Raw genomic sequence first — 56150 nt, forward strand, 5'->3', positions numbered from 1 at the left:
CAGTCCCATGCTTGTCCTTGTTCCCGCGCCGCCAAGGGCCTAGGCAGGATGGGACGTAACATCTTGTCGGGCCGATTGCCATGCCGCCGAACCCCACGCCCATCCTGCTTCTGACCCGGCCCGAGCCGGCCTCGCGGCGATTTGCCGCAGATCTGGCGCATCTGGACCTGGAGGTGCTGATATCGCCGGTGCTGCGCATCGTGCCGGTGGCGCATGACGCCGCAAGGCTGGCGGCGGCGCGCGGGCTGGTCTTTACCTCGATCAACGCGGTGCCGGCGGCGGGGGCGGGGCGCGGCCGCCCGGCGATCTGCGTCGGGCCCGCCACGGCGGACGCCGCGCGGGCGGCGGGTTTCGACGCCACCGAGGGGCCGGGCGACGCGGCGCGGATGATGCCGATGCTGGACGGGCTGGGCCAGGGCTGGCTGCACCCGCATGGCGCGCATGTCGCCAAGGCCCTGCCGGTGCCCGACATGGTGGTCTATGACCAATTGCCCGAACCGCTGGATGCGGCGGCGCTGGCGGCGCTGGCGGGGACGGTGCCGGTCATCCTGCCGCTGTTTTCGCCGCGTTCCGCGCATATCCTGTCGGGCCAGTCGGCGGGCGCGCGGGCGCCGCTGTGGCTGGCGCCGATCAGCCCGGCGGCACAGGATGCCTGGCAGGGGCCGGCCGCCCGGCTTGCCGTCGCGCCGACCCCCGATGCCGAAGGCGTTCTGTCGGCCATCGGGCAATTGCTGGCGGCGGAACAATCCACATGAGGGCGGGTTGAGGCGCCACGCCCCGCCGACTAGACTGCCCGCGGGAGCCAGTCATGATTGCGGGCGGGCGGGAGTTCAGACCCGAAACAGCCGCGCCGTAACGCGAAAGGAAACGGGGAAAAATTGTGAAGAAGCCAGAAACCAATTCCAGCGATAACAAGGCAAGCCCCGAAAAGGACAACAGAAAACAAGCGGCATCGGGTCCGGCGATCGACAGCCGGCCGGTGATTGCGGGCCAGGCGGCCCCGGCGCTTGCGCCCGAATCCAGCCCCTCGGTCGAATCGAAGCTTGTCGGCAGCGGCGGCGGCCCCGGCGCTGCGGCACCCAAGCCCGCCGCCCGCAAGCCGCGGAGCGAATCGAAACCCGATGCCGCGCAGCCCGCCGCCGACCCCAAGCCGCGCGGCGTCCCGCCGGTCGCCAAGGCCGAAGCGCCGGGCGAATTGTCGCAGCCCGTCCCGCCGCAAGCCCCGCCCGCCCAGGCCGAACCCCGCCTGGCCCAGACGCGCCGGGGCGGGTTCGTGCCGACCTTCCTGGGCGGCGTGGTCGCGGCCGGCCTGGGCGCCGCCGCAGCCTGGTGGGCGCTTCCGCATCTGCCGGCCGGCTGGCAGCCGGGCGCGGCCCAACCCGCCCCGACCGAGGCGCAGGTCGCTGCCGCCCGCGATGCCGCCATCGAGGCGGCGCGCGCCGAGATCCAGGCCCAGGCCGACGCCTTTGCCGGCCGCGCCTCGCAGGCGGGGGCCGATGCGGCGCGCCAGGCGCTGGCGGATTCCGAGGCGCAGCAGGCCGCCGGGGGTGAAGCGGCCCTGGCCGCGCAAGCCGAAAAACTGGCGGCGCTGGAAAAATCGCTGGCCGATCTGGCCGCGCGCCCTGCAACGGCGCCCGTCGTCACCGGCGAGGGGGCCGAAGGGTTGCAGCAGGTGCTGGACGATCTGACCGCGCGGCTTGCCGCGCAGCAAAGCCGCATCGACGAACTGTCCGAGCGTCCCGCCGTCGACACCGACGCGGCCCGGCAGGTCCAGGACCTTGCCGCCCAGGCCGAGGCGCTGCAAGCGCGGATCACCGCCGCCGCGGACGAGGCCGAAAAGCGCATCAGCGCCGCCGAGGCGCAGGCCGCCGCCTTGCAGGAAACCGCCCAGGCGGCGAACCGCCGCGCCCAGGCCGCCAGTGCGGCCGCCGCGCTGCAAGCTGCGATCGCGACCGGCGGGCCGCGCGACCAGGCGCTGGCCGACCTGCGCGCCGCCGGGGTCGAGCCGCCCGCGGCTTTGGTCGGCGACGTGCCGAAGCTGGCCCAGTTGCGCACCAGCTTTCCCGCCGCCGCCCGCGAGGGCCTGGCCGCCGCGCTGAAAGAGGCGCCACAGAACCAGGGCGCTTTGGGGACCATCGGCAGCTTCCTGCGCGTGCAGACCGGCGCCCGCTCGGTCGAGCCGCGACAGGGCGGCGATCCCGATGCCATTTTGTCGCGCGCCGACGCCGCGGTGCATGCCGGCGACATCAGGGGCGCGCTTGGCGAAATCGCCGCCCTGCCGCAATCGGGCCAGGCGGCGATGGCCGGTTGGACCACCGGGGCCCAGGCCTGGGTCGAAGCCAATGCCGCGCTGGCCGCTATGGCCGCGGGCAGCATGTAAGGGGCGCGCCATGCTGCTTTCGGCACTGAAAATCCTGATCTTCTTCGCCATCGTCCTGGTGCTGGCCCTGGGCGCGATGATGCTTTCGGAAACCGGCAATGGGCTGAGCATGGTCTATGGCGGCACCGAATACACGCTGGGGCCGGTGCAGCTGGTGATCGCGGCGCTGCTGGCCCTGGTGCTGGGCTGGGCGCTTGTGCGGCTTTTGGGGCTGCTGCTGGCCTTCCTGCGCTTTCTGCTGGGCGACGAGACGGCGATCAACCGCTATTTCGCCCGCTCGCGCGAACGCAAGGGCTATGATGCCCTGTCCGAGGGGATGCTGGCCGTCGCCTCGGGCGAGGGCAAGCTGGCGCAGGACAAGGCCGCCAAGGCGGCCAAGTTCCTGGACAGGCCCCATGTCACCGACCTGTTGGCCGCGCAGGCCGCCGAGGTCGCGGGCGACCGGCGCAAGGCGGGCGAGGTCTATCGCCGGCTACTTTCGGACGAGCGGACCCGCTTTGTCGGGATCCGCGGGCTGATGCGCCAGAAACTGGATGAAGGAGACACCGCAACCGCCTTGAAACTGGCGCAAAAAGCCTATGCGCTGAAGCCCAGGCACAGCGATTTGCAAGACACGCTGCTGGAATTGCAAACCCGCGAGGGCGACTGGAAGGGTGCTCGCGCCGTGCTCAAGGACAAGCGCCAGCAGGGGCAGTTGCCCAAGGACGTGCATGTCCGCCGCGACGCGGTCCTGGCGCTGAAAGAGGCGTCCGAGGTGCTGGCGCATGGCAATTCGATCAGCGCCCGCGAGGCGGCGATTTCCGCCAATCGCGCCAGCCCCGACCTGATCCCGGCGGCGGTGCTGGCCGCGCGCAGCTATATCGCCCAGAACGACACCCGCAATGCCAGCCGGGTGCTGCAAAAAACCTGGAGCGTGCGGCCCCATCCCTCGGTCGCCGCCGCCTATGCCGAGATCGTGCCGGATGAAAAGCCGGCCGCGCGGCTGCGCCGCTTCGAAGATCTGATGCGGCAGAACCCCGATCACGAGGAAACCCGGCTGCTGCGCGCCGAACTGCTGCTGGCGGCCGAGGATTTTCCCGGTGCCCGCCGTGCGCTTGGCGATGTGGCGCAAAAGCATCCCACGGTGCGCTCGCTGTCGATCCTGGCCGCCGTCGAGCGCGGCGAGGGCGGGGACGAGGCGGTGGTTCGCGGCATCCTGGCGCGGGCCCTGGCCGCCAGCCGCGGTCCGCAATGGGTCTGCGACAAATGCCATAATGTCATGGCCGACTGGTCGCCCGTTTGCGATAGCTGCGGCGGCTTCGACACGCTGACCTGGCGCGAGCCGGATCTGCCGGCCTGGAGCGCCTCGGCCCCGAACGGGGTCGAGATGCTGCCGCTGCTGGTCGGCGGCGCGAATGACGCACCGGCCCGGCCCGCCGAACCGGCGCCCGCCGCGCCCGCATCGGCGCCGCGCGCCATCTCGCCCGACATGATCGGCCCGCAGCCCCCAAAGCCGCAGGCCAAGGCGGCGGCAGTCCCGGTCGAGGTGGCGGATGTCGCCCCCGGCATGGTGCCGCGCGAGGCGGACTATCGCCGCGTCGTGCCGCCATCGCAGGGCACAGAGCCGGCAATGACCGTCACCGACCCTGATCCCGAGCCCGAGCCGCGCCCCGTCGACCCTGCGCCTGCGCCCGCCACCGGCGGCCAGGCGGCGGCGGCGCAGGGCGATATCCTGCCCGTGCGGCCCGATGTCGAGCCCCCCGAACAAGAGAATGCGGCGCTGGCGGGGAAAAATCTCTGATCCCCCCTTTTCGCCCGCGCCGGAACCTGCTATCCGGCGCGGCACCAAGAGGCCGGTGTAGCTCAGCTGGTAGAGCACGTCATTCGTAATGATGGGGTCGGGGGTTCGAGTCCCTTCACCGGCACCAGTAGATACTGGAAGCCCAGCGAAAATGGCCGCCCTTCGGGGCGGCCTTTTGCTATGCGGAAGGTGTAAAGCCAGGCGGGCTGGCCTGGGCAAACGGCCATCCGCCTTGCCCGCGGTTGCATGCCCGCCCACGCCGCGGGGGCGGGACATTCGCGCGCCGTTCATCGATTCGCTTATCGTTAAACCCATTGCCGCTTGCCGGCGGACCGGCCCCGCGTTCGATCCGCATGCTCTGCTGTTGCCAAGAAGGGGTTGGTGGGCAATGCTGGACAGGATGCCGCAGGCTGGCCTTGCCCTGGCTGGGCGCTTTGCGCGCCGCAAGCCGGCATCCAGCCCCAAGCGTTCCGAACCTGGAGGGAGAGATGAAGATACTACACGTTGCCCTGGCTGCCTGTCTTGCCGGGGGGATCGCCGGCCCGGTCCTGGCGCAGCAGGAGGCGCCGGAAACCAGCTATACCAAGACCGTCGAAGCCGAGTTCGACGACGTGGCCTTTGCGGTTGAACAGGCGATCACCGGCGAAGGGCTGGTGATCGACCTGACCAGCCATGTCGGCGACATGCTGGCCCGGACCAAGCAGGATGTCGGCGGGGCCAAGGACCTGTTCGTCCATGCCAGCGTTTTCAGCTTCTGCTCGGCCAGCATATCCCGCCAGGCGATGGAGGCCGACCTGGCCAATCTCCAGTTCTGCCCCTATGGCATCTTCGTCTATGAGACGGTCGAGGCGCCGGGGCAGATCGTGGTCGGCCACCGGATCAACCCCGGCTCTAGCATGGCGGGCGTCAACGAGATGCTGACCCGGATCGTGGACTCGGCCCTGGAATGACAATGCGCCCGTCCGCCGGCCACGGATCGCGGACGGGCAGGCTATCCGGCAAGCTTGCCGAGCGAACGGCCAAAGCGCACCTAAAATGAACTGTGCAGTATACATAGAAATATTGCTATGTTAGCTTTACCCGAAACACGGGAGGGGCTGATGGTCGATCGAAACAAGTCGCCGCCGCGCGGGGTCGCAGCGGGGCGAAGCTCTGACCCGGAGCATTTGCACGACAGCCGCTTTTCAAGCCGGAACCGGCTGCGCGGCGATTGCCGGGGGTTCTTTGGATAATCAACGCCGCTTGGACTGATTTCGTCCGGGCATGGTTTTGCGGACCCGCGAATACGGGGCGATGCCGCTTGCCGTTTTGACGGATTTCAAAGGCGGCGGCGCAACCCCGTGCCAAAACAATGTATTACAGCCAAAGGGAGGAAATGCCATGCTCGCCAGGGTGCTCATTTTCGTTGCGCTTGCGTTTTGCGCCGGATTTGCCGGGGCCGAGGAACGCTGATCCGCATCGCGGCGCAGCAGCGTGGACTGAAACAGCGGATGGCCATAGGCGCCCCAGCCCATCAGCGGGTCGAAGCCGGTTTCCGGCTCGCCGCCGATGGCCAGGACAAGGCTGGTCTTGGGGGCGGCGATGCCCGCGGCCGGCACCATCGCGATTGCCGTGAACAGCGCGACGGCGGCAGCGTGCGGAAATCGGCGGTGTTGTCTTTTCGGCATGTGCTGGTTCCTTCCGGGCGGGTCGGCAATCTCGGCGGCGCTCGCCGGTCCCGACAGGGGACCGGCGGTGGCAGGGGGCCCCTGTCGTCAGACCTTTTCCGCCACGCAGTCGTTCACCAGGCGGCCGACCTTTTCGATCTCGACCTCGACGCGGTCGCCGGCTTTCAGCCATTGCGGCGGCTTCATGCCGATACTGCCGCCGGCGGGGGTGCCGGTAAAGATCACGTCGCCGGGCCGCAGCGTGAAATACTTGCTGAAGAACGAAATGATCGCCGGAATGTCGAAGACCATCCCCGAGGTCGAGCCGTTCTGCTTTTCCTCGCCGTTCACGCTTAGCCGGATGTTCAGGTCCGAAGGGTCGCCGACCTCGTCCTTGGTGACGATCCACGGTCCCATCGGCGCGTGGCTGTCTTGCGTCTTGCCGCGCAAAAGCTGGCGGTCGGCGCGCATGTGATCGACGACCACAACCTCGTTGCCGCAGGAATAGCCCAGCAGATAGTCCATCGCCTGTTCTTTTTCGATAAAGCGCGCGGTGCGGCCGATGACCAGGACCAGTTCGGCTTCCCAGCCGATCATCTCGCTGTTGCGGGGGATGACGATCGGGTCCGAGGTGCCGACCAGCGCATTGCCATACATCGGAAAGTTGGTGATGATCTGCGGCACGTCATGGCCCATCTCTTCCAGATGGTCGTAATAGTTCGAGCCGACGCCGATGATCTTTTCGGGCCGGGTGATCGGCGCGCCAAGTTCCAGCGAGGCCAGCGGCAGGACATGGGCGGCATCGGGCGCAGCCAGCGCCCGCTTGACCAGGTCGGCGGCCAGGTCCAACCCGCCCTCGGCATTCAGCAGATCGAAGGTCGAGGCGACTGCCGCCACCTGTTCCGCGGTCGCATCGGGGCGCAGCGCGACCAGGGCGGCGGCCAGATCGACGACCTGCTCGCCCTCGCAGATGCCCAGCCGCAGGGTCTTGCCGCTTTTGAACTGAAGGATCTTCATGGGTTGGTCTCCGTTGTTGTTGGCGCAAAGGCGGTGCCGGTCCCGACGGCGGGATCGGGCAGGTTCAGGTGGCGATGGGCCGCGCGCAGCGTGTTGAGCAGCAGGCAGGCGATGGTCATCGGCCCCACCCCGCCCGGAACCGGGGTGATGGCCTGGGCTTGCGCGGCCGCCTCGTCATAGGCCACGTCGCCGACCAGCCGGGACTTGCCGCCGCTTGCCAGCCGGTTGATGCCCACGTCGATCACCACCGCGCCGGGCTTGATCCAGTCGCCGCGCACCAGTTCGGGCCGGCCCACGGCCGCGACCAGGATATCGGCGGCGCGGCACAGGGCGGGCAGGTCGGCGCTGCGCGAATGGGCGATGGTCACGGTGCAGTTCGCGGCCAGCAGAAGCTGCGCCATCGGCTTGCCGACGATATTCGAGCGGCCCAGGATCACCGCATGGCGTCCCGACAGGTCCGCCCCCAGTGCGTCGCGCAGCAGCATCATGCAGCCGGCCGGGGTGCAGGGCACGAAAGCCTGGTCCTGCTTGCCCGCGCCAAGCCGGCCGATATTCAGGTAATGGAACCCGTCCACGTCCTTTTCGGCCCGCACAGCCTGCGTCACCTTGTCGGCGTCGATCCCCTTGGGCAGCGGCAGCTGGACCAGGATGCCATGGATCGCCGGGTCGGCGTTCAGCGCCTCGACCTGCGCCAGGATCTCGGCCTGCGAGGCGTCGGCGGCAAGATTGGCCTGGACCGAATGAAAGCCGCAGGCTTCGGCCTGCCGGGTCTTGGTGCGCACATAGACCTGGCTGGCCGCATCCTCGCCCACCAGCACGACGCCCAGTCCGGGCCTGGTGCCGGTGCGGGCGGCCAGATCCCCGGCCGCCTGCGCGATATCCTGCGTCAGCCGGGCGGCGAAAACCTTGCCGTCGATGACGCGCGCGTTCATTCGAAAACCACCGTGCGGTGCCCGTTCAGGAAGACGCGCCGTTCCAGATGCAGCTTGACCGCCTTGGCCAGGACGCGGGTTTCGATGTCGCGGCCCACCGCCACCAGATCGTCTGCGGACAGCGCATGGCCGACGCGTTCGGTCTGCTGTTCGATGATCGGGCCTTCGTCCAGGTCGGCCGTCACATAATGCGCCGTCGCGCCGATGCTTTTCACGCCGCGGTCATAAGCCTGGTGATAGGGCTTTGCCCCCTTGAAGCTGGGAAGGAAGGAATGGTGGATATTGATGATCCGCCCGAATTGCGCCTTTGAGAAATTGTCCGACAGAACCTGCATATAGCGCGCCAGGACGATCAGGTCGGCGCCGGTGCTGTCTGCAAGTTCTTGCAGGCGCGCTTCCTGTTCGGCCTTGTTATCCTTGCTGACCGGCCAATGATAATAGGGCAGGCCCGCCGCCTCGGCCGAGGCGCGCGCCTCCTCGTGGTTCGACACGACCGCGACGATCTCGGCCTTAAGCCAGCCGACGCGGATCTGATACAGCAGATGTTCGAAGCAATGGTCGAAGCGCGACACCATCACGATGATTTTCGGCAGCTTGTCGGCTTCGTAAAGATTCAGGCGCATGTCAAAGCGCGCCACGGCCGGCGACAGGGCGTGCCGGATCTGGTCCTTGGTCTTGTCGCCTGGGCAGACAAAGCGGATGCGCATGAAAAAGCGCCCGGTGGTGCCGTCGCCGAATTGCGCGCTTTCCAGGATATTGCCGCCGAAATCCGCAAGACGGCCGGTCAGGGTGGCGACGATTGCCGATTGGTCGTCGCAGGACAGCGTCAATATATATTCTTTTTCAGACATCAGGGCCGGTCCTTTTTGCCGGGCGCATATTGGGAATGCGCCCCTATTCAAATCAGAATGTCGCCCGGCAGATTCCGCCCCCGCCATGGCTTTCCACAGCCGCCGGATTCTTCCGGGCAAGGCGCGCAATAAATGCCGCAACCTCATGCTCCTCCCGCAGGATTGGGAAAGGTATATGAGTTGGCGCCTGGCGAGGCTTCTCAAAAAAATTCAACGCGGCGCATAATTATTGCGGTTGTTGGAAAGGAGGGGCGGGCGCAGAACCCTGTCCTGACTGCAAGACGCAAAAGGGGCTGCCGTGGTGGCCCATCGGCACCAAGCGCAGAGGAGAACGGGATGAGGATACTGGTCGTTGGGGCAGGGGCCGTCGGTGGCTATTTCGGGGCGCGCCTGGCGGCTGCGGGTCGCGACGTGACCTTCCTTGTTCGCGCGCGCCGGGCCGAGCAGTTGCGCCGCGACGGGATGCAGGTGGTCAGCCCGCATGGCGACCTGACGATCCAGCCGAAGCTGATCGAGGCGTCGCAGATCGACGGGCCCTATGACCTGATCCTGCTGAGCGTGAAAGCCTATACGCTTGACAGTGCGATGGCGGATTTCGCCCCCGCGGTCGGCCCCGACACGATGATCCTGCCGGCCCTGAACGGCATGCGCCATATCGCGCGGCTGGTCGAGCGGTTCGGCGAAAAGCCGGTGCTGGGCGGGGCCTGCCGCGTGGTGGCCGAACTGAACGACAAGGGCCAGATCGTGCAGATGGCCGAGGTGCAAAGCCTGGTCTATGGCGAACGCAACGGCGCATCCGGCGAACGGATGCAGGCGCTGGATGCGGCCTTGCAGGGCGCGGGCTTCTCGGCCGAATCCTCGGACGGCATCGTGCAGATCATGTGGGACAAATGGGTCAACCTTGCCTCGCTTGGCGGGATCACCTGCCTGCTTGGCGGCTCGATCGGGCAGGTTGCCTCGGTCCCCGGCGGGGTGGGTGCGGCCAGCGCGCTGTGCAACGAGGCGCTGGCGGTGGCCGCAGCCTATGGCCACGCCCCGTCCAGGCAAGAGGCCGAGCGGGTCATATCCTCGCTGACCAACCCGAAATCGAAACTCACCGCCTCGATGTATCGCGACATGAAATCGGGCGGCCGGGTCGAGGCCGAGCAGATCCTGGGCGACATGGTCGAGAAGGCCGAGGCCAAGGGGGTCGAGGTGCCGCTGCTGCGCGCCGCCGCCGTCGCGCTGCGCGTCTACGACGCCGCGCATAACGGCTAAGGCCGGCCGAAAAACAAGGAGATACGCATGAAAGTCGTCAAGGTCGAAGCCATCGAGATCGAGCAATCCGGGCAGGTGGGCATCCCGTCCTGGCGCCATGTCTTTGCCCGCGTCCATACCGACGAAGGCATCACCGGCCTGGGCGAGGTGGGCATGCCCTTCGGCACCGGCGCCCCGGCCGCGGCGCCCATGATCCTGACGATGGGAGAGCGTTTCGTCCTGGGCCGCGATCCTTTCGACACCGAGACGGTATGGGAAACCATGCTGCGCCGCTCGTTCTGGGGCGAGGGCGGCGGGCCGGTGATCTTCGGTGCGATGAGTGCGCTGGACGCCGCGCTTTGGGACATCAAGGGCCGGGCGCTTGGCAAGCCGGTCCATCGCCTGCTGGGGGCGACGACGCCCCAGCCGCTGCGCTGCTATGCCAGCCAGTTGCAATTCGGCTGGGACGATATCGAGGTCCGGCCGCGCGCCCATCCCCAGCAATACAAAGAGGTCGCGCAGGCGGCGCGGGCCGAGGGTTATGATTGCGTCAAGGTCGATCCGATCATGGTCGATCCGCAGGGCGTGCGGAACCCGCATGTCCGCGGGCTGTTCACGCCCCAGGAACGCAAGCTGTTCCGCGCCCGGCTGGAAGCCATCCGCGAAGGGGTCGGCCCCGATTGCGACATCATCATCGAGCTGCATTCGTTCAGTTCCTCGGCCGGGGCCATGCAGGTTTCGGAACTGGCCAAGGACCTGGGGATCCTGTTCATCGAGGAGCCGACGCATTACAACAGCACCCATGCCCATATGAAGGTGGCACGCCGCTCGGAAATCCCGATGGCGACGGGGGAAAAGCTTTATACCCGCTGGGGCTTCATGCCCTATCTGGAAGCCGGGGCCGTGGACATGATCCAGCCCGATGTGGGCTTGGTCGGCGGCATTTCCGAGGCGTTCAAGATCGCGCATCTGGCCCATGCCTATGACGTGGGGGTGCAGGCGCATATCTGCGGCTCGCCGCTGGCCACGGCCATCGGCCTGCAACTGGAAGCCGCGATCCCGAATTTCGAGATCCACGAGCATCACACCTTCGCCCTGAAGCACACGAACCGCGAGTTGTTCGAGCAGGACCTGCAACCCGTGAAGGGTCGCTTCGAGGTGCCGACCGCCCCCGGCTTCGGCATGGATTTCACCGCCGCCGCCGAACGCCAGATGATCCGGAAAGAGGTGGCGCTGTAAGCCGCCGCCGTCCGACAGGAACGAAAGGAACCTCCATGACTTCGCTCGTCACCACCGCCTGGCTTGCCGATCACCTGGACGATCCGCAGGTCGTGCTGCTGGATGCGTCCTTCAAGCTGCCCGGCGCGACCCCCACCGCGCCCGAGGAATTCGCCGAGCGCCACATTCCGAGCGCGCAGTTCTTCGATGTGGACAAGGTGGCCGATGCCGGCAACCCGCTGCCGCATATGATGCCCTCGGAAGCCGAGTTCGCCCGCACCGTCGGCGCCCTGGGGATTTCCAACGACACCATGGTGGTGATCTACGACACGCCCGGCCTGATGTCTGCGGGCCGGGCCTGGTGGATGTTTCGCAGCTTTGGCCACCGCAATCTTGCCATTCTCGACGGCGGGCTGCGGGCCTGGATGGCCGAAGGGCGGCCGGTGACAGCCGAGGTGGTGGCGCGCCCCGCCGCCAGCTATCAGGCAAGGCTGGATCCCGCCGCCATCGCCTCGAAAGCCGATGTGCTGGCCAATATCGACAGCAAGGCCCGCGACCTGGTCGATGCGCGTTCCGCCGCCCGCTTTACCGCCGCAGAGAATGAGGCCCGCCCCGGCCTGCGCTCGGGCCATGTGCCGGGCAGCCTGAACGTGCCATTCGACCGCATGACCGACCCCCAGACCGGCAAGATGAGAGCGCCCGCGGAAATCGCGCAGGTCTTCCGCGATGCCGGGCTGGACATGGAACGGCCGGTCATCGCCTCTTGCGGCTCGGGCGTGACCGCTTGCGCGCTGGCCTTTGGCCTGCATCTGGCCGGCAAGGACGACGTGGCGGTCTATGACGGCTCATGGGCGGAATGGGGCATGCCGGGGGACACCCCGGTGGCGACCGGCCAATGAGGGACGCGCTGCCGGAACCCGATTTCCAGGGCTTCGCGGCGGCCGTCCGGCAGGTGGTGCCCGCCGCCCGCTTCCTGCTGGACGAGTTCTCGCGCACGGTTCACGGTGCCGATGCCAGCCCCTACAGCCTGCTGCCCCGCGCGGTGATCCTGGTCGAGGCCGAGGACGAGGTGACAGCCATCTGCCGCGCCGCCAGCCGCTCCGGCGTCGCCATCACCTTTCGCGCGGCGGGCACCAGCCTGTCGGGGCAGGGCGTGACCGACAGCGTGCTGGTCAAGATGGGTCCGAACGGCTGGCGCCAGTTCCAGGCGGACGAGGCCGGGGCCACCGTGCGCATCGGCCCGGCCCTGATCGGGGCGCAGGCCAATGCGCGGCTGGCGCGCTACCGGCGCAAGATCGGCCCCGATCCCGCCTCGATCTCGGCGGCGATGATCGGCGGGATCATCGCCAACAATTCCAGCGGCATGTGCTGCGGGACGGAACAGAACAGCTATCGCACCCTGCGTTCGATGCGGCTGGTGATGGCGGATGGCACGCGGCTGGACACCGCCGATCCCGAAAGCCGCCGCGCCTTTCAGGCCAGCCATGGCGCGCTGCTGGACGAATTGGCGGCGCTTGCCCATGCGGCGCGGGATGACGCGGAACTGGGTGCGCTGATCCGGCGCAAGTTCGCGATCAAGAACACCACCGGCTATTCGCTGAACGCGCTGGTCGATTACGACGACCCGTTCGAGATCCTTCAGCACCTGATCGTCGGGTCCGAGGGCACGCTGGCCTTTATCTGCGAAGTCACGCTGGAAACCGTGCCCGCGCCCCCCAAGCAATCGGCGGCGCTGGTGTTCTTTGCCGATGTCCGCATCGCCTGTTCGGCGGCGACCGCGCTTAAGGCGCAGCCGGTCTCGGCGGTCGAGATGATGGATTACGCGTCATTGCGCTCGGCACTTGGCCAGCCCGGCGTGCCCGACAATTTCACGCATATGCCGCAGGGCACGGCCGCGCTTCTGGTCGATCTGCGCGCGGGCGATGCCGCGTCCCTGGACGCGCAGATGCAGTCGGTGACGGCGGCCATCGCGCCCTTCGCGCCGCTGGAGCCGGTGCGCTTTTCGCAAGACCCGCGGACCTATGCGGATTACTGGAACGTGCGCAAGGGGCTGCTGCCCGCCGTGGGCGGCATGCGCGCGCCCGGCTCGACGGTGATCGTCGAGGATATTGCGGTTCCCATCGACAGCCTTGCCGAAGCCGCCCTCGCCATCCGCGAAATCTTCGACCGGCTGGATTACCAGGATGCGGTGATCTTTGGCCACGCGCTGGACGGCAACCTGCATTTCGTCTTTTCCCAGGCCTTCAACAGCCCCCCGGACATCGCCCGCTACGCCCAGTTGATCGACGAGGTGGCGGAACTGGTCACCAACCGTTTCCATGGCTCGCTGAAGGCGGAACACGGGACGGGCCGCGCGATGGCGCCCTTTGTCGAACTGGAATGGGGCAGCGCGGCTTACGGGCTGATGCGCCGCATCAAGCGGGCCTTCGATCCGGCGGGGGTGCTGAATCCCGGCGTGATCCTGTCCGACGATCCCGAGATCTATCTCAAGGCGCTGAAATCCCTGCCGCTTGCCGATCCGCTGATCGACAAATGCATCGAATGCGGCTTTTGCGAGCCGGTCTGCCCTTCGCGCGCGCTGACCACCACGCCGCGCCAGCGCATCGTCGCGACCCGCGCCCTGGCGCGTGGCGCGCATGATCCCAGTTTCGACAAAAGCTATGACTACGCCGCGGTGGATACCTGCGCCGGCGACGGGCTTTGCGCCATGTCCTGCCCGGTGGGCATCGACACGGGCGAGATGATGCGCAGCCGCCGCGCCCTTCGCCACGGGGCCGCCGGGCGCGGCCTTGCCCATGCGGCCGAACGGCATCTGGGCACGGTGATGAAGGCCGCCAAGGCCGGGCTTTGGGCCAGCGACCGCGCGCATGGCGTGCTGGGCACCGGCGCGATGGGCAAGGTCACGCAGGGGCTGCGCCGCGCCTCGGGCGGCAGGGTGCCGCAATGGACGCCCTGGCTGCCGAAACCCGCGCCGGCGCTGCGTGACCGCCGGGGCGCGTCCCCGGACGCCGACCTGCCGCAGGTCCTGCTGTTTCGAAGCTGCGCCAGCACCGTCGCCGCGCCCGCCCGCGGCATGCCCGACCCGCGACCGCTGTGGGATGTGCTGGCGCTGCTGCTCGGCCGCGCGGGCTACCCGGTCCGCGTCGCCCCGGCGGGCGAGGGCCAGTGCTGCGGCCAGCCCTTTGCCAGCAAGGGCTATCCGCAAGCCGCACAGGAAAGCGCCCAGCGGCTGGAAAGCCATCTGCGGGACCTGGGCGGCGGCATCGTCGTATCGGACACCAGCCCGTGCAGCTTTCGGATGCAGCAGGTGCTGGCCCCCGACATGCGCCCGATGGACGTGACCGAGGCGCTGGCCACGCTGGTCCTGCCGCGCCTTGCCATCCGCCGCCGCGCCGAAAGCATCGCGCTGCATATCACATGCAGCACGCGCAAGATGGGACAGGCCGACCGGCTGCTGGTCCTTGCGCAGGCCTGCGCGGACGAGGTGATCGTGCCTGCCGACATCGAATGCTGCGGCTTTGCCGGCAACAAGGGGTTCGAAGTGCCCGAACTGAACGCCAGCGCCTTGCGGACGCTGCGCGGCAAGCTGCCCGAACGGGTCACGCGCGGCTATTCGACCAGCATCACCTGCGAAATCGGGCTGTCCGAGCATTCCGGCCGCCCCTACCAGTCCATCGCCTATCTGCTGGACTGGTGCAGCGATCCCGCCCTGTAGCCCAAACCTGTTGAACGGTCGCGCCCTGCGGCCATGACGATGGAGGACATAATGACGTCATCGCCCCAGGTCGAAGCCTTTTTCGATCCGCCGACGAACACCTTCTCCTATATCGTTCGCGACCCCGCCTCGGCGGCCTGCGCGGTCATCGATTCCGTTCTGGATATGGATTACGCGTCGGGCCGGCTGTCCTACGATTCCGCCGACCGCATCATCGCCCGTGTGCGCGAGCAGGGGTTGCGGCTGGAATGGCTGCTGGAAACCCATGTCCATGCCGACCACCTGTCCGCGGCGCCCTATCTGCAACAGGCGCTTGGCGGCCAGATCGGCATCGGCGACCAGATCACCGTGGTGCAGGAAACCTTTGGCAAGGTCTTCAACGAGGGCACCGAGTTTTGCCGCGACGGCTCGCAATTCGACCGACTGTTCCGCGACGGCGACAGCTTCCGCATCGGCACGCTGGAATGCCGCGTCATGCACACACCGGGCCATACGCCGGCCTGCCTGACCTATGTGATCGGCGATGCGGCCTTCTTGGGCGACACGCTGTTCATGCCGGACGGGGGCACGGCGCGGGCGGATTTTCCGGGCGGCGACGCGCGGATACTTTACCGCTCGATCCGCCGGGTGCTGGAATTGCCGCCGGAAACCCGGCTGTTCCTGTGCCACGATTACGGCCCCAACGGGCGCGATATCCTGAATGAGACCACCGTGGCCGAGCAGCGCGCCCACAATATCCATGTCCGCGACGGCGTGACCGAGGACGAATTCGTCGCCATGCGCGAGGCCCGCGACGCCACGCTGGCGATGCCGCGCCTGATCATCCCCTCGCTTCAGGTCAATATGAAGGCCGGCGCCCTTCCCAAGCCCGATGAAAGTGGCCGCCGTCATCTCAAGGTGCCGCTGAACGAACTTTGACCGCAGGGGCGCGGCCGCGAGGGGGAGGCGGCCGTCCCCTGAAGGAAAACCACGAGACAAGGTCGCTATCCGACCATGGGAGGACTTATGCCTGATCCTGATCGCGCAGTTGCACATCACCACCAGATCGTCATCGTCGGCGCGGGGGCTGCGGGCATCGCGGTCGCGTCCAGCCTGCTGGCGCGCAGGAAGGATATCGACGTCGCGCTGATCGATCCGGCGCCCGAGCATTTCTACCAGCCGGGCTGGACGCTGGTCGGCGGCGGCGTCTTTACAGCCGACCAGACCCGGCGCGAACTGGCTTCGCTGATCCCGCGCGGCGCCAGCCTGATCGAGGCACGCGTTTCGGGCTTCGCGCCCGAGGCGCGGCAGGTGATCCTCTCGGACGGGCGCCGCATCGGCTATGACAAGCTGGTGGTCGCCCCCGGACTAAAGCTTGACTGGCAGGGGATCGAGGGCCTGGCCCAGTCCCTGGGCCGCAATGGCGTGACCTCGAATTATCGCCACGACCTTGCGCCCTATACCTGGGACCTGGTGCGCCAGCGCCGGGGCGGGACGGCGCTGTTCACCCAGCCGCCGATGCCGATCAAATGCGCCGGCGCGCCGCAAAAGGCCATGTATCTGTCCTGCCACGCATGGGAACGCGCCGGGACGCTGGGCGATACCCGTGTCGAGTTCCTCAATGCCGGGCAGGCGCTGTTCGGCGTCGCCGACTACGTTCCGCCGCTGATGGAATATGTCCGGCGCTATGGCATCTCGCTGAGCTTTGGCCACAGCTTGAAACGGATCGACGGCGATGCCCGCACCGCCTGGTTCCAGACGACCGGGCCGGATGGCGACACGCAACTGGTCGAGCGTCGCTTCGACATGATCCATGTCGTGCCGCCGCAGGTCGCGCCGGATTTCATCCGCAGCTCGGTCCTGGCGGATAAGGCAGGCTGGCTTGACGTGCATGGAGAGACCCTGCGCCACGCGCGTTTCCCCGACATCTACGGCGCGGGGGACGTGCTGGGGACCGGCAATGCCAAGACCGCCGCCGCCGCCCGGAAACAGGCGCCCATCGTGGCCGTGAACCTGCTGCGCGACATGGGCCGGATCCAGACGCCGCACCCCGCCGTCTATGACGGCTACGGCTCGTGCCCGCTGACGGTCGAGCGCGGCAAGATCGTGCTGGCAGAGTTCGGCTATGGCGGCAAGCGGCTTCCCAGCTTTCCGGCATGGCTGATCGACGACCGCAAGCCCAGCCGCCTGGCCTGGCTGCTGAAGGAAAAGATCCTGCCGCCGGTCTATTGGCGCGCGATGCTCAGGGGCCGCGAGCTGCTGGTCAAGCCGCGCCTTGCCCCGGTGCAGGACTGAAGCCGGGGCGGAGGTCGAAACGTGGTTGCGCTTGAGCCATTGCAATACGGGCTGGGCACCCTGTCGGGGGGCCTTGTCGGGCTGACCTTGGGGCTGTTCGGGGGCGGCGGCTCGATCCTGGCCGTGCCGCTGATGGTCTATCTGGTCGGCGTGCCGGGCGCGCATATGGCCATCGGGACCAGCGCCGTCGCCGTGGCCGCCAATGCCGCCAGCAGCCTTTTCCATCACGCTCGGCACGGCCACGTCAAATGGCGCTGCGCGCTGTATTTCAGCCTGGCCGGGGTGATCGGGGCCTATATCGGCTCGACCATCGGCAAGGCCATCGACGGACAGAAGCTGCTGTTTCTGTTTTCGATCCTGATGCTGGTGGTGGCCGTGCTGATGTTCCGGGGCCGCGCCGACCGGGGCAGGGCAGGGATGGAATGCACCCCCGATCGGCTGCCCAAGGTCATGGGCTTTGGCGCGGGAGCCGGCATGCTGTCGGGCTTTTTCGGCATCGGCGGCGGGTTCCTGATCGTGCCGGGGCTGATCGCCTCGACCGGGATGCCGATCCTGAACGCCATCGCCTCGTCGCTGGTGGCGGTGGCGGCCTTCGGCCTGACCACGGCGCTGAACTATGCGCGGTCGGGCTATGTGGACTGGCCGCTGGCGCTGGTCTTCGTGGGCGGCGGCGTGTTGGGCGGCATGCTGGGCGCGCGGCTGGCCCGGCACCTGGCGGCGCGCAAGGGCAACCTGAACATGGGCTTTGCCGCCCTGGTCGTGCTGGTCGCGGTCTACATGCTGGTGCGCAGCGCCGCCGGACCGTCCGGCTGACCCGGACCTATCGTCAACCCGGCCGGGACCGTCCCGGTCATCCCTTACCCCAGAAACAGGAGAAAACTCATGCTGTTCGCTTTTATCTGCACCGACAGGCCGGATGCGCTGGAAATCCGCATGGCCAATCGTCCGGCCCATCTGGACTGGCTCAATTCAACCCCCGGCGTCTATATCGCCGGGCCGCTGCTTGACGAGGGGCAGAAACCCTGCGGCAGCATCCTGGTGGTCGAGCATGAAAGCCTTGACGCCGCCCGGCAATGGGGCGCGCAGGATCCCTATGCGCAGGCCGGCCTTTTCCAAACCGTTTCCATTCGCGAGTGGAAGAAGGTGATCGGGCAATGATCGCCCGGAAAGCGCAGCCGTGTCAGGCTGCGCTTTCCGGCTTCAGCACCCTTGCGCCAGGCCGGCGGCCTGGCGGATCATGTTCAGCGCCCGATAGGCCGCGCAGGCCGCGCCATAGCCATTGTCGATATTGACCACCGTCAGCCCCGGCGCGCACGAGGCCAGCGCCGCGTTCAGCGCCGTCTGCCCGGAATGCGAGACGCCATAGCCGGTCGAGGTGGGCAGGCAGATCATCACCCCCGGCACCAGCCCGCCCAGCACGCTGGGCAGGGCGCCGTCCATGCCGGCGATGGCCACGATCACCGGGAATTTCTGCAATTCCTCGACATTGCCCAGCAACCGCCACAGGCCCGCCACCCCGATGTCGATGAACTGCCGCGTGGCCGCGCCGAAATAGGTCAGGGTGCGGATGACCTCGGCCGCCTGCGGCATGTCGGAACTGCCCGCCGAGACCACGGCGATCTGCGCCGGTCCGGTCGTCCTTGGCCGGCTCCAGTTGAAATAGCCCATGCGCGATACGGCATCGTAATCGACCCGCGCGCGGTGATGGGCCGGGAAGCGGTCGAACACCTCGGGTTCCAGCCGCGTCATCAGGCAGCTTTCACCCTGTTCCAGCACGCGGTCCATGATCGTCACCAGCTGCGCGTCCGACTTGCGGGCGCACAGGATGGCCTCGTCGAAGCCGACGCGTTCGGGGCGCTGGAAGTCCAGCCGGATTTCCTCGCTCATGTGGCTTGCTCGCGTAGAAAGGCGCTGCCGCGCGTGTAGGATTGGAACATGACCGGCCTGTCCTGGCCGAAGGCGGCGCGGATTTCGCCGGTCAGGGCTTGCCGGCGTTCCGGGGACAGGCGCGACAGGGCGGCGGGGTCAAGCTCGACCACCACGCCGGCGGCGCGGACGCGGCAGCGCACGGTCTGGGGCGCCAGTTCGGCCCGCAACAGGGTTTCCACCCCGTCCACCGCGCGCAGCATCTCGGGCTCGATGCGCAAGGCCGTTTCGATCCGGCTAGACAGGCAGGGGGCCGATGGCATCTCGGCCAGATCGTCCAGCCCATGCGCGGCGGCCATGGCGCGCACATCGGCCTTGGTCATGCCCGCCTCGACGAAGGGGTGGCGCACATGGTTGGCCTTTGCCACTTTCAGGCCGGGACGCCAGTCACCCAGATCGTCCATGTTGGTGCCCGAGAAAAGCTGCGCTTCCGTTAGCCCGGCCAGCGTCCCATAAAGGTTGGATTTGCAGAAAAAGCAGCGATTAGACGGGTTTGAAAGATATTGTTCATCTGAAAACTCACCCGCGTCCACGATGCGCAACAGCCAGCCGTGGCGCAGGGCATAGTCGCGGATGCGCGTCGTCGCCGCCTGCGGCACGGCGGGGGACGAGGCATGGAACATGGTCACGTCCCCGCCCATCGCCCGATGCGCGACATAGGCCAGCGTCATGCTGTCGACGCCGCCGGAAACGGCCACGGCGGCAGGCCGGGCGCTGTCGAAGACCCCGTGCAGCCGGGCCAGGAAATCTGCGGTTTGCATCAGCTTTTTACCTTTTCCTGCAATGCCTGGGCTTCGGCGGCGCGGCGCATCTCGGCGCGCTGCTTCTGGCTGTCGGCTGTTGCGGCATCGTCCATCTCGGCCTTGGCGGTGGTGCCGCCGGGGCGCTCGGCCAGCTTGACGCGGATGCCGCCCTGGGTGATCACGGCGCGGCGCGGCAGGATCGCACGCGTCTCGATCCGGCTGCGCAGGCCAAGGGTGGTGGTCTGGCGGAAGCAAAGCTCGCCGACCGGGGTCAGCGCCTCGGGCCGGGTCAGCACCTGGACGGCGGCCATCATCCGGCCCTTCTTGCCCATGGCAAGGCTTTGCGTCACGTCGATCACCGCCGGGTCGGCGCGGATCTGGTCAAGTGCCGCCGCCAGTTCCTCGCCGCTTTGGTCGTCGATCTCGAACTGGATGACGCCGACGCGGTCGTCGGTCCGGCCTTGCTCGGCCTCGACCTCGGCCAGGGCAAGGACGCGCAGCACATTGCTCATGCCCTGAAAGCGGCGGGTGCCGAAGCCGATGCCGCTGCGCGCAAGCCGGCGCGGGCTGGCGCCGATGCCGGGGGCAGGCGCCAGGTAGCGCAGGATGGCGGCGCCGGTCGGGGTGACGCGCTCGCCCGGATGGCCGTCGTCGTATATGGCAAAGCCCTGCAAAAGCAGCGTCGTCGCCGGGGCGGGCACGGGCAGGCGGCCATGGTCGGTTTCGACCCAGCCCCGGCCCAGCGGCAGCGCGCCGACCGACCAGCTGCTTGCGCCCGTGCCCACGATCAGCGTGGCGGCGGCGACGATATCGGCGATGGAATCCCAGTTGCCGACCTCGTGAAAGGCGACCGCGTCCAGTTCCTTGCCATGGACCTGCGCCTCGGCCATGGCGAGTTCGTGGAAGATGCCGATGGCGGTATGCTTGACGGGTTCGGGCAGGGCGCTGGCGGCAAGGCTGGCGCGCAGATCGCGCCAATGGGTGTGGTGGTGATGGTGCCCATGGTCGTGGTGCGGATGGTGGTGGTGGTGGTCATGCCCCGCGTGATGGCCGTGGTGATCATGCCCGTGGTCGTCGCGGTGATGGTGGTGATCGCCGTGGTCGTGGTCGTCGTGGTGGTGGTCGTCGGCCTGGGCGTCGGTCTTGCCGTCCTTGGTCACGACGAAGCGGTGGCCGGTCAGCACGCCGTCGTCATGGGGCAGGGCCTGGGCATCGACATTGGCCTTTAGCCCGGCCAGCAGCAGATTGGCCTGCACCTCACCTGCCAGTTCGGGCCAGGCATCCAGCAGGGCGGCCACGAACATGTCGCCCGCCACGCCGCCCAGGGCGTCAAGATGGATATGCATCTGCGCGTTCCTTTTCATTCGCGCCCAAGCTTAGCGGGCCGGGTCGTCCAGATCGACCGCAAGGGTTTCGGGCGGCTCCTGGCTGCCGACCGCCGTTTCGACCGCCGCCTTCAGCACCGCCAGCGCGACGGGCCTGTCCTCGACCATGGCGGCGCAGATCGCCGCCAGGTCGTCATGTTCCGCCTTGGCGCGCATGAACGCGCCGTCGCTAAGGATGCGCTTGATGCGCAAGGGAAAGCGGCGGCTGGTGCCGTTCCAGCGCAGCTCCAGCCGGGTCTGATAGCGGCGGATGTCGAAATGCTTGTGCTGGGATTGCAGCACGCGATAGCCCCAGATCCCCAGTTCCGAGGCCAGAAGCAGGGCAAATTCAGCCTCGTCCCCGGCCTCGATGTCGATCAGCAGCACATAGCCCGGCCGCCCCTTCTTGCCCAGGCTCGACAGAAGCTGGACGTTGCGCGCGCCCATATCGGCCATCTGCGTGACGACGCGCCCCAGCAATTCGCCGGGCGCGTCGTCGATCTGGGCCATCAGCAGGATGACGCCGGTATCCGCCATCACAGGGCCAGGGTGTCGACCGCGACCAGGGCGGCGGCTTCGGCCTTGGCCTTGGTGCCGGGGATCCCGGCCGAGATGATGCCCGCCGACTGCGCCTCGAGCGCCGCGTCCGAAGGCGACATCCGGCCCATGGCGGCGGCCACGACGGCGGGAACGGTGACGTTGATGATCACGTTTCCGGCCAACAGCAACTCGCTGGCAAAGGGCGCCAGCGCCGACAGGAACGGCGCACGCTCGCGGCCGATGCCCTGCGCGACCTCGGGCACGACGCGGTTGATGATGCCTTCCATGTGGATGGTCTCGTCGCCCAGCGTCACCTCGGCATCCAGCGCCGGGTCAAAGGCCAGCCAGCGCGCCGCCATCTTGCTGGAGCGGCGCGCGCCCTTGGCGATCTTGGTGAAATGCACCTTGACGGTCTTGCCCTTGGCCTTGGTCAGCGCCTCGGCGCCGCGCCTTTCGACCAGCAATTGCCGTTCATGATCCAGTTCGCGCACGATGTCGCCCAGGCTCTTGCCCGCGGACAGATCGTCATAGGTGCGGCAGGCGCGGTCATAAAGCACCCGCGTCAGCACCGGGGTCGAGGACAGGATCATCGCATTCGTCACCGGCCCGTTGCAAACCTGCGTCGCCTTGCGGCCGATGATGTTCATGGCGATCATCGCGGTGTCGGGGTCGAAGCTGGTGGCCTGCCGCCGTTCGCGCAGGGCCTTGGCCACGCCTTGTTCGGTCGAGCCGTCCTCCAGCAGGCACAAAAGCGCGATCACCGCATCGCCGCAGACATGGCCCAGCGGCGGGTTGACCGGACCGGCGCCGGCGCCGGCAAGACCTTCCTCGAAGATCGAGACGATTTCGTCCAGCGCCATGATGCCGATGACGGTCGGCCCGCCGATATCCTTGAGGATCAGGCCCAGATCGCCGATCAGCTTGGCCGTATCGACTTCCTTGCCGGTGATGCGGACATGCAGCTTTTCGGGCAGGCCGGCGGTGCGCACGGCGGACATGCCCGCGACATAGGCGCTGGTGACCTTGCCATAGGGGCCGTATTCCTCGCGCACATCGGCGTCGGGATGGATGATTTCCAGGATGGCTGCGGCGCCGAACAGGGCCGACAGGAATTTCTGGCTGGGCATGCCGGCGCCGGACATGGCGTCCATCATCGCCTTGGTGCCGACGGCCGCGCCTTTTTCCGCCATGCCGGGAAAGATGAAATCCTCTCCCAGCGCGCCGTGGCCGACCATCACGCCGCCGCCGACGCCTTCGGGGATGTCGCGGCCCTGGATGGGCGACAGCTCACCCTTGATCATCGCGTCATAGACTGCCGAGACCGCGGCGAAGCCCGAGATCTTGTTGTTCATCTTGGCCGTCGGCACCGCGGCAAGGCCCGAACGGCTGACGCCCGCGATCATGCGCGCCGAAGAGCCCAGCTTGCGGTTGCCGGCCGGGATGCCGACCTGGGCATTCGCCCCGGCCAGATAAAGGATGGTGGCCGCGATCAGCGCCGCATTGGCGCCGTCCGCGCCGCCGTCCTTGGCCACCTGGATCGCCTTGGCCAGCAGGTCGTCGATCGGCTGATGGACGGCATCGGCGAATTTCACCTCGGGGCTGACGCCGCGGCGCAGTTCGGTCGCGATCACGTTGCAGACCGCGACGACGGGGATGTTGAGCATCCCGTGACCTCCGGCCAGGGCTTCGACCCGGTCGCTGGTCAGCCAGCCGGGGTTCGACGCCGCCGCCATGACCGATGCCAGAAGAACCTTTTCGCGCGGCTGATCGGATGTCTTGTCCATGTATTCCTCCAACCGCATGCAGCGGCTTTGACGATTTCCAGGGGCGGCCCGGCATGTCCTGGGGGCGCGTGCGGCCGGTCGGACAGGCGCGCCATGCTGTCGCCGCGGGATTTTCGGGCTGCCAACTTCAAGGCAGGGTGTAATCCATATTTCCGCCGCCGGGCTGCGAAAAGAATTCAGCCGGCATGAGTTTATATGACGGCGCCCCGCGGACCCAGGCGCTCGCGCGCCGGTGCAGGGCGGCGCATCTGTGCTGATATTTCCGATAATCGGAATTATGTAACAAAACTCCGTCATCCCACCCGCCGGCTGGGCGCATCCCACGGCGCCGGGCTGCAAGCCGCGGATGCGACTGATTATCCATATCCGATGGAAACGCTTTCTTTTCGCGCGCGCGCATCCTAGTCTGCCGGGACGAATCCACGTCAATATCCGCAGCCGCCGCAAGCGGCGATCATGAGCAGGGAGGTTTCATGGCCGTTCGTCCCCCGGTTTGCGATTTTGGGGCAAGCGCACCCGATTTCACATTGCCCGATCCCGATGGTCGCATGTTCTCGTTCGGCGACATAGCCGGGCCGCGCGGCACGCTGGTGATGTTCATCTGCAACCATTGCCCCTATGTGCAGGCGGTCATCGACCGCATCCAGCGCGACGCCGCCGAATTGCAAAAGCTTGGGCTGGGCGTCGTGGCGATCTCGGCCAATGATGTGGCCGAATACCCGCAGGACGGCCCCGAGCAGATGAAGGCCGAGGCCGAGAAGCACGGCTTCACCTTTCCCTATCTCTATGACGAAAGCCAGGCGGTCGCGCGGGCCTATGGCGCCGAATGCACGCCGGATTTCTTTGGCTACAATGCCGCCGGCGAATTGCAGTATCGCGGCCGGCTGGACGCATCGGGCCGCAACCCCGCGCCGGCCGATGCCCCGCGCGAGCTGTTCCAGGCCATGGCCCAGATCGCCGAAACCGGGCAAGGCCCGCGCGAACAAGTGCCCTCGATGGGCTGCTCCATCAAATGGAAGGTGTGAATGAACGTCTGTCTTGCCCCCTGCCCCGTGGTCTTCGACCTGGACGGAACGCTGATCGACAGCGTGCCCGACATCCACGCCTGCGTGAACGCCGTGCTGCGCCTGCACGGGGTGGCGCCGCTGACGCTTGACCAGGTGCGCGGCTTCGTCGGCGGCGGCGTCGACCTGTTGTGGCGGCGCGTCATCACCACCGCCGGCCTGCCGGTCGAAGCGCATCGCGACCTGGTCGCATCGTTCATGACCCGCTATCACGACGCGACCGGGCTGACCCGGCTTTACCCCAATGTCGCCGAAACCCTGGGGGTCCTGGCCGACCGGGGCTATCCTTTGGGGCTTTGCACCAACAAGCCGCTGGGACCGACGCGGGCGATCCTGGATCATTTCGGCATCGCGCAGCTTTTCGGCGCGGTGGTGGGCGGCGATTCCCTGCCCCAGCGCAAGCCCGATCCGGCGCCGTTGCGGGCGGTCTTCGTCGGGCTGGGCGCCGATCCCGCCAATCCGCGCGGCGTCTATGTCGGGGACAGCGAATTCGACGAGGAATGCGCCAGCAATACCGGCGTTCCCTTCCTGCTGTTCACCCGCGGCTATCGCAAGACCCCGGTCGACAAGATGGTGCATAACGGCACTTTCGACGATTTCGCGCATCTGCCGCTGCTGGTCGAGGAGACGGCCGCCATGGGCTAGCGGCGTCTTGCCGCAGCGCATGACACAAGGCTAGAACGGAACGATTCGCCGTCCGAACCCGATCGACAGCCCAAGGAGTTCCGCATGGACCTGCGCCAACTGACCCCGGATATTGCCGTCGCCGGCCAGATCCGCCCCGAGGACTTGCCGGCCCTGGCACAGGCCGGCTTTCGCGTGCTGATCAACAACCGCCCCGATGACGAAACGGGTCCGGGCGAAGATCACGAGGCGATGCGCAGGGCGGCCGAGGCGGCGGGAATGCGGTATCACTTCAATCCCTTTACGCCGGGCCAGATCACGCCGCAGATGATCTCGGCCCAGGCCGAGGCGCTGGCCGATCCCGGCCCCAAGCTGGCCTATTGCCGGTCGGGAAACCGCTCGACCGTGCTTTGGGCCCTGGCGCGGGCGGGGCAAGAGCCGGTTTCGGACCTGATCCAGACGGCGGCGCGCGCCGGATACGACCTTTCCGGCGTCCGGCCGCTGATCGAATCGCTGGCGCGCCCAGAGGAGTGAGCGGTCCGGGCCTGGAACCCTGGGGGCTGCGGCGGGTTCTTCTGCGACAGCCTGCAACCGGACGGATGCCCCGCCCGGCCAGCCCAAGGAAGGAAACTGGCATGAATTCGATCATCTATCTCGTCGGCCTTGTCGTCGTGGTGCTGTTCATCCTGGGGATGCTGGGCCTGCGCTGACGTCGATTGGTGCTGGCCTTTCGCGCCCCCGTGCGTTACCGGGGGCGCAAATTCTGACAAAGGCCACCTATGGACATCCGCAATATCGCGATCATCGCCCATGTCGACCATGGCAAGACCACGCTGGTCGACCAGCTTCTAAGGCAATCGGGCAGTTTCCGCGAAAACCAGGCCGTGGCCGAGCGGGTGATGGACAGCAACGACATCGAACGCGAACGCGGGATCACCATCCTGGCCAAGGCGACCTCGGTCGAATGGCAGGGCACGCGCATCAATATCGTGGACACGCCCGGCCACGCCGATTTCGGCGGCGAGGTCGAGCGCATTCTAAGCATGGTGGACGGGGTCTGCCTGCTGGTCGATGCCGCCGAAGGCCCGATGCCGCAGACCAAGTTCGTCACCTCCAAGGCGCTGGCGCTGGGGCTGCGGCCCATCGTGATCCTGAACAAGGTCGACAAGCCCGCAGCCGATCCCGACAAGGCGCTGGACGAGGTGTTCGACCTGTTCGCCAACTTGGGCGCCAGCGACGAACAGCTTGATTTCCCGCATCTTTACGCCTCGGGCATCGGCGGCTGGGCCGATGAGACGCTGGAGGGGCCGCGCAAGGGCATGTCGGCGCTGTTCGACCTGGTGCTGCGCCATGTCAATCCGCCCAAGCAAGTCGCCCGCCAGGACGAGCCGTTCCAGATGCTGGCGACCACGCTGGGCGCCGACCCCTTCATCGGCCGTGTGCTGACCGGCCGGGTCGAGGCCGGGCGCGCGAAAGCCGGCGATACCATCAAGGCGCTGTCGCGCGACGGCGCGCGCATCGAACAGTTCCGCATCTCCAAGGTGCTGGCATTCCGCGGCCTGAACCAGCAGCCCATCGACGAGGCGGTGGCGGGCGACATCGTGACCATCGCCGGCATGACCAAGGCCACGGTGGCCGACACGCTTTGCGCGCCCGAAGTGGACAGCCCCCTGCCCGCCCAGCCGATTGATCCGCCGACGATCAGCGTCACCTTTGGCATCAACGACAGCCCGCTGGCCGGGCGCGACGGCAACAAGGTCCAGTCGCGGGTGATCCGCGAGCGGCTGATGAAAGAGGCCGAATCGAACGTCGCCATCAAGGTCGAGGATACGGCCGGCGGCGACGCCTTTGTCGTCTCGGGCCGTGGCGAATTGCAGATGGGCGTGCTGATCGAGAACATGCGCCGCGAAGGGTTCGAACTGTCGATCTCGCGCCCCCGCGTCATCTTCCGCGACGAGGACGGCCAGCGGCTGGAGCCGGTCGAGGAAGTCATCATCGACGTGGATGACGACTATACCGGGGTGGTGATCGAAAAGCTGACCGGCGACCGCAAGGGCGAGATGGTGGACATGCGCCCGGCCGGGGTCGGCAAGACCCGGATCGTCGCGCATGTGCCTTCGCGCGGGTTGATCGGCTATCACGGCGAATTCATGACCGATACCCGCGGCAACGGCGTGCTGAACCGCATCTTCCACGGCTGGACCCCCTATAAGGGCGCGATCCAGGGCCGCCGCCAGGGCGTGCTGATTTCCATGGAGGACGGGGTTTCGGTGGCCTATGCGCTGTGGAACCTGGAAGAGCGCGGCAAGATGTTCATCGGCGCCCAGGAACAGGTCTATCAGGGCATGGTCATCGGCGAGCATTCGCGCGACAACGACCTGGAAGTGAACCCGCTCAAGGGCAAGAAGCTGACCAACGTGCGCGCCTCGGGCACGGACGAAGCGGTGCGGCTGACGCCCCCGGTGCGCATGTCGCTGGAAGAGGCCATCGCCTATATCGACGATGACGAGCTGGTCGAGGTCACGCCGAAAAGCATTCGCCTGCGCAAGCGCTACCTGGACCCGCATGAACGCAAGCGCCAGTCCCGCGCCGATGGGTAATCCGTCCGCATCGGGTGGATTACGGACTTTCGCATTGCCGAAACTCTGCTAGATTTGTGCCGAACGGTTTCGGGGGCGGCTGATGGAAGGCCGGGGCAACATCTATCAAGGCTTGATCTTTGCCGCCCAGGACTACCTGGAGGGTAACGGCCGTCTTCCAGACGATCCGGCCGAACTGGCCGGTTATGGCAAGGCCAGCGCCCAGGAAATCCGCGATATCTTCCAGTCGCGCGAAGACCTGTGCGAAGGGCTGGTCTATCACGCCGTGACGCTGCTGAACGATGCGCTGCGCGAAGGGGTGATCGGCGCCAATACCAGCGACCCGATCGAACAGTTGCATTCGATCGCGCATAGCTATCTGGCCTGGGCCGAAGCCAACCCGACCCTGTTCAAACTGCTGGTGGACGGGCTATGCGGCCCGATCAGGCCCGACAGCGCGCTGCATCGCTATACCAGTTCGATGCGCGACCTTTACCATCGCAAGCTGACCGAGGCGCAGCAGCTTGGCATCCTGTCCGAGGATGCCGATATCGAACTGTCCACCATGATGCTGCATTGCCTGGTCAAGGGCGGCAACATGATGTTCCTGACGCGCAGCACCGATCCCTGGTTCGACGGCGATGCCCGCTCGACCCGCGATCTTGCCGAAAGCATCTTCGCCGAGTTCATGAGAAATCTGCTGCGCGCCAACGCCCCTGCCGCCCCAGGGACGGGCAAGCCGGGCGCCTAGATCTGCCGTTCGGGCAGGTTCACCACCAGCCCGTCAAGCTCTTCCGTCACCTTGATCTGGCAGGTCAGGCGCGAGCGCACCGGATCGGGCTGCCAGGCGAAATCCAGCATGTCCTCTTCCATCGGGTCCTTCGCGGGCAGCCGGTCGACCCAGTCCTGTGCGACGTAGACGTGGCAGGTCGAACAGGCGCAAGCGCCGCCGCAATCCGCGTCGATGCCGGGCACGCCGTTGTCGCGCGCGCCCTCCATCACCGTCATGCCGGGTTTGACGTCGATTTCGTGGACGGTGCCGTTATGCTCGATGTAAGTGATCTTGGCCATGGGTGCCTTCCTTGCGCTTCATGCCGCAGATAGGTCATCGCGCCGCCAGAGAAAAGCCCTGCCCGCGCGGCGGTTTTTCGCATCCGCCTGCCCTGCCCTGGGCCGGGCCGCCTAGAAAAGCGATTTCTGCCCCTTGGGCTCGCGCGGCTTGCGGGCGGGCTTGGCCGGGGATGCGTCGGGGGGCGCGTCGGGGCGCGCCGCCATGCGGCCGTCCAGGAACTCGATCTCGAAGCGCGGGGTCTGCGCCGCCTTGACCGCATCGGTCAGCAGGCCCGAGGGGCCACGGACGACGGCAAAGCCGCGGCGCAGCGTCTCGCGATAGCCCAGGGTCTGGCGCAGCCGGTCCAGCCGCTCCAGCGCCTCGCGCCGCGGCGGCAGCATGCGCGCGGCGGCGGCGGCAAGCCTTGCGGCCTGCCGGTCCAGCATGTCGCGGTCGCGCCGGGTCTGGCGCCCGGCATCGGCCAGCATCCGCGCGCGGGCGCGCTCCAGCCGGCTGCCCAGATCGGCCAGGCGCTCGGCCCGGCTGCGGCCCAGCCGGGCAAGGCAAAGCGGCAGCCGCTGGCCCTGCGCCTGCAACGCCTCGCGCCGGCTGCGCAGCATGGCGCGCAGCGCTGACAGCGACAGCGGCAGCGCATTCAGCCGGTCGCGGCGGGCGCGGACGAAACCGCGCAGCGCCGGCTCCAGCCGCTCGGCGAACAGGTCGAAGCGTTGCCGGGCCGGATCGGTCAGCGCCTGCGGCCGGCCAAGCGCCCGGCCCAGGTCGGCCAGCCGCTGGCGCCGGCGCTGGTTGCCCCCTTGGGCGGCGCGCATCGTCCGGGCCCGGATCTCGGCCAGGCGCGCGGCCAGGTCGGCGCGCACCGGCACCGCCATCTCGGCCGCGGCGGTGGGCGTCGGCGCCCGGCGGTCGGCGGCAAAGTCGATCAGCGTGGTGTCGGTTTCATGCCCCACCGCCGAGATCAGCGGGATCGCGCTTTCGGCGGCGGCGCGGACCACGGCTTCCTCGTTGAAGCCCCACAGGTCCTCCAGGCTGCCGCCGCCGCGGGCGACGATGATCAGGTCGGGGCGCGGCGGGATCGCCCCGCCCTGGGGCAGCGCGTTGAAGCCCTGGATCGCGGCCGTGACCTGCGGCGCGCAGCCCTCGCCCTGCACCGCCACCGGCCAGATCAGCACCCGCGTCGGGAAACGGTCGCGCAGCCGATGCAGGATGTCGCGGATCACCGCGCCCGAGGGCGAGGTGACGACGCCGATCACCCGCGGCAGATAGGGCAGCGGCCGCTTGCGCGCTTCGTCGAACAGCCCCTCGGCCGCCAGCGCCTTGCGGCGCTTTTCCAGCATCATCATCAGCGCGCCGGCGCCCGCGGGCTCGATCTCGTCGACGATGAGCTGGTATTTCGACTGGCCGGGAAAGGTGGTCAGCCGGCCGGTGGCGATGACCTCGATGCCCTCTTCGGGGCGGGTGGACAGCCGCGCGGCCTGCCCCTTCCAGGTGACGGCGGCGATGCAGGCGCGCTCGTCCTTGAGGTCGAAATAAAGATGGCCCGAGGAGGGGCGCGAAACCCGGCCGATCTCGCCGCGCACGCGGACGCGGCCGAACTCGCCCTCGATCACCCGCTTCACCGCGCCCGAGATTTCGGAAACGGTGAATTCATGGGCGTTGCTGGCGGGCGTGTCTTCGAAAAGCTCCATGGACCGGTTGTGGCGCGGGGCGCGCGCGGGATCAAGGGGCTTGGGGGATTGATCCGGGCCGGGCCAGTTCCTAGAAGGCGCAAGACATTCGCAAGGGGGCCTTTTCGCATGAACATCCTGATCCTCGGCAGCGGCGGGCGCGAACATGCGCTGGCCTGGGCGATCCGGCAGAACCCGAAATGCGACCGGCTGTTCGTCGCGCCCGGCAATGCCGGGATGGAGCCGCTGGCGCGGCTGGCGGATCTGGACATCCTGTGCGGCCCGGACGTGATCGGCTTTTGCGAAGAAAACGCCATCGACCTGGTGGTGATCGGCCCCGAGGCGCCGCTGGCCGCCGGCGTCGCCGACGCATTGCGCGCCGCCGGCCTTCTGGTCTTTGGCCCATCCCGCGCGGCGGCGATGCTGGAGGCGTCGAAAGCCTTTACCAAGGAGGTCTGCGACGCCTGCGGCGCGCCCACCGCCGCCTGGGCGCGCTTTGACGCGGCCGAGCCGGCGCGGGCCTATATCCGCGAGAAGGGCGCGCCCATCGTCGTCAAGGCCGACGGGCTGGCCGCCGGCAAGGGCGTGACCGTCGCCATGACCGAGGCCGAGGCCATCGCCGCCATCGACGACGCCTTTGCCGGCGCCTTTGGCGCGGCCGGGGCCGAGGTGGTGATCGAGGAATTCATGGAGGGCGAGGAAGCCAGCTTCTTCGTCCTGTGCGACGGGGTGGATTGCCTGCCCATCGGCACCGCCCAGGACCACAAGCGCGTGGGCGACGGCGATACCGGGCCGAATACCGGCGGCATGGGCGCCTATTCCCCCGCCCCGGTGCTGACGCAAGCGATCCAGGACCAGGTCATGGCCCAGATCGTTCGCCCCACCGTGGCCGAGATGGCGCGGCGCGGCACGCCGTTCCAGGGCGTGCTTTATGCCGGGCTGATGATCCGGGACGGCCGGGCGCGGCTGGTGGAATACAATGTCCGTTTCGGCGACCCGGAATGCCAGGTGCTGATGATGCGGCTGGGTGCGCAGGCGCTGGACCTGATCCTGGCCTGCGCCCAGGGCCGGCTGGGGACCATGGCGGTCCGCTGGGCCGACGACCATGCGCTGACCGTGGTCCTGGCCGCCAAGGGCTATCCCGGCAGCTATGCGAAGGGCAGCGCGATCGGCGGGCTGGACGCCCTGCCCGAGGACAGTTTCCGCATGGTCTTTCACGCCGGGACGGCGCGGCAGGACGGCCGGATCGTCGCCGCCGGCGGCCGGGTGCTGGCCGCGACCGGGCGCGGCGCGACCCTGGCCGAGGCGCATGCCCGCGCCTATGCGCTGGTCGACGGCATCGACTGGCCCGAGGGTTTCTGCCGCCGCGACATCGGCTGGCGCGCGCTTTGAACTGCCGGGCCGGCGGCACGGGTGCAGGAGTATTTGGAAAACGGTGAAAGCAGGCGGCGGCGCGGGGCGGCATCGCCCCCGCAGGCGGCAGGGCGGGAAAATGCCGCGGGGCGTTTTTTGCCTTTTCAATCAGGTGGCGCGGGTCTTATAGTCTGGGCATGACTCGGATGCAGCAGATCATTGCCACGGCCCCCCACGCGCAAGACAGCGCGCCATCGGCCGTGCATCCCCGCGGTCTTATTCTTCTTACGCTGCGCTGAGCGGGTCTTCCGGGCCGCCGCTCAGTCAGGTTCGTGCCCGGTCCCCCCGTGAGCATGAAGAAGGATTCCCGACATGACCGATCCGAACCGCGTATTGATCTTTGACACCACCCTGCGCGACGGCGAGCAATCGCCCGGCGCCACCATGAGCCACAGCGAAAAGCTGGATATCGCCGAGATGCTGGACGAGATGGGCGTCGATGTCATCGAGGCCGGCTTTCCCATCGCCTCGGAAGGCGATTTCGCCGCCGTCTCGGAGATCGCCACGCGCGCGAAGAACTCGGTGATCTGCGGCCTGGCGCGGGCGCAGATCCCCGATATCGACCGCTGCTGGGAGGCGGTGAAGCATGCGCAAAAGCCGCGCATCCACACATTCATCGGCACATCGCCCCTGCACCGCGCCATCCCCAACCTGGACATGGACCAGATGGCCGAGCGCATCCACCAGACCGTGACCCATGCCCGCAACCTGTGCGACGACGTGCAATGGTCGGCCATGGACGCCACAAGGACCGAGCATGATTACCTGTGCCGGGTGGTCGAGATCGCGATCAAGGCCGGGGCAACCACCATCAACATCCCCGATACCGTCGGCTATACCGCGCCGCGCGAATCCGCCGCGCTGATCCGCATGCTGCTGGAGCGGGTGCCGGGGGCCGATACGGTGGTCTTCGCCACGCATTGCCACAACGACCTGGGCATGGCGACCGCAAACAGCCTGGCCGCGGTCGAGGCGGGCGCGCGCCAGGTCGAATGCACCATAAACGGCCTGGGCGAACGCGCCGGCAATACCGCGCTGGAAGAGGTGGTCATGGCCTTGAAGGTGCGCCACGACATCATGCCCTATACGACCGGCATCGACACCACCAGGATCATGGCGCTGTCGCGGCGGGTGTCGCAGGCTTCCGGCTTTCTGGTGCAGCCCAACAAGGCGGTGGTGGGCAAGAACGCCTTCCTGCACGAATCCGGCATCCACCAGGACGGGGTGCTGAAGAATGTCGAGACCTTCGAGATCATGCGGCCCGCAGATATCGGCCTGAACGAGGCCAATATCGCCATGGGCAAGCATTCCGGCCGCGCCGCGCTGCGCGCCAAGCTGAAGGACCTGGGCTATGAGCTGGGCGACAACCAGTTGAAGGATGTCTTCATCCGTTTCAAGGCGCTGGCCGACCGCAAGAAAGAGGTCTATGACGACGACCTGGTCGCGCTGGTCCAGGATGCGGCGACGAATACCGAAGACGATTACCTGCAAGTCAAGCATCTGCGCGTGGTCTGCGGCAGCGACGGGCAATCCGCCGATCTGACCCTGCTGGTCGGCGGCGAGGAAAAGGCGGTTCACGCGACGGGCGACGGCCCGGTCGACGCCTGTTTCAACGCGGTCAAGACCATCTGGCCGCATCGGGCGCGGCTGCAACTGTATCAGGTCCATGCCGTGACCGAGGGCACCGATGCCCAGGCTACCGTCAGCGTCCGCATGGAGGAGGAAGGCCGCATCGCCACCGGCCAGGCCTCGGATACCGACACGATCCTGGCCAGCGTGAAAGCCTATGTCGGGGCGCTGAACCGGCTGAAGGTGCGCCGCGACATGGTCGGCGAAGGCGCCGATGCCAAGCAGGTCAGCATGTATTCGCATTGACCCGTTGCGGGACGACAAGGACAGGGGCGGCTCAGGCCGCCCCTTTGCGTTCCACGAATCCCAGGTCGATGCCTTGCAGGAAGGGAAAATCCTCGGCCAGTTCGCGCTGGAACTCGGCCGGGGCAAGCTGCTCGAACCATTTGGGGAAGCGGGCGACGATGGTGGCGACGGAATCGCCTTCGTCCCAGCGGGTCTGCACATAGCCCAGGCCGTCCACATCGGTGAAGGCGGGGAAATGCTTGGGAAGCTGGAAGTGGTTATAGGCATAGATGCAGCGCCCAGGCCCGCGCATGCGCACCGCCGCCCCGGCGCCCAGGAAGGGCTGGTGGGCGCGCCAATAGCTGACCGGCTCGCCCTGGTAGCTGCCCATGACCAGACCTTGCGGATAGCTGATGGCGAATGCCGGCAGGTCGGCAAAGCGCTTTGCATGGCGGCGGATGCGGGCGACATGGTGGCGGCTGAAGGCGTCGTCGTCATCGACGCGGAACTGGATGACCGGGCGGCCCGCCGCCTCGGCCGCTTCGCGCAGCGGCTCGCGCAGGGCGTTCACCGTCTCGCGCCTGTCCGAAAGGATCAGCCGGACCTGCGGCAGATCGGCGCAAAGATCGCGCAGCCGATCCAGCCAGGGCTGCGGCAGTTCGGGCGATGTCAGCAGCCAGAAGCGGAAATCCGCATCGGTCTGCGCCTTGATGGAGGGCAGGCAAAGCGTCTCGAAGGCGGTGAAGCGGCGCTCCAGCCGTTCGGGCGCGTAAAGCATGGCGCGGCGGCGGGCCAGAAGATCGGGCCCGGCCTCGCCCTGCCCGGCCATGCCGGCCCAGTCGCAGCGGCCCAGAAAGGAAAACCGGCAGATGCCAACGATATCGTCCCGCAAGATCCGCCCCCGCTTATTCGGACCCCTGTGGGCCAACCGGCGAAAAACCCTAGCAGGCCCTGATCGGCGGTCAAGCCGTTCCTCTGCCGCGAAACCCCGCCCAGCCGGGTGCCGGCGGAATTTTCCGGTTTCCCCGCGCCCGGCCCCGGCCTATATCTCCTGCACCTTGGCGGGGGCGACTCGCCGGGGCAATCGGGCAATGGCCGGCGCGAAAAGCGCGGCGAAACGGCCGTCATGGCAAGGGGCGGCGAAAGGGATAGTCACATGGCCTTTGGCGGGTTGTTTTCCACCGATATCGCGATCGACCTGGGGACCGCGAACACGCTGGTCTATGTCAAGGGCAAGGGCGTGATCCTGAACGAGCCCTCGGTCGTGGCCTATCACGTCAAGGACGGCAAGAAGCAGGTCCTGGCCGTGGGCGAGGACGCCAAGCTGATGCTGGGCCGCACGCCGGGCAGCATCGAGGCGATCCGGCCCATGCGCGAAGGCGTCATCGCCGATTTCGACAGCGCCGAGGAAATGATCAAGCATTTCATCAAGAAGGTGTTCAAGCGCACCACCTTTTCGAAGCCCAAGGTGATCGTCTGCGTGCCCCATGGCGCCACCCCGGTCGAAAAGCGCGCCATCCGCCAGTCGGTGCTTTCGGCGGGCGCGCGCCGCGCCGGGCTGATCGCCGAGCCGATCGCGGCCGCCATCGGCGCCGGCATGCCCATCACCGAGCCGACCGGCAGCATGGTGGTGGATATCGGCGGCGGCACCACCGAGGTCGCGGTGCTGTCGCTGGGCGACGTGGTCTATGCCCGCTCGGTCCGCATCGGCGGCGACCGGATGGACGATTCGCTGATCAACTATCTGCGCCGCAACCACAACCTGCTGATCGGCGAATCGACTGCCGAGCGCATCAAGACCCAGATCGGCACCGCCCGCATGCCCGATGACGGGCGCGGCGCCACCATCATGGTGCGCGGCCGCGACCTGCTGAACGGCATCCCCAAGGAAATGGAGATCACCCAGGCGATGGTCGCCGAGGCGCTGTCCGAACCCGTGCAGCAGATCTGCGAATCGGTGATGGTGGCGCTGGAGGCGACGCCGCCCGACCTTGCCGCCGATATCGTCGACCGCGGCGTGATGCTGACCGGCGGCGGGGCGATGCTGGGCGAGTTGGACCTGGCGCTGCGCGAGCAGACCGGGCTGATGATCAGCCTGGCCGACCAACCGATGAGCTGCGTCGCGCTTGGCACCGGCAAGGCGCTGGAGTTCGAAAAGCAGCTTCGCCATGTGATCGACTACGACAGCTAAGCGGATTAGGCCCATGGCGCGCAAGGGCCCTGATTACGCGGCTCCGGTCCGCCGCATCCTGGTTTCGCTGCTGGTGCTGGTGCTGCTGGCGGTGTTCCTGTTCTGGCAGATCGACAGCCCCAGGGCCGAGCGGATGCGCGCGGCCTTTGTCGACCGCTTCGTGCCCAGCTTTGACTGGGCCATGACGCCGGTCACCAGGCTGTCGCGTATGGTGGCCGGTTTCCAGTCCTATGCCCGGCTATACGAGCAGAACCAGGAATTGCGGCGCGAATTGCAGAAAATGTCGGCCTGGAAAGAGGCCGCGGTGCAACTGGAACAGGAAAACGCCAAGCTGCTGGCGCAGAACAATGTCAGGATCGACCCGGCGCTGACCAGCGTGTCGGGCGTGGTGCTGACCGATAGCGGCACGGCCTTTCGCCAGTCGGTGCTGCTGAACGTGGGCGCGCGCGACGGCATCGTCGATGGCTGGGCGACCATGGACGGGCTGGGGCTTGTCGGGCGCATCTCGGGCGTGGGCCAGACGACCAGCCGGGTGCTGCTGCTGACCGATCCGTCCAGTCGCATTCCGGTGACGATCCTGCCTTCGGGGCAGCATGCGCTGCTGGCGGGCGACAATACCGCGCTGCCGGCGCTGGATTTCATCGAAAGCCCGGAAAACCTGCGGCCCGGCGACCGGGTGGTCAGTTCGGGCGATGGCGGGGTGTTCCCGCCCGGCCTGCCGGTCGGACAGGTCGCGCAGGCCAGCGACGGCCGGCTGCGGGTGCGGCTGGCGGCCGATTACGGCAGGCTGGAATTCCTGCGTGTGCTGCGCAGCCACCCGGCCGAGCAACTGGCCGATACCGGCATGCTGATCCCGCCGCCGCCGGCCGATTTCATCGGCCCGCCCATGCCGGCGCCGGCCGATCTGCAAGGGGCGGCCGCCGGGCCCGTTCCGGCGGATGATTGACCCGTCCCGCCAGCGGCGGATCGTCGGGCAGGCGCTGTTCGTGGCGCTGTTCCTGGCGATCCTGTTCTGGCGGCTGCTGCCGCTGGCGCCCGGCCGCATCGGCTGGCCGGGGCCGGACCTGGCGCTGTGCCTGGCGCTGGTCTGGGTGCTGCGCCGGCCCGAGCAGGTGCCGGTCCTGACCATCGCCGTCCTGTTCCTGATCGAGGATATCCTGCTGATGCGCCCCATGGGGCTGGGCGCGGCAATGGCGGTGATCGGCACCGAGGCTGCAAGAAAGCGCGAGCAGCGTTGGCGCGAATTGCCTTTCATGGTTGAATGGCTGCGCGTGGCGATGCTTCTGGCGCTGATGATGGTGGCGAACCGAATCCTGCTGGCGATGTTCTTCCTGCCCCTGCCGCCGCTTGGGCAGGTGATCCTGCAATCGCTTGCCACCATTGCCGCCTACCCGCTGGTGGCGGCGCTTGCGGGCCGGGTGCTTGGCCTGCCGCGCGGCCGCGCCGAAAGAGATACGAGGTATCGCTGAACCATGCGCAAGTCAGAACGCGACATCGCCGAAAGCAGCCGCCTGATCACCCGCCGGGTGCTGATGCTGGGTGCGATCCAGGCGGCGGTGGTTTCGGCCCTGGGGCTGAAGCTGCGCTCGATGCAACTGGAACATGCGGATGAATACCGGATGCTGTCGGACGGCAACTCGATCAAGATCCGGCTGCTGCCGCCGGCGCGCGGATTGGTCCTGGACCGCAACGGCACCATCATCGCCGGAAACGAGCAGAATTACCGCGTCACCCTGACCAGGGAAGAGGCGGGCGACATCTCGGCGGTGATCGCCCGCCTGCGCCATATCATCGCGATGAGCGACCGCCAGGCGGCCGAGATCCTGGAAGAGATCCGCAAGCGCAGCGCCGTCACCCCGGTCCTGGTCGCCGACCGGCTAAGCTGGGACGAGTTCTCGTCCATCGCGCTCAACGCCCCGGCCCTGCCCGGCGTCACGCCCGAGGCGGGACTGTCGCGCAGCTACCCGCGCGCCGGCGATTTCGCGCATGTGCTGGGCTATGTCGGGCCGGTTTCCGATTACGACCTGTCCAAGATCGAGGATCCCGACCCGGTCCTGCGCCTGCCCGAGTTCCAGCTTGGCAAGGTCGGCATGGAGGCAAAGCTGGAAGAGGCGCTGCGCGGCAAGGCCGGCTCGCGCCGGGTCGAGGTGAACAGCGCCGGGCGCGAGATGCGCGAGCTGTCGCGGCAAGAGGGGCAGCAGGGCGCCACGGTCCAGACCACGCTGGACGCAGGCTTGCAGAATTTCGCCACCCAGCGGCTGGGCAACGAAAGCGCCGCCGCGGTGGTGCTGGACGTGACCACCGGCGATATCGTGGCGATTTCGTCGTCGCCGGTCTTCGACCCCAACAAGTTCGTGCGCGGCATCTCGGGGCCGGATTACCGGGCGCTGATGGAACATGACCACCGCCCGCTGGCCGACAAGACCGTGCAGGGCGTCTATCCCCCCGGCTCGACCTTCAAGATGGTAACGCTGCTTGCCGGGCTGGAATCCGGGGTGATCGACAGCGGCTCGCGCTTTTATTGCCCCGGCTATACCACCGTGGCCGGCCGCCGCTTTCATTGCTGGAGCCGGGGCGGGCACGGCATGGTCGATGCGATGGGCAGCCTGGAACATTCCTGCGACGTCTATTACTACGAACTGGCGCAGCGGGTCGGCATCGACCGCATCGCCGCCATGGCGCGCAAGCTGGGGATCGGCGTGCGCCACGACCTGCCCATGTCCGCCATCGCCGAAGGCATCGCGCCGGACCGCGACTGGAAGCGTGCGCGCTATGACCAGGAATGGCAGGTGGGCGATTCGCTCAACGCCTCGATCGGCCAGGGCTATGTGCTGGCCTCGCCGCTGCAACTGGCGGTGATGACGGCGCGGCTGGCCACGGGCCGGGCGGTGGCGCCGCGCCTGGTTCGCGCCATCGACGGCCAGGCCGAGCCGGTGCCGGACTGGCCGGCGCTGGACATCGCCCCGCTGCACCTGCACGCGGCGCGGGCCGGCATGGATGCGGTGATGAACAGCAGCCGCGGCACCGCCCGGCGTTCGCGCATCACCTTGCCGGAATGGCGGATGGCGGGCAAGACCGGCACCAGCCAGGTCCGCAACATCACCGCCGCCGAACGCGCCCGCGGCGTGATTTCGAACGAGCAATTGCCCTGGAACCGGCGCGACCATGCGCTGTTCGTCTGTTTCGCGCCCTATGAGATGCCGCGCTATGCCGTCTCGGTGGTGGTCGAGCATGGCGGCGGCGGCGGCGCGGTCGCGGCCCCGATCGCCCGCGACATCCTGCTTTATGCGCTGGCGGACGGCTTGCCGCCGCTGAGCGCCTATCCCGAGGCCGAGCGCGCCAAGGTGCAGGAGATCTGGTCGCGCATGAACCTGATGCCTTCGGCCCGCAAGGGCGAGGCGCGCGCAAGGGCCTGAACCATGAGCTATCTGGACTATCAAGTCGCCCAGGTGCCGACGGGCTGGCGCAAGATCCTGCACCTGAACTGGCCGCTGGTGTTCCTGGTCACGGCGGTCAGCAGCATCGGATTCCTGATGCTTTATTCCGTCTCGGGCGGCGATATCGACCGCTGGGCCGGCCCGCAGATGGAGCGTTTCGCCGTCGGCATGGCGGTAATGCTGGCGCTGGCCTTCGTGCCGATCTGGTTCTGGCGCTCGATCTCGGTGGTTTCCTATGTGATCTGCGTCGCCCTGCTGGTGCTGGTCGAGGTGGTCGGCGATGTCGGCATGGGCGCGCAGCGCTGGCTGGTGCTGGGGCCGATCCGCATCCAGCCGTCGGAACTGACCAAGGTCGCCTTCGTGCTGACGCTGGCGGCCTATTACGACTGGCTGCCGGTCGACAAAGTCTCGCGCCCGTTCTGGGTGCTGGTGCCGGTGGTGCTGATCCTGCTGCCGACCGGGCTGGTGCTGATGCAGCCCGACCTGGGCACCTCGATCATGCTGGTGGCGGGCGGCGGCATCGTGATGTTCGCGGCCGGCGTCAGCCTGTGGTATTTCGCCGCCGTCATCGCCATCGCCGTCGCCGCCGTCACCACGGTTCTGGAAAGCCGCGGCACCGACTGGCAATTGCTGCACGATTACCAGTTCCGCCGCATCGACACCTTCCTGGACCCCGGATCGGATCCCTTGGGCGCCGGCTACAACATCGCCCAGGCGCAGATCGCGCTGGGATCGGGCGGCTGGTCGGGGCGCGGCTTCATGCAGGGCACGCAGTCGCGGCTGAACTTCCTGCCCGAGAAGCACACCGATTTCATCTTCACCTCGCTGGCCGAGGAGTTCGGCTTTGTCGGCGCCGGGTCGCTGTTGGTGCTTTACGTCCTGATCCTGGGATTTTGCATGTATTCGGCCCTCACCAACCGCGACCGCTTCGCCAGCCTGCTGACCATCGGCATCGCCGGGACGTTCTTTCTTTACTTCTCGATCAATATGGCGACGGTGATGGGCATGCTGCCGGCCAAGGGCTCTCCCTTGCCGCTGGTCAGTTACGGAGGAACCTCGCTCATGATCCTGCTGATGGGTTTCGGCATCGTGCAATCGGCCCATGTCCATCGCCCCCGAGGCTAGCGCGATGCGGATTCTGTTCGCTGCCCCCGCCCCGCTATGGGACGAATGGGCGCCCGCCCTGCGCGCGGCCTGTCCCGAAATGGAACTGTGCCGTGACGGCGATCCGGCGGGTTTCGACGCGCTGATCTATGCGCCGGGCTATCCCCAGGACGGAACCGCGCTGGACTTTGCCCCTTTCACCCGCGCGCGGCTGGTGCAAAGCCTGTGGGCCGGGGTCGAGCGTATCGTGACCAACCCGACCCTGACCCAGCCGCTTTGCCGCATGGTCGATCCGGGGCTGGCGCAGGGCATGGTGGAATATTGCACCGGCTGGGCGCTGCGGGCGCATCTGGGCATGGACCGCCAGCTTCAGGACGGCATCTGGCGCGGCGGCCAGGCCCCGCCGCTGGCGGCCGGGCGTGGCGTGACCGTGCTGGGCATGGGCGAATTGGGCCGGGCGGTGGCCGCGGCGCTGGCCGGCCTGGGCTTTCGCGTCGCCGGCTGGTCGCGATCGGGCCGCCCGGTGCCGGGGCTTCAGGTGCTGGCGGGCGACGCCCTGCCCCAGGCCCTGAACCGGGCCGAAATCCTGGTCTGCCTGCTGCCCGACACCGCCGAGACGCGCGACCTTTTGGACGCCGAACGGCTGGCGCTGCTGCCGCCGGGGGCGACGATCATCAATGCCGGCCGCGGCACGCTGATCGACGATGCGGCGCTGCTTGCCGCGCTGGGGCGCGACCCAGCCGCCCATGCGGTGCTGGACGTGTTCCGAACCGAGCCGCTGCCGCCCGGCCATCCGTTCTGGGCCCATCCCCGCATCACCGTCACCCCGCATGTCGCGGCCGCGACGCGGCCCGCCAGCGCCGCGCCGGTGGTGGCCCGGAACCTGCGCCGCGCCATGCGCGGCGAGCCGCTTTTGCACCTGGTGGACCGGACGCGGGGCTATTGACCATTTGCGCAACTTGCGGGTGCAGGCCCGCCGGCCGATAAGAAGGCGGACTGCCCCGTGTTGATGGAGCGATGTTCATGACGATCACCCCCGTTCTGCTGGCCGGAGGCTCGGGCACCCGGCTGTGGCCCGTCTCGCGCAAGAGCTTTCCCAAGCAGTTCGCCCCTCTGGTGGGCGAAGAAAGCCTGTTCCAGGCCTCGGCCCGCCGGCTGGCCGGGCCGCGCTTTGCCGCGCCGCTGGTCATGACCAATGCCGATTTCCGCTTTATCGTGGCCGAGCAGCTGGACCAGATCGGCATCGCCCCCGCGGCGATCCTGATCGAGCCCGCCGGCCGCAATACCGCCCCTGCCATCCTTGCCGCAGCCCTGCGCGCCGCCGAAACCGACCCCGAGGCGCTGTTGCTGGTCGCGCCCTCGGACCATGTCGTGCCCGATGCCGAGGCGTTCGGCCGCGCCGTCGATCTGGGCGTGCCCGCCGCGCGCGCCGGCCGCATCGTCACCTTCGGCATCACCCCCACCCGCCCCGAAACCGGCTATGGCTATGTCGAGGCCGAGGGAGAGGGCCTGGGGCCGCTGGTGCTGAGGCGCTTTGTCGAAAAGCCCGATGCGGCGAATGCGGCGCGGATGATCGCGCAGGGCAATTTCCTGTGGAATGCCGGCATCTTCCTGTTCGCCGCCCGCACGATGATCGAGGCTTTCGAAACCCATGCGCCCGGCTATCTTGCCCCCGTGCGGGCGGCCCTGGCCGAGGCGCGCATGGACCTGGGCTTTCTGCGGCTGGCGCCCGAGCCGTGGGAGCGTCTGCCCGACCTGTCCGTGGACTATGCGGTGCTGGAAAAGGCCGCCAACCTGTCGGTGGTGCGCTATTGCGGCCATTGGTCCGACCTGGGCGGCTGGGACGCGGTCTGGCGCGAGGCGCAGGACCAGGTCCCGGCCGAACGCGGCGCCGTGGCCGATGCCCGCTCGACCGCCATTGATTGCGACAATGTCCTGCTGCGTTCGCAGGATGAAGGAATCGAGGTGGTGGGCATCGGCCTGAAGGACGTGATGGTCGTGGCCACCAATGACGCGGTTCTGGTCGCCGGCATGGATCGCGCGCAAGAGGTCAGGCAGGCGGTCGCCGCGCTGAAATCCAAGGGCGCGCGCCAGGCCGAGCATTTCCTGCGCGACCACCGCCCCTGGGGCTGGTTCGAAACCCTCGCCCTGGCCGACCGCTTCCAGGTCAAGCGCATCGTGGTCAATCCGGGCGCGGCGCTGTCGCTGCAATCGCATTTCCACCGCTCGGAACATTGGATCGTCGTCTCGGGCACCGCGCGGGTGACGGTGGACGAAACCGTGACGCTGGTGACGGAAAACCAGTCGATCTATGTGCCGCTGGGCGCGGTCCACCGGCTGGAAAACCCCGGCAAGGTGGCCATGGTGCTGATCGAGGTGCAGACCGGCGCCTATCTGGGCGAGGACGATATCCTGCGCTACGAGGACGTGTATTCGCGCGAATGATCCGCTCGCGCCATCGTGGGCTGCACCGGCTTGCGGGCCGGCAGGCGGCCGTCTAACCATGGCCGGTAATGAGACGCATGGTGAAATCGCTGATCCCGGCCGCGCTGTTGCTGGCGCTTGCCACGCTGGCGGCGCGGGCCGGGGAACTGGCGGTGCAACTGCGCGGGCCGGGGCTGGCGGAATCCGCCGGCTTCGTGCTGGCCCAGGCGCGCGGCTATTACGCCCAGGAGGGACTGGCCGTCACGCTGCACCCTGTCCGGCCCGCGCCGCCCTTTGAATCGCTGGCGCGGGGCGAGACGGATCTGGCCGTGGCCTGGATGCCCACGGCGCTGGTCGCGCGCGAAAACGGCCTGCCGCTGGTCCATATCGGCCAGATCCTGGCACGCCCGGCGCTGCGGCTGACCTGCCGGCGCGAGGCGGGCGTGGCCCGCGCCGCCGATCTGCACGGCAAGACCATCGCAAGCTGGTTCGGCGGCGCGGAATATCCGTTGCAAGCCTGGCTGAACCGGCTGGATCTGTCCGCCGATGACAGCCTGTCCGGGGTCGCGCTGCTGGCGCAATGGCCGGCGGGGGCCGAGATGCTGCGCCACAAGCAGGCCGCCTGCATCAGCACATTAAGCCATGATCCGGTCGCGGGCCAAGGGCTGGTCGAGCTGGACCCCCAGGACCAGGATGCCGCGGTGCTGGAGGACGGGCTTTACGTCCTGTCGGCCGCGCTGGCCGCGCCGGGGACCGAAGCGCGGCTGGCCGGGTTCCTGCGCGCCAGCATGAAGGGCTGGCACGAAGCGGTCGCCCGCCCCGAGGAAACCGCCCGGCTGATCCTGGGCCCCGACCCCGACCAGGACGCCGTGCAGCGCCAGGCGGCGATGCTGCGCCGCATGGCCGGGCTGCTGTCGCAAAGCGGGGCGCTGGAGCTGGACGATTACCGCCGCACCGTCCAGGCGCTGCGCGCCGGCGGCGACAGGGCGGTGTTGCGCCGCGATCCGCAGCGCGCGACCACCAGCGCCATCAGCGACCGCGCCGCAGCCGCAGGACCCGCCGCAGCCGCAGCCGACGCCCTGCCGCCGCGTTGATCGCCAAGCCCCTTGCCGGCCGGTGCCCGTCAAGGCAAGACGGGCGGATGAGCGATACCTCTTCTTCCCGCCACAGCCCCGTCGAGGATGCGCAGGGCCTGGCCTATGGCAGCTTCATGGCCGCGGTCGGGGTGTTGCTGCTGACGCATCTGGGCTTTGTCACCGGCCAGACGGCAGGGCTGGCAATCCTGATCTCTTATGCCACCGGCTGGGGCTTTGCGCCGGTCTTCTTCCTGGTGAACCTGCCGTTTTACTGGCTGGGCTACCGCCGGCTGGGGCTGGGCTTCATGCTGAAGTCCTTTATCGCCGTCGCCGCCATGTCGGTGCTGGTCGCCACCCTGCCGGCGGGCCTGCAATTCGGCCATGTCCATCCCGCGCTGGGGGCGCTGCTGGTGGGGTTCCTGACCGGCTCGGCCTTGCTGGCGCTGTTTCGGCACGGCGCCTCGCTGGGAGGCGTCGGCATCGTCGCGCTTTATGTGCAGGATGCGACCGGCTTTCGCGCCGGCTGGACGCAGATGATCTTCGACGCCTGCATCTTTGCCTGCGCGCTGATGCTGCGCGACTGGCAGACGGTGGGCTGGTCATTTCTGGGGGCGGTGGTGGTGAACCTGGTGATCGCCATCAACCACCGCCGCGACCGCTATGTGGTCTAGGCCGCCACCCCCAGCGCACGCTTGACATTGGCGGTCCAGCCCAGCAGGCGCTGGTCGCTTTCCACGATCGCCGGACGCTTCATCAGCGAGGGCTTGGCCGACAGCATCTGCAAGGGCGTGCCGCCGCGTTCCTCATCGGACATGGCGCGCCAGGTCAGGCTGGCGCGGTTCACCAGCTTTTCCCCGAACTCGGCGATCATGCGCTGCCATTCGTCCCCGTCCAGGGGCGCCTTGGCCACGTCGCGGAAATCGACCTGCCAGCCCGCGGCCTGCAACGCGGCCTGGGCCTTTTGGCAGGTCGAGCAATGCGCCAGGCCATACATCTGAAGCCGTCCCGCCATCACGGAAATCTCATCAGAGGCGCGGCGGTCGGCTGGTGCTGAGTGGTCATGGGCTGTCTCCTTCTTGCGCTTGGTCGGGGTGCTAATGGCCGCCGTCATGCAGCCGGGCGCGGATGCGCCGCATGGCCAGCCAGACGCCCAGGACGGCCAGCGGCGTCATGGCCGCGACCAGCACCGCCTTGTCGACATGCAGCGCCTGGGCCAGCGGATAAAGCGCATAGCCCAGAAGGCCGACCGCATAATAGCTGATCGCGACGACCGACAGCCCCTCGACCGTGTGTTGCAGCCGCAATTGCAGGTCGGCGCGCCGATCCATGCGCTGCATCAATTCCTGGTTCTGGGCGCTGCGCTGAACATCCACGCGGGTGCGCAAAAGCTCGCTGGCGCGTTCGGCCCGGTCCAGCATCGCCGACAGCCGCTTTTCGGCCGATTTCGCGGTGCGCATCGCCGGCAGATAGCGCCGGGCCATGAATTCGGTCAGCATCTGCCCGCCCAGGAAGCGCGTCTCGCGCAGGGCGGCGACGCGGTCCATGACGATGGCCTGATAGGCCGCATTGGCGCCGAAGCGAAAGGCGTGCTGGGTGGCGGCGCTTTCCAGCCGGGTCGAAACCGACAGCAGGTCTTGCAGAACCTGATCGGCCGGGCGGTGGTCGTCGCTCATGCCCTGGACGATGTCGCTAAGTCGCGGGTCCAGCGCATTGAGCTGTCCGGTCAGGTCGCGGGCGCGGCCCAGGCCCAGCATGGACATGGCGCGATAGGTTTCCAGGTCCAGCAGCCGCTGCACGATGCGGCCGATGCGGCCCGGCTGGGTGCCGGGCTTGACGAAGACCGCAAAGCGCATCCAGCCGGCCGGGTCGATGCGGAAATCGCCGGCGACCACCGCCGCCTCTTCCAGCACCCAGACCGAGGCCATGCTGTCGGCCGCAAACCATTCCGACAGGCGCGGCAGGATCTCGGCCGGGTTTTCGGGCAGGATGTCGACCTGGATCATCACCGCGGCAACCCGCTTGCCGGGCGCGTGATGCTGCCAATCCTCGGGGAAGATGGCGCCGGCCGAGGGATCGAAGGGCCGCGGCGGCAGGCCGGGCACGAAGGCGGCATAGGTGACGAACTCGGTATGGCTTTCCCAGCGCAGCTTGTGGCGGCCAAGCTGGGCCGCGTAATGGGCGGCGCTGGCATCGGGGCGCGGCGCGCCATGACGGGCGCAAAGCTCGGCCAGATGCGCCACGTCCCTGCCCCGGTCGCGATTGGCGGCGTCGCGCGGCTCCTTGATCGCCAGATAGACGGCCGTGCAGGGCGCGCTAAGCCGCGGCGAGGGCCGGGCGTGCAATTCGTTCACCAGGGCATAGCGCTGGGGATGTTCGTCTTCGTCATTCATGGGCGCATGATTAGCGGCAGGCATTTTTCCCGCAACAGGAAAACCCCGCGCGGCCGGCGGCCTGGGCAATTCTGCCACGCCGCCGGCGCGGTATCAGGTTTTCGTGAAGCCCTTCCGCATTGCCCGCCAGCGGCAAGGCGGGCAAAATGGTGCAAAATCCTTATCCGAGGGGCAGGACGGATGACAGGCTGGCTGGGACGTATCGTCGCACTGATGCTGTTGCTGGGGCTGGCGGCCTGCGGGCCGAGCAAGTTCAAAAGCTATTCCGGGCCGCCCGTGACCCAGGTGGTGGTGAACAAGGGCGCGCGGCAGATGCTGCTGCTGAACGGCAACCGGGTGCTGAAAGCCTATCGCATCGGCCTGGGCAACGCGCCCCTTGGCCACAAGCAGTTCGAGGGCGACGGCCGCACCCCCGAAGGGCTTTACTATATCGACCGCCGCAATCCCGACAGCAGCTATCACCTGTCCATCGGCATCTCTTATCCCAATCCGCAGGATGCGGCGCAGGCGGCCTCGATCGGGCGCAGCGCCGGCAGCGACATCTTTATCCATGGCCAGGGCCCCGAGGGGCGGGCGCTGTCCCGGCGGCAGCAGGACTGGACCGCGGGCTGCATCGCCGTCACCGATGAAGAGGCCGAGGATATCTATGCCATGGTCCGCGACGGCACCCCGATCCTGATCACCCCCTAGCATTCGGCCGGGGGGCGAACAGGGCCGGGCAGATGCGCCCATAACTTGTATGGTAGACCTGTGCAAAAGGTCAGATACTCTTTGCCGGCGGCTGGGGCTAACTGTTGAGATCAAACTTGGTCCCCGGTTCCAGCCCATGCACTTGCCGCCCATCATCCACGACGCGCTGATCGATTCGGCCGAAACCGAGGGCTACGTCCCCGGCACCATCGAAAGCGTCCTGCGCTTCGGCCCGCATTCGCGCTGGTGCGCCGGGGTGATCGCGGCCGGGTCGGCGGATCGTTCGCTGGCGGTGGCGACGCGCTGCGCGCTGCTGATCCCGCGCAAGGGCAAGCGCATGCGCAAGCTGGCCCTGCATCCTGCGCTGCCGGCCGAGGTGATCAAGTCCATGCTGGACGCGACCTGACGGGGACCGGCCATTGAAAAAGGCGGGCACCAAGCCCGCCTTTCCCCATTTTCCGCAAACCGCTGCGCCTAGTCGATCATCGGCAGCAGCGCGTCCAGCGACTTCTTGGCATCGCCATAGAACATGCGGGTGTTTTCCTTGTAGAACAGCGGGTTCTCGATTCCGGAATAGCCGGTGCCCTGGCCGCGCTTGCTGACGAAGACCTGCTTGGCCTTCCAGACCTCCAGCACCGGCATGCCGGCGATGGGGCTGTTGGGATCCTCTTGCGCCGCCGGGTTCACGATGTCGTTCGAACCGATGACGATCACCACGTCGGTGTTCGGGAAGTCCTCGTTGATCTCGTCCATCTCCAGCACGATATCATAGGGCACCTTGGCTTCGGCCAAGAGCACGTTCATGTGCCCCGGCAGCCGGCCGGCGACCGGATGGATGGCGAAGCGGACCTTCTTGCCCTTGGCGCGCAGCTTGCGGGTCAGCTCGCTGACCGATTGCTGCGCCTGGGCGACCGCCATGCCATAGCCTGGCACGATGATGATCTCGTCGGCCTCGTTCAGGGCCGCCGCCACGCCGTCGGCGTCGATGGCGACCTGTTCGCCCTCGATCTCCATCGCCGGGCCGGTCTCGCCGCCGAAGCCGCCCAGGATCACGCTGACGAAATTGCGGTTCATCGCCTTGCACATGATATAGGACAGGATCGCACCGGACGAGCCGACCAGCGCGCCGACCACGATCAACAGGTCGTTGCCCAGGGTAAAGCCGATGGCCGCCGCCGCCCAGCCGGAATAGCTGTTCAGCATCGACACCACCACCGGCATGTCGGCGCCGCCGATGCCCATGATCAGGTGATAGCCGATGAAGAACGCCAGCAGCGTGATCAGCACCAGCCACAGCACCGGCGCGCCGGTGGTGCTGTAAAGGATCACCGCCAAAAGCGACAGCGCCGCCGCGCCGGCGTTCAGCATGTGGCCGCCCGGCAGCTTCCTGGGCTTGCCGTCGATCTTGCCCGCCAGCTTGCCGAAGGCCACGATCGAGCCGGTGAAGGTCACCGCGCCGATGAAGATCCCCAGCGCCACCTCGACCTTGAGCATGGCGATTTCCGCGGGCGTCTTGTGCGCCAGCACGGCGGCGAAGCCCTCGAATTGCGCGGCGGCATCTGCGGCACGGGCGCGCAGCACCCGGCCCAGCTCGAACTGGGCGTTGAAGCCGATCAGCACCGCGGCCAGGCCGACCAGGCTGTGCATGGCCGCGACCAGTTGCGGCATTTCGGTCATCTGCACCCGCTTGGCCACGACCCAGCCGATGGCGCCGCCGATGGCCAGCATGACCAGCGTCAGCCCCCAATTGCCATAGCCCGGCCCGATCAGCGTCGCGACCACGGCCAGCGCCATGGCGGCAATGCCGTACCAGACCGCGCGCTTGGCGCTTTCCTGGCCGGAAAGCCCGCCCAGGGACAGGATGAACAGCACGGCCGCGACCACATAGGCGGCGGTGGTGAATCCGTATTCCATGCGCCCCTCTCCTTACGACTTCTGGAACATGGCAAGCATCCGGCGCGTGACCAGGAAGCCGCCAAAGATGTTGACGCCCGCCATCAGCACCGACAGCGCCGCCAGCACGACGACCAGCCCGCCGCCCGAGCCGATCTGCAACAGCGCGCCGACGATGATGATCGAGGAAATGGCGTTGGTGATCGCCATCAGCGGCGTGTGCAGCGAATGGCTGACATTCCAGATCACCTGGAAGCCGACAAAGACCGCCAGCACGAAGACGATGAAATGCGACAGAAAGCTTGCGGGCGCAAACAGCCCCACCAGCAGCATGGCGACGGCGCCGCCGACCAGCAGCGTGACCTGACTGCGGGTCTGGGCGCGGAAATCGGCGATTTCCTTGGCGCGGCGTTCCTCGGGGGTCAGTTCCTTGACCTTTTCGCGCGGCTTCTGCGCGGCGATGGCCGCGACCTTGGGCGGCGGCGGCGGCCAGGTCACGTCGCCGTCATGGGCGACGGTGGCGCCGCGGATCACGTCGTCTTCCATGTTCTGGACAAGGACCCCGTCCTTGCCCGGCGTCAGGTCGGACAGCATGTGGCGGATGTTGTTGCCGTAAAGCTCGGACGCCTGGGCACCCATGCGCGAGGGGAAGTCGGTATAGCCGATCACCACCACGCCGTTTTCGGTGACGATGCGCTCGTCGGGCACCGTCAGGTCGCAGTTGCCGCCGCGCTCGGCCGCCAGGTCGACGATGACCGAGCCGGTCTTCATCGCCTCGACCATGTCGGCGGTCCAGAGCTTCGGCGCATCGCGGCCGGGGATCAGCGCCGTGGTGATGACGATGTCCATCTGGGGCGCAAGCTCGCGAAACTTCTCAAGCTGCTTTTCGCGGAACTCGGGGCTTGAGGGCGCGGCATAGCCGCCCGTCGCCGCGCCGTCCTGGGCAGTTTCGGCAAAGTCGAGATAGACGAACTCGGCGCCCATCGATTCGATCTGCTCGGCCACCTCGGGGCGCACGTCGAAGGCATAGACCTGCGCGCCCAGGCTGACCGCCGCGCCGATGGCCGCAAGGCCGGCGACACCGGCGCCCACGACCAGCACCTTGGCCGGCGGCACCTTGCCCGCCGCCGTCACCTGGCCGGTGAAGAAGCGGCCGAAATTGTTCGCCGCCTCGATCACCGCGCGGTAGCCGGCGATATTGGCCATCGAGGACAGCGCGTCCATCTTTTGCGCCCGGCTGATGCGCGGCACCATGTCCATGGCGATGGCGGTCACGCCCTGTTCGCGCGCCAGTTCCAGCAGATCGGCGTTCTGCGCCGGCCAGAAATGCGAGATCAGCGTCTGGCCGCGGCGCATCTGCCGCAACTCGGCCTCGGCCGGCGGGCGGACCTTGACCACCACGTCCACGTCCCCGATCAGCGCCGCGGCGCCGGGCAGCACGGTGACGCCCGCCGCCTGATAGGCGGCGTCCGAAAAGCCCGCGCCCACACCTGCACCCGATTCGACAAAGACCTCATGGCCCAGTTTCTTCAGATGGCCAGCAGAGGATGGAGTGACGGCTACCCGCGCCTCCCCCTCGTAATTCTCCTTCAAAGCGCCGATCTTCACGAGGCGATCTCCCCTGTTAGCGACTTTCAGCGTCCCCCATAGCAGAGCGCAACAATCTTTCACAAGAGAGCGAAGGCCGGTGCTTTCCCGAAATGCGACGCCGCGTCACGGTGGCGATCCAGGCAAGGGTGGTGGTGACAGCGCCCGCGCCGCCCACGGGGATGCCGCGGCGCAGCGTCCGGGCGGGCTTGGCCGCGGCCGTTCAGATCCAGCGCCGGACCCGCTTTCGGTAGCGGTCGAATGCGGGACCGTAGGCCGCGGCGATGACCGTTTCCTCGCGCAGGATGAAACGGCGCTTGAGCACCAGCGCCAAGGCCGGCACCGCCACCAGGCCCGCCGGTGCCGACAGCGCCAGCATCAGCCCGGCCAGCAGGATCAGGTCGGCCAGATAGATCGGGTTGCGCGAAAAGCGGAACGGACCCTGCGTCACCAGCGCGGCAGGCAGCCGGCCGGGGATGACGGTGGTGCGCGCGCGCCACATGGTGAAAGCCGCCCAAAGCATCAGCGCCAGCGCCGCCGCGACCAGCAAAAGGCCCAGGTCCCGCAGCGCGGGCGGCAATTCCAGCGGCAGCAGCCGCCCCAGCGCCGCCCCCGCCAGGGCGAACAGCCCCAGCCAGACGGGCGGCAGGCCGGCCAGCCGCGCGATCATGCGGCGCGGCTCGTCCGCTCGGCCTTGGCTTGCAGGCGGCGGGCATGCAGCACCGGCTCGGTATAGCCCGAAGGCTGCATGCGGCCCAGAAAGACCAGGTCGCAGGCCGCCTGGAAGGCCACGCCGTCAAAGCCCGGCGCCATCGGCACATAGGCCGGGTCGCCCGCGTTCTGGCGGTCCACCACCGCGGCCATCTTGCGGAAAGCGTCCATGACCTGCCGGTCGGTGACGATGCCGTGATGCAGCCAGTTCGCCAGCGACTGGGCCGAGATGCGCAGCGTCGCCCGGTCCTCCATCAGCCCCACATCGTTGATATCGGGCACTTTCGAGCAGCCGACGCCCTGGTCGATCCAGCGCACGACATAGCCCAGGATGCCCTGGCAATTGTTCTCCAGCTCGCGGGCGATCTCGGCATCGCTGTAGTTGCGGCCGCCGGCCAGCGGGATGGTCAGCAATTCGTCCAGCCGCGCCGGCCGGCGCAACGCGGCGATCTGGGCCTGGCGGGCAAAGACATCGACCTTGTGGTAATGCGTCGCATGCAGGGTCGCGGCGGTCGGGCTGGGCACCCAGGCGGTATTGGCGCCCGACAGCGGGTGGGCGATCTTCTGTTCCAGCATCTCGGCCATGCGGTCCGGCACCGCCCACATGCCCTTGCCGATCTGCGCCTTGCCCGAAAGGCCGCAGGCCAGGCCGATATCGACGTTGCGATCCTCATAGGCGGAAATCCAGGGCTGCGTCTTCATCTCGCCCTTGGCCAGCATCGCGCCCGCCTCCATCGAGGTGTGGATCTCGTCCCCGGTGCGGTCCAGGAAGCCGGTATTGATAAAGGCCACCCGGTGCCTGGCGGCGCGGATGCATTCCCTGAGATTGGCCGAGGTGCGGCGTTCCTCGTCCATGATGCCCAGCTTGACGGTATGGCGCGGCAGGCCCAGCACGTCCTCGACGAAATCGAAGATCTCGCAGGCAAAGGCGACTTCCTGGGGCCCGTGCATCTTGGGCTTGACCACATAGATCGACTGCGTGACCGAGTTCTTCGGCCCCTCGCGGTCCAGGTCGCGCTTGGCGCATAGCGTGGTGATCATCGCGTCCAGCAGCCCCTCATAGACCTCGGCCCCATTGCGGTCCAGCACGGCGGGGGTGGTCATCAGGTGGCCGACATTCCTGACCAGCATCAGGGCGCGGCCCTTGGCGGTCGCGTCCGAGCCGTCGGGGGCGGTGAAACTCACGTCCGGCTTCAGGTGGCGGGTAAAGGTCTTGCCGGCCTTTTCGACCTTTTCGGCCAGGCTGCCGTCCATCAGGCCCAGCCAGTTGGCATAGGCCAGCGCCTTGTCCTCGCCATCGACGCAGGCGACGGAATCCTCGCAATCCATGATCACCGACAACGCCGATTCGATTACGATATCCGCGATGCCCGCCTTGTCCTGCGCGCCGACCGGCTTCGAGGGGTCGATAACGATGCGGATCAGCAGGCCGTTATTCTTCAGGAAAATGTCGGTCGGATCGGTGCCGGTGCCGCGATAGCCGGCGAACTTGGCCGGCTCGCGCAGCGCGGGGACCAGCGCGCCGTCGCTGACTGACAGCCGCTGGACCGCTGTCCACGAACCCTCCGCCAAGGGCGCGGCGCTGTCCAGGAAATCGCGGCCCCAGCCGATGACGCGGGCGCCGCGGGCGGCATCGTAGCCCGCGCCCTGCGGCAGGTCGCCCAAGGCGTCGGTGCCGTAAAGCGCATCGTAAAGGCTGCCCCAGCGGGCATTGGCTGCGTTGATCGCATAGCGCGCGTTGGTGATCGGCACCACAAGCTGCGGTCCGGCAAGCAAGGCAAATTCCGGGTCCGTGGCCGGCGTCTCGATCTGGAAATCCTCGCCCTCGGGCAGCAGATAGCCGATCTCGGCCAGGAAATCGCGATAGGCAGCCGGGTCGGGCGCCGCCCCGCGGCGCGAGACATGCCAGGCGTCGATGGCCGATTGCAGCTCCTCTCGCCGCTCCAGCAGGGCGCGGTTGCGCGGGCCGAATTCATGCAACAGGGCCGAAAGCCCCTCCCAGAAGCGGCGCGGCTCGATCCCGCTGCCGGGCAGCGCATGTTCGTTGACGAAGGCGGCAAGCGTCTCGTCGACCCGCAATCCTGCCTTTTCCACGCGACCCATCGCAGTTCCCCTTGCTTCATTGTCCGGCTGGTTTGGTGTGCCGTGGTATACCAAACCCGGCGCTGTTTCAACCAGAGGCACCTTCAAGGATATCGCAATACAGTCTTGGCTTAAAATTGAAGGCGCCGCCCGAATGATCCGGGCGGCGACCAGCTTTTCGCAGCGATCAGTTGGCCGGGGCGGGGGCCGTGCCGGTGTCGGCGGCCGGCGGCGTGGTGGCCGCTGGCTCTTCGACGGTGACGGCATCGTCCAGGGCCTCGCCAGTGGTGTCGGCGGCGCTGTCGGCGGCCTCTTCGGCGGCCGATGCCGCTTCGCCTGCGGCGGTGCCGGCCGCTTCGGCCGCGTCTTCGGCGGCGGCGGCGGCATCCTCGGCCGCGTCGTTCATGGTGTCGGTCGCGGCATCGGCGGCTTCTTCCGCCGCGGTGGCGGCGTCGGTAGCGGCCTCGCCCGCGGATTCGGCCGCGTCGGTGGCGGCAGCGGCGGCGTCATCGGTCGCGGCGTCATCCGTCACGGCCGGATCGGTCGTGGTGCCCGCGGGCAGGGCCGTGGTGCTGTCGGCCGGCTCGGTGGTGGTGACGGCCGCATCCTCGCCGGTGGTGGCGCCTTCATCGTTGCCCATGAAATATTGCAGCACGAAATAGGCGATGGCCAGCGCCAGCAGGATGCCGATGATCAGCGGCAACGGCGAGGCGCGACGCTCGACCGGCTCGACATAGGTTTCGGGCGCGGCGGCGGGGCGCTGGGGGTCTATGCCTTCCGTCCGCTTCGGATCGTTCGGATCGTAATGGGCCATTCGGGTATCCTCGCTCTTGTGCTTCGTGCCTGGCCGTTGGTCGTGCCGCTGGGGCATCCCGGCTTGCGACCCGGCTGTCCTGCGTCTAACACTTGGGTTTCGCACAAGTTCCCCAGGCCGCCGATTTTTTTGCCTTTCCAAAAAGGTGCCGCATGACCGCCACGCAATATCTCGCCGATTGGCGTCCTTATCCGTTCGAAATCGCCCAGACCCGGCTGGAATTCGACTTGGCCGCCCGCGCGACGCGGGTGCGCTCGCAGATCGCGTTCCGCCGCAGGGATGCGGGCGACCTGATGCTGGACGGGGCGGGCCTGCGGACCCTGTCGCTGGCGATCGACGGCCGGCCGCTGGACCCCGCGCTGGTCCAGGGCGAACGCCTGGTGATCCCCGCCGCCGACCTGCCCGACGCCTTTACCTTTTCCGCCGAGGTCGAGATCGACCCCCAGGGCAATACCGCGCTCGAGGGGCTGTATCTGTCCGGCGGCATCTTCTGCACCCAATGCGAGGCCGAGGGCTTTCGCCACATCACCTGGTATCCCGACCGCCCGGACGTGATGGCGCCGTTTCATGTCACCATCCGCTCGGATCAGCCGGTGCTGCTTTCGAACGGCAACCCGGTCGCGAGCGCGCCGGGCCAGGCCGTCTGGCACGACCCCTGGCCCAAGCCCGCCTATCTGTTCGCGCTGGTCGCGGGCGATCTGGTGGCGGTCCCGGACAGCTTCACCACCATGTCGGGGCGCAAGGTGGCGCTCAATGTCTGGGTCAGGCCCGGCGACCAGGACCGCGCCGGCTATGCGATGGAATCGCTGATCCGCTCGATGAAATGGGACGAAAAGGCTTATGGGCGCGAATACGACCTGGACGTCTTCAACATCGTCGCCGTCGATGATTTCAACATGGGCGCGATGGAAAACAAGGGGCTGAACATCTTCAACTCCAAGCTGGTGCTGGCCAGCGCCGAGACTGCGACCGACGGCGATTACGAACGCATCGAGGGGGTGATCGGCCATGAATATTTCCACAACTGGACCGGCAACCGCATCACCTGCCGCGACTGGTTCCAGCTTTGCCTGAAAGAGGGGCTGACGGTGTTCCGCGACCAGCAGTTCACCGGCGACATGCGCTCGGCCGCGGTCAAGCGCATCCATGACGTGCAGACCCTGCGCGCGCGCCAGTTCCGCGAGGATGCGGGACCCTTGGCGCATCCGCCGCGCCCCGACCACTACCAGGAGATCAACAATTTCTACACCGCCACGGTCTATGAAAAGGGCGCCGAGGTCATCGGCATGCTCAAGCGGCTGGTCGGCGATGAGGGTTATCGCCGCGCGCTCGATCTCTATTTCGACCGCCATGACGGCCAGGCCTGCACCATCGAGGACTGGATCAAGGTCTTTCAGGACGCCACCGGCCGCGACCTGGCCCAGTTCAAGCGCTGGTATACCGATGCCGGCACGCCGCGGCTGACGCTTTCCGAGGACTGGCGCGACGGCACGCTCACGCTGGATTTCCGCCAGGAAACCGCGCCGACCCCCGGCCAGCCGGACAAGCCGCCGCGGGTGATCCCCATCGCGATCGGCCTGATCGGTCCGAATGGCGACGAGGTGCTGCCGACCACGGTGCTGGAAATGACCGAGGCGCGGCAAAGTTTCCGCTTCGACGGGCTGGGCGCGCGGCCGGTCGTTTCGCTTTTGCGCGACTTTTCGGCGCCGGTGACGGTTGCGCGCAAGATCGCGGCCCAGGAACAGGCGCTGCTCTTGGCGCATGACACCGACGCTTACGCCCGCTGGCAGGCCGGCCATGATCTGGCGCTGGACGCGCTGGTCGCGCGGGCCACGGGGACCGAAGGCGGGGCGGAATTCAGCCGCGCCCTTGCCGGGCTGCTGGCCGATGCCGAAGCCGACCCGGCCTTTGCCGCGCTCTGCCTGTCCCTGCCCGGCGAGGAAGAGATCGCGACCACCATCGCCGCCCGCGGCGTCACCCCCGATCCCCAAGCGATTCATGCCGCGCGCGAGGCGCTGGCGCGCGGCATCACCCAGGCGCATCAGCCGGCGCTGGCCCGGCTATACGAGGCGATG

The 56150-nt window shown here is 67.8% G+C and carries 51 protein-coding genes and 1 tRNA gene (2 of these 52 running past the window's edge); 32 read left to right on the forward strand and 20 right to left on the reverse strand.

Translation table 11 applies throughout. The features are described from left to right. Window positions 1–9, reverse strand: the 5' portion of a protein-coding gene (gene tsaD / locus F3H32_RS01040; protein WP_149763603.1) for a tRNA (adenosine(37)-N6)-threonylcarbamoyltransferase complex transferase subunit TsaD. It extends 1056 nt beyond the left edge of the window; only the first 9 of its 1065 coding nucleotides appear in the window; it begins with the start codon at window positions 7–9; its stop codon lies off the left edge, out of view. A gap of 71 nt (window positions 10–80) precedes the next feature. On the opposite strand from tsaD, the gene F3H32_RS01045 reads away from it, so the two are divergent. The 5 genes from F3H32_RS01045 to F3H32_RS01065 all read left to right on the forward strand — a co-directional run bounded on the left by F3H32_RS01045 (window position 81) and on the right by F3H32_RS01065 (window position 5110). Next, a complete protein-coding gene (locus F3H32_RS01045) occupies window positions 81–755 on the forward strand; it encodes a uroporphyrinogen-III synthase (protein ID WP_149763605.1) in 675 nt (224 codons plus the stop codon). A 125-nt stretch (window positions 756–880) separates the two neighbouring features. Next, on the forward strand, window positions 881–2380 hold the full coding sequence (locus tag F3H32_RS01050; protein ID WP_149763607.1) for a COG4223 family protein: 1500 nt from the start codon (window positions 881–883) through the stop codon (window positions 2378–2380). A gap of 10 nt (window positions 2381–2390) precedes the next feature. Continuing rightward, window positions 2391–4160 (forward strand): heme biosynthesis protein HemY, encoded by a 1770-nt coding sequence (locus F3H32_RS01055; RefSeq protein WP_188128550.1) that lies wholly within the window; start codon window positions 2391–2393, stop codon window positions 4158–4160. Between the two features lie 51 nt (window positions 4161–4211). Beyond that, window positions 4212–4287 (forward strand) — tRNA-Thr (locus F3H32_RS01060). 361 nt (window positions 4288–4648) lie between these two features. Next, window positions 4649–5110 carry a DUF302 domain-containing protein gene (locus F3H32_RS01065; protein ID WP_149763611.1) on the forward strand — a complete coding sequence of 154 codons (462 nt, stop codon included), beginning with the start codon at window positions 4649–4651 and terminating at the stop codon, window positions 5108–5110. 282 nt (window positions 5111–5392) lie between these two features. Here the strand turns inward: F3H32_RS01065 and F3H32_RS01070 are convergent, their stop codons facing one another. The 4 genes from F3H32_RS01070 to purU form a co-directional block, all read right to left on the reverse strand. Beyond that, window positions 5393–5827, reverse strand: coding sequence for a hypothetical protein (locus F3H32_RS01070; protein WP_149763613.1), 435 nt, complete (start codon window positions 5825–5827; stop codon window positions 5393–5395). Window positions 5828–5914: 87 nt separating this feature from the next. Beyond that, on the reverse strand, window positions 5915–6823 hold the full coding sequence (locus tag F3H32_RS01075) for a fumarylacetoacetate hydrolase family protein (protein ID WP_149763615.1): 909 nt from the start codon (window positions 6821–6823) through the stop codon (window positions 5915–5917). Then, window positions 6820–7755 (reverse strand): bifunctional methylenetetrahydrofolate dehydrogenase/methenyltetrahydrofolate cyclohydrolase FolD, encoded by a 936-nt coding sequence (gene folD, locus F3H32_RS01080; RefSeq protein WP_149763617.1) that lies wholly within the window; start codon window positions 7753–7755, stop codon window positions 6820–6822. The genes F3H32_RS01075 and folD overlap by 4 nt, the downstream gene beginning before the upstream one ends. Next, window positions 7752–8606 carry a formyltetrahydrofolate deformylase gene (gene purU, locus F3H32_RS01085; protein WP_149763619.1) on the reverse strand — a complete coding sequence of 285 codons (855 nt, stop codon included), beginning with the start codon at window positions 8604–8606 and terminating at the stop codon, window positions 7752–7754. The genes folD and purU overlap by 4 nt, the downstream gene beginning before the upstream one ends. A 336-nt stretch (window positions 8607–8942) precedes the next feature. Between purU and panE the strand changes: the two genes are divergently transcribed. From panE to F3H32_RS01125, 8 genes are all read left to right on the forward strand, one after another. Beyond that, complete coding sequence (gene panE / locus F3H32_RS01090; RefSeq protein ID WP_149763621.1) at window positions 8943–9863, forward strand: 2-dehydropantoate 2-reductase; 921 nt, start codon at window positions 8943–8945, stop codon at window positions 9861–9863. A gap of 27 nt (window positions 9864–9890) precedes the next feature. Continuing rightward, a complete protein-coding gene (locus F3H32_RS01095; RefSeq protein ID WP_149763623.1) occupies window positions 9891–11081 on the forward strand; it encodes a mandelate racemase/muconate lactonizing enzyme family protein in 1191 nt (396 codons plus the stop codon). Between the two features lie 35 nt (window positions 11082–11116). Next, a complete protein-coding gene (gene sseA, locus F3H32_RS01100) occupies window positions 11117–11959 on the forward strand; it encodes a 3-mercaptopyruvate sulfurtransferase (protein WP_149763625.1) in 843 nt (280 codons plus the stop codon). Beyond that, the gene (locus F3H32_RS01105) at window positions 11956–14775 is read left to right on the forward strand and encodes an FAD-binding and (Fe-S)-binding domain-containing protein (protein WP_149763627.1); all 2820 of its coding nucleotides are present in this window, start codon (window positions 11956–11958) and stop codon (window positions 14773–14775) included. The genes sseA and F3H32_RS01105 overlap by 4 nt, the downstream gene beginning before the upstream one ends. A gap of 51 nt (window positions 14776–14826) precedes the next feature. Then, on the forward strand, window positions 14827–15693 hold the full coding sequence (locus tag F3H32_RS01110) for an MBL fold metallo-hydrolase (protein WP_223191307.1): 867 nt from the start codon (window positions 14827–14829) through the stop codon (window positions 15691–15693). An 87-nt stretch (window positions 15694–15780) separates the two neighbouring features. Beyond that, window positions 15781–17049 (forward strand): NAD(P)/FAD-dependent oxidoreductase, encoded by a 1269-nt coding sequence (locus F3H32_RS01115; protein WP_316700425.1) that lies wholly within the window; start codon window positions 15781–15783, stop codon window positions 17047–17049. Window positions 17050–17070: 21 nt separating this feature from the next. Then, on the forward strand, window positions 17071–17862 hold the full coding sequence (locus tag F3H32_RS01120; protein WP_149763633.1) for a sulfite exporter TauE/SafE family protein: 792 nt from the start codon (window positions 17071–17073) through the stop codon (window positions 17860–17862). A gap of 69 nt (window positions 17863–17931) precedes the next feature. After that, entirely contained in the window at window positions 17932–18207 is a 276-nt protein-coding gene (locus F3H32_RS01125; protein WP_115756109.1) for a YciI family protein, read from the forward strand. A gap of 42 nt (window positions 18208–18249) precedes the next feature. Here the strand turns inward: F3H32_RS01125 and larB are convergent, their stop codons facing one another. From larB to F3H32_RS01150, 5 genes are read right to left on the reverse strand one after another with little or no spacing between them, the layout of a single operon-like run. Then, window positions 18250–18936, reverse strand: coding sequence for a nickel pincer cofactor biosynthesis protein LarB (gene larB / locus F3H32_RS01130; protein WP_149763635.1), 687 nt, complete (start codon window positions 18934–18936; stop codon window positions 18250–18252). Continuing rightward, window positions 18933–19736 (reverse strand): adenine nucleotide alpha-hydrolase family protein, encoded by an 804-nt coding sequence (locus tag F3H32_RS01135; RefSeq protein ID WP_149763637.1) that lies wholly within the window; start codon window positions 19734–19736, stop codon window positions 18933–18935. The genes larB and F3H32_RS01135 overlap by 4 nt, the downstream gene beginning before the upstream one ends. Beyond that, window positions 19736–21064, reverse strand: a complete 1329-nt coding sequence (locus tag F3H32_RS01140; protein ID WP_149763639.1) for a LarC family nickel insertion protein — start codon at window positions 21062–21064, stop codon at window positions 19736–19738. Before F3H32_RS01140 ends, F3H32_RS01135 begins: the two co-directional genes overlap by 1 nt. A 30-nt stretch (window positions 21065–21094) precedes the next feature. Then, window positions 21095–21619 carry a nickel insertion protein gene (gene larC, locus F3H32_RS01145; RefSeq protein WP_149763641.1) on the reverse strand — a complete coding sequence of 175 codons (525 nt, stop codon included), beginning with the start codon at window positions 21617–21619 and terminating at the stop codon, window positions 21095–21097. Then, entirely contained in the window at window positions 21619–23406 is a 1788-nt protein-coding gene (locus F3H32_RS01150; RefSeq protein ID WP_149763643.1) for a hypothetical protein, read from the reverse strand. Before F3H32_RS01150 ends, larC begins: the two co-directional genes overlap by 1 nt. Window positions 23407–23879: 473 nt before the next feature. Between F3H32_RS01150 and F3H32_RS01155 the strand changes: the two genes are divergently transcribed. The 5 genes from F3H32_RS01155 (at window position 23880) to F3H32_RS01175 (ending at window position 28424) form a co-directional block, all read left to right on the forward strand. Further along, window positions 23880–24431 carry a thioredoxin family protein gene (locus F3H32_RS01155; RefSeq protein WP_149763645.1) on the forward strand — a complete coding sequence of 184 codons (552 nt, stop codon included), beginning with the start codon at window positions 23880–23882 and terminating at the stop codon, window positions 24429–24431. Then, on the forward strand, window positions 24432–25115 hold the full coding sequence (gene gph / locus F3H32_RS01160; RefSeq protein WP_149763647.1) for a phosphoglycolate phosphatase: 684 nt from the start codon (window positions 24432–24434) through the stop codon (window positions 25113–25115). Between the two features lie 84 nt (window positions 25116–25199). Further along, window positions 25200–25628 carry a TIGR01244 family sulfur transferase gene (locus F3H32_RS01165; protein WP_149763649.1) on the forward strand — a complete coding sequence of 143 codons (429 nt, stop codon included), beginning with the start codon at window positions 25200–25202 and terminating at the stop codon, window positions 25626–25628. 245 nt (window positions 25629–25873) lie between these two features. Beyond that, window positions 25874–27694 carry a translational GTPase TypA gene (typA, locus tag F3H32_RS01170; RefSeq protein ID WP_149763651.1) on the forward strand — a complete coding sequence of 607 codons (1821 nt, stop codon included), beginning with the start codon at window positions 25874–25876 and terminating at the stop codon, window positions 27692–27694. A gap of 82 nt (window positions 27695–27776) precedes the next feature. Beyond that, a complete protein-coding gene (locus F3H32_RS01175; protein ID WP_149763653.1) occupies window positions 27777–28424 on the forward strand; it encodes a TetR/AcrR family transcriptional regulator in 648 nt (215 codons plus the stop codon). Here F3H32_RS01175 and F3H32_RS01180 read toward each other — a convergent pair. Both F3H32_RS01180 and xseA read right to left on the reverse strand, forming a co-directional pair. Next, the gene (locus F3H32_RS01180) at window positions 28421–28744 is read right to left on the reverse strand and encodes a 2Fe-2S iron-sulfur cluster-binding protein (RefSeq protein WP_115755558.1); all 324 of its coding nucleotides are present in this window, start codon (window positions 28742–28744) and stop codon (window positions 28421–28423) included. The genes F3H32_RS01175 and F3H32_RS01180 overlap by 4 nt on opposite strands. 111 nt (window positions 28745–28855) lie before the next feature. Beyond that, the gene (gene xseA, locus F3H32_RS01185) at window positions 28856–30430 is read right to left on the reverse strand and encodes an exodeoxyribonuclease VII large subunit (protein WP_149763655.1); all 1575 of its coding nucleotides are present in this window, start codon (window positions 30428–30430) and stop codon (window positions 28856–28858) included. A gap of 108 nt (window positions 30431–30538) precedes the next feature. Between xseA and purD the strand changes: the two genes are divergently transcribed. Continuing rightward, window positions 30539–31801, forward strand: coding sequence for a phosphoribosylamine--glycine ligase (purD, locus tag F3H32_RS01190; RefSeq protein WP_149763657.1), 1263 nt, complete (start codon window positions 30539–30541; stop codon window positions 31799–31801). 333 nt (window positions 31802–32134) lie between these two features. Further along, on the forward strand, window positions 32135–33697 hold the full coding sequence (locus F3H32_RS01195; protein ID WP_149763659.1) for a 2-isopropylmalate synthase: 1563 nt from the start codon (window positions 32135–32137) through the stop codon (window positions 33695–33697). A gap of 31 nt (window positions 33698–33728) precedes the next feature. Here the strand turns inward: F3H32_RS01195 and F3H32_RS01200 are convergent, their stop codons facing one another. Beyond that, window positions 33729–34568 (reverse strand): putative rhamnosyl transferase, encoded by an 840-nt coding sequence (locus F3H32_RS01200; RefSeq protein ID WP_149763661.1) that lies wholly within the window; start codon window positions 34566–34568, stop codon window positions 33729–33731. Between the two features lie 264 nt (window positions 34569–34832). Here F3H32_RS01200 and F3H32_RS01205 point away from each other — a divergent pair, with 264 nt between their 5' ends. The 9 genes from F3H32_RS01205 (at window position 34833) to F3H32_RS01245 (ending at window position 44579) form a co-directional block, all read left to right on the forward strand. After that, complete coding sequence (locus F3H32_RS01205) at window positions 34833–35867, forward strand: rod shape-determining protein (protein ID WP_115755585.1); 1035 nt, start codon at window positions 34833–34835, stop codon at window positions 35865–35867. A 13-nt stretch (window positions 35868–35880) separates the two neighbouring features. Beyond that, the gene (gene mreC, locus F3H32_RS01210) at window positions 35881–36813 is read left to right on the forward strand and encodes a rod shape-determining protein MreC (protein WP_149763663.1); all 933 of its coding nucleotides are present in this window, start codon (window positions 35881–35883) and stop codon (window positions 36811–36813) included. Continuing rightward, a complete protein-coding gene (locus F3H32_RS01215; RefSeq protein WP_149763665.1) occupies window positions 36806–37336 on the forward strand; it encodes a rod shape-determining protein MreD in 531 nt (176 codons plus the stop codon). Before mreC ends, F3H32_RS01215 begins: the two co-directional genes overlap by 8 nt. Before the next feature lie 3 nt (window positions 37337–37339). Further along, window positions 37340–39283 carry a penicillin-binding protein 2 gene (mrdA, locus tag F3H32_RS01220; RefSeq protein ID WP_149763667.1) on the forward strand — a complete coding sequence of 648 codons (1944 nt, stop codon included), beginning with the start codon at window positions 37340–37342 and terminating at the stop codon, window positions 39281–39283. Window positions 39284–39286: 3 nt separating this feature from the next. Further along, window positions 39287–40429 carry a rod shape-determining protein RodA gene (gene rodA / locus F3H32_RS01225; protein WP_149763669.1) on the forward strand — a complete coding sequence of 381 codons (1143 nt, stop codon included), beginning with the start codon at window positions 39287–39289 and terminating at the stop codon, window positions 40427–40429. Between the two features lie 4 nt (window positions 40430–40433). Then, a complete protein-coding gene (locus F3H32_RS01230; RefSeq protein ID WP_149763671.1) occupies window positions 40434–41354 on the forward strand; it encodes a 2-hydroxyacid dehydrogenase in 921 nt (306 codons plus the stop codon). A 77-nt stretch (window positions 41355–41431) separates the two neighbouring features. After that, window positions 41432–42853 carry a mannose-1-phosphate guanylyltransferase/mannose-6-phosphate isomerase gene (locus F3H32_RS01235; protein ID WP_149763673.1) on the forward strand — a complete coding sequence of 474 codons (1422 nt, stop codon included), beginning with the start codon at window positions 41432–41434 and terminating at the stop codon, window positions 42851–42853. 68 nt (window positions 42854–42921) lie between these two features. Next, on the forward strand, window positions 42922–43926 hold the full coding sequence (locus tag F3H32_RS01240; protein WP_149763675.1) for an ABC transporter substrate-binding protein: 1005 nt from the start codon (window positions 42922–42924) through the stop codon (window positions 43924–43926). Window positions 43927–43973: 47 nt separating this feature from the next. Next, window positions 43974–44579 carry a YitT family protein gene (locus F3H32_RS01245; protein ID WP_149763677.1) on the forward strand — a complete coding sequence of 202 codons (606 nt, stop codon included), beginning with the start codon at window positions 43974–43976 and terminating at the stop codon, window positions 44577–44579. Here F3H32_RS01245 and F3H32_RS01250 read toward each other — a convergent pair. Next, a complete protein-coding gene (locus tag F3H32_RS01250) occupies window positions 44576–45019 on the reverse strand; it encodes an arsenate reductase family protein (RefSeq protein WP_223191308.1) in 444 nt (147 codons plus the stop codon). The genes F3H32_RS01245 and F3H32_RS01250 overlap by 4 nt on opposite strands. Next, the gene (locus tag F3H32_RS01255) at window positions 45003–46298 is read right to left on the reverse strand and encodes a DUF3422 family protein (protein ID WP_115755578.1); all 1296 of its coding nucleotides are present in this window, start codon (window positions 46296–46298) and stop codon (window positions 45003–45005) included. The genes F3H32_RS01250 and F3H32_RS01255 overlap by 17 nt, the downstream gene beginning before the upstream one ends. Before the next feature lie 180 nt (window positions 46299–46478). Between F3H32_RS01255 and F3H32_RS01260 the strand changes: the two genes are divergently transcribed. After that, complete coding sequence (locus tag F3H32_RS01260) at window positions 46479–46988, forward strand: L,D-transpeptidase family protein (RefSeq protein ID WP_149763681.1); 510 nt, start codon at window positions 46479–46481, stop codon at window positions 46986–46988. Window positions 46989–47124: 136 nt separating this feature from the next. Further along, window positions 47125–47394, forward strand: a complete 270-nt coding sequence (locus F3H32_RS01265; protein ID WP_149763683.1) for a hypothetical protein — start codon at window positions 47125–47127, stop codon at window positions 47392–47394. Window positions 47395–47462: 68 nt separating this feature from the next. On the opposite strand, the gene F3H32_RS01270 is transcribed toward F3H32_RS01265, so the two are convergent. From F3H32_RS01270 to F3H32_RS01290, 5 genes are all read right to left on the reverse strand, one after another. Then, a complete protein-coding gene (locus tag F3H32_RS01270) occupies window positions 47463–48902 on the reverse strand; it encodes an NAD(P)(+) transhydrogenase (Re/Si-specific) subunit beta (protein ID WP_149763685.1) in 1440 nt (479 codons plus the stop codon). A gap of 12 nt (window positions 48903–48914) precedes the next feature. Then, on the reverse strand, window positions 48915–50489 hold the full coding sequence (locus F3H32_RS01275; protein WP_149763687.1) for a Re/Si-specific NAD(P)(+) transhydrogenase subunit alpha: 1575 nt from the start codon (window positions 50487–50489) through the stop codon (window positions 48915–48917). A 202-nt stretch (window positions 50490–50691) separates the two neighbouring features. Continuing rightward, a complete protein-coding gene (locus F3H32_RS01280; protein ID WP_149763689.1) occupies window positions 50692–51138 on the reverse strand; it encodes a methyltransferase family protein in 447 nt (148 codons plus the stop codon). Further along, window positions 51135–53282, reverse strand: coding sequence for a malate synthase G (locus F3H32_RS01285; RefSeq protein WP_149763691.1), 2148 nt, complete (start codon window positions 53280–53282; stop codon window positions 51135–51137). The genes F3H32_RS01280 and F3H32_RS01285 overlap by 4 nt, the downstream gene beginning before the upstream one ends. Window positions 53283–53448: 166 nt before the next feature. After that, window positions 53449–54075 (reverse strand): hypothetical protein, encoded by a 627-nt coding sequence (locus F3H32_RS01290; protein ID WP_149763693.1) that lies wholly within the window; start codon window positions 54073–54075, stop codon window positions 53449–53451. Between the two features lie 152 nt (window positions 54076–54227). Here F3H32_RS01290 and pepN point away from each other — a divergent pair, with 152 nt between their 5' ends. Then, window positions 54228–56150 carry the 5' portion of an aminopeptidase N gene (pepN, locus tag F3H32_RS01295; protein ID WP_149763694.1) on the forward strand. The gene runs 621 nt beyond the window's last position, so the window shows 1923 of its 2544 coding nt (coding positions 1–1923); the start codon lies at window positions 54228–54230; its stop codon lies off the right edge, out of view.

This window comes from Paracoccus thiocyanatus (genome assembly GCF_900156255.1).
In the GTDB taxonomy this organism is placed as follows: Bacteria; Pseudomonadota; Alphaproteobacteria; order Rhodobacterales; family Rhodobacteraceae; genus Paracoccus; species Paracoccus thiocyanatus.

What these genes read in the sequence shown, in the direction of transcription:
- mreC (WP_149763663.1), top strand. Translation starts at nt 35,881, where the DNA reads ATGGCGCGCAAGGGCCCTGATTACGCGGCTCCGGTCCGCCGCATCCTG.
- F3H32_RS01240 (WP_149763675.1), top strand. Translation starts at nt 42,922, where the DNA reads ATGAGACGCATGGTGAAATCGCTGATCCCGGCCGCGCTGTTGCTGGCG.
- purD (WP_149763657.1), top strand. Translation starts at nt 30,539, where the DNA reads ATGAACATCCTGATCCTCGGCAGCGGCGGGCGCGAACATGCGCTGGCC.
- F3H32_RS01265 (WP_149763683.1), top strand. Translation starts at nt 47,125, where the DNA reads ATGCACTTGCCGCCCATCATCCACGACGCGCTGATCGATTCGGCCGAA.
- F3H32_RS01290 (WP_149763693.1), bottom strand. Translation starts at nt 54,075, where the DNA reads ATGGCCCATTACGATCCGAACGATCCGAAGCGGACGGAAGGCATAGAC.
- F3H32_RS01105 (WP_149763627.1), top strand. Translation starts at nt 11,956, where the DNA reads ATGAGGGACGCGCTGCCGGAACCCGATTTCCAGGGCTTCGCGGCGGCC.
- F3H32_RS01140 (WP_149763639.1), bottom strand. Translation starts at nt 21,064, where the DNA reads ATGCATATCCATCTTGACGCCCTGGGCGGCGTGGCGGGCGACATGTTC.
- F3H32_RS01150 (WP_149763643.1), bottom strand. Translation starts at nt 23,406, where the DNA reads ATGGACAAGACATCCGATCAGCCGCGCGAAAAGGTTCTTCTGGCATCG.
- F3H32_RS01155 (WP_149763645.1), top strand. Translation starts at nt 23,880, where the DNA reads ATGGCCGTTCGTCCCCCGGTTTGCGATTTTGGGGCAAGCGCACCCGAT.
- F3H32_RS01045 (WP_149763605.1), top strand. Translation starts at nt 81, where the DNA reads ATGCCGCCGAACCCCACGCCCATCCTGCTTCTGACCCGGCCCGAGCCG.
- F3H32_RS01070 (WP_149763613.1), bottom strand. Translation starts at nt 5,827, where the DNA reads ATGCCGAAAAGACAACACCGCCGATTTCCGCACGCTGCCGCCGTCGCG.
- F3H32_RS01095 (WP_149763623.1), top strand. Translation starts at nt 9,891, where the DNA reads ATGAAAGTCGTCAAGGTCGAAGCCATCGAGATCGAGCAATCCGGGCAG.
- folD (WP_149763617.1), bottom strand. Translation starts at nt 7,755, where the DNA reads ATGAACGCGCGCGTCATCGACGGCAAGGTTTTCGCCGCCCGGCTGACG.
- larC (WP_149763641.1), bottom strand. Translation starts at nt 21,619, where the DNA reads ATGGCGGATACCGGCGTCATCCTGCTGATGGCCCAGATCGACGACGCG.
- typA (WP_149763651.1), top strand. Translation starts at nt 25,874, where the DNA reads ATGGACATCCGCAATATCGCGATCATCGCCCATGTCGACCATGGCAAG.
- F3H32_RS01215 (WP_149763665.1), top strand. Translation starts at nt 36,806, where the DNA reads ATGATTGACCCGTCCCGCCAGCGGCGGATCGTCGGGCAGGCGCTGTTC.
- F3H32_RS01075 (WP_149763615.1), bottom strand. Translation starts at nt 6,823, where the DNA reads ATGAAGATCCTTCAGTTCAAAAGCGGCAAGACCCTGCGGCTGGGCATC.
- F3H32_RS01255 (WP_115755578.1), bottom strand. Translation starts at nt 46,298, where the DNA reads ATGAATGACGAAGACGAACATCCCCAGCGCTATGCCCTGGTGAACGAA.
- F3H32_RS01280 (WP_149763689.1), bottom strand. Translation starts at nt 51,138, where the DNA reads ATGATCGCGCGGCTGGCCGGCCTGCCGCCCGTCTGGCTGGGGCTGTTC.
- purU (WP_149763619.1), bottom strand. Translation starts at nt 8,606, where the DNA reads ATGTCTGAAAAAGAATATATATTGACGCTGTCCTGCGACGACCAATCG.
- F3H32_RS01065 (WP_149763611.1), top strand. Translation starts at nt 4,649, where the DNA reads ATGAAGATACTACACGTTGCCCTGGCTGCCTGTCTTGCCGGGGGGATC.
- F3H32_RS01055 (WP_188128550.1), top strand. Translation starts at nt 2,391, where the DNA reads ATGCTGCTTTCGGCACTGAAAATCCTGATCTTCTTCGCCATCGTCCTG.
- F3H32_RS01205 (WP_115755585.1), top strand. Translation starts at nt 34,833, where the DNA reads ATGGCCTTTGGCGGGTTGTTTTCCACCGATATCGCGATCGACCTGGGG.
- F3H32_RS01165 (WP_149763649.1), top strand. Translation starts at nt 25,200, where the DNA reads ATGGACCTGCGCCAACTGACCCCGGATATTGCCGTCGCCGGCCAGATC.
- panE (WP_149763621.1), top strand. Translation starts at nt 8,943, where the DNA reads ATGAGGATACTGGTCGTTGGGGCAGGGGCCGTCGGTGGCTATTTCGGG.
- F3H32_RS01180 (WP_115755558.1), bottom strand. Translation starts at nt 28,744, where the DNA reads ATGGCCAAGATCACTTACATCGAGCATAACGGCACCGTCCACGAAATC.
- F3H32_RS01135 (WP_149763637.1), bottom strand. Translation starts at nt 19,736, where the DNA reads ATGCAAACCGCAGATTTCCTGGCCCGGCTGCACGGGGTCTTCGACAGC.
- F3H32_RS01235 (WP_149763673.1), top strand. Translation starts at nt 41,432, where the DNA reads ATGACGATCACCCCCGTTCTGCTGGCCGGAGGCTCGGGCACCCGGCTG.
- mrdA (WP_149763667.1), top strand. Translation starts at nt 37,340, where the DNA reads ATGCGCAAGTCAGAACGCGACATCGCCGAAAGCAGCCGCCTGATCACC.
- F3H32_RS01245 (WP_149763677.1), top strand. Translation starts at nt 43,974, where the DNA reads ATGAGCGATACCTCTTCTTCCCGCCACAGCCCCGTCGAGGATGCGCAG.
- F3H32_RS01285 (WP_149763691.1), bottom strand. Translation starts at nt 53,282, where the DNA reads ATGGGTCGCGTGGAAAAGGCAGGATTGCGGGTCGACGAGACGCTTGCC.
- gph (WP_149763647.1), top strand. Translation starts at nt 24,432, where the DNA reads ATGAACGTCTGTCTTGCCCCCTGCCCCGTGGTCTTCGACCTGGACGGA.
- F3H32_RS01115 (WP_316700425.1), top strand. Translation starts at nt 15,781, where the DNA reads ATGCCTGATCCTGATCGCGCAGTTGCACATCACCACCAGATCGTCATC.
- sseA (WP_149763625.1), top strand. Translation starts at nt 11,117, where the DNA reads ATGACTTCGCTCGTCACCACCGCCTGGCTTGCCGATCACCTGGACGAT.
- F3H32_RS01195 (WP_149763659.1), top strand. Translation starts at nt 32,135, where the DNA reads ATGACCGATCCGAACCGCGTATTGATCTTTGACACCACCCTGCGCGAC.
- F3H32_RS01125 (WP_115756109.1), top strand. Translation starts at nt 17,932, where the DNA reads ATGCTGTTCGCTTTTATCTGCACCGACAGGCCGGATGCGCTGGAAATC.
- F3H32_RS01175 (WP_149763653.1), top strand. Translation starts at nt 27,777, where the DNA reads ATGGAAGGCCGGGGCAACATCTATCAAGGCTTGATCTTTGCCGCCCAG.
- F3H32_RS01270 (WP_149763685.1), bottom strand. Translation starts at nt 48,902, where the DNA reads ATGGAATACGGATTCACCACCGCCGCCTATGTGGTCGCGGCCGTGCTG.
- F3H32_RS01110 (WP_223191307.1), top strand. Translation starts at nt 14,827, where the DNA reads ATGACGTCATCGCCCCAGGTCGAAGCCTTTTTCGATCCGCCGACGAAC.
- rodA (WP_149763669.1), top strand. Translation starts at nt 39,287, where the DNA reads ATGAGCTATCTGGACTATCAAGTCGCCCAGGTGCCGACGGGCTGGCGC.
- larB (WP_149763635.1), bottom strand. Translation starts at nt 18,936, where the DNA reads ATGAGCGAGGAAATCCGGCTGGACTTCCAGCGCCCCGAACGCGTCGGC.
- F3H32_RS01230 (WP_149763671.1), top strand. Translation starts at nt 40,434, where the DNA reads ATGCGGATTCTGTTCGCTGCCCCCGCCCCGCTATGGGACGAATGGGCG.
- xseA (WP_149763655.1), bottom strand. Translation starts at nt 30,430, where the DNA reads ATGGAGCTTTTCGAAGACACGCCCGCCAGCAACGCCCATGAATTCACC.
- F3H32_RS01250 (WP_223191308.1), bottom strand. Translation starts at nt 45,019, where the DNA reads ATGACGGCGGCCATTAGCACCCCGACCAAGCGCAAGAAGGAGACAGCC.
- F3H32_RS01260 (WP_149763681.1), top strand. Translation starts at nt 46,479, where the DNA reads ATGACAGGCTGGCTGGGACGTATCGTCGCACTGATGCTGTTGCTGGGG.